Here is a 54490-nt window from a genome sequence, read left to right on the forward strand (position 1 = left end):
GATCAGCCGCCGGGCCCGGCGTACGGCCTTGGTGTAGCCGCGTGCCACCGTGCGCTCGCCGTCGGGGGCGAAGGAGTAGCGCGGGCGCACCGCCGGGTAGGTGCGCAGCACCTGGATCCGGTGCGGGCCGCACGGCGGGGGGACGTCCGGCTTCTCGGGCAACGGGTCCGGGCGCAGGTCCGAGCCGCGTAGCCGATCCCGCAGGTACGCCAGCGGGTTCTCCGAGTCCAGCGGCATCGGGTCGGTCCACCGTTCCCGGAAGACCGTGTCCAGCGCGTCGACCACCGGCCCGCGCAGGGCGAGCTGCACGTCGTGCCAGGGCGGGGTGTCGCCGTACCGGGGCGACATCCCGACGGCCTGCGGGTCGCCGTGGTGCTCGGCGTCGTCCCGGCGGCTGTGGCACAGGTCGATCCCGCCGGCGAAGGCGATGTCCCGCTCGGGGGCGGCGGGGTGGCGCAGCACCACCAGCTTCTGGTGGTGCGAGCCGCCGCGCCGGACCCGCTGGTCGAGCAGCACCTCTCCGCCGGCCGCGCAGATCGTCTCGCTGAGGCTGCGGTTCTCGGCCTCGCTGAACGACAACGTGTCCAGGTGTGAGCGCCAGAGCAGGCCCTTGACCACCACACCGCGCTGGGCGGCGCGGCTGAAGAGCTGGGCCACGGTCGGCCCGTCCGGGCGCATCCGCTCGTCGGGGTCGCCGCGCCAGTCGGTGAAGAAGAGGTGGTCGCCCTCCTGGAGCGCCTCCACCTCGCTGACCAGCCGGTCGAAGTACGCCGCGCCGTGAATCAGCGGCTCGGCGAGGTTTCCGGTCGTCCAGACGGGTAACTCGGAGGCTGGGTTGGCGCGTTCCTGCGCGGTGAGGAACCAGTCCCGCATCGGCACGCTCCATCCTCCCGAGGTCGACAACGTCCTCACGTTAGGCCCCCCGCGCCGGGTCCGCACGCCGGCCGGCACCCCGGTGACCTGGCCGACGTTCCCCGCCGCGACGCCCGACGACCCTGATGCGAAACACCGAGGAGGCCACACGATGCCCACCGAGACGACCGACGCCGTGACCGAGGACCGCGAACAGCCGGTGGAGAACGAGCGCGGGGCCCTGGTGGCCGTGTTGGTGATGGTGCTGCTGGGGGTGGCGGGGATCTTCGCGGTCTCCTGAACCCGCCGGCGGGCGCCACCGGGGCACCCGGTGACGCCCGTCACGTCGACGGTCAGGGGCGGTCGCCCTGGCCGCCGGTGTGCGGCAGCCGCTCGGCCGGGACCACCCCGAGCCGACCGGCCTGGAAGTCCTCGAACGCCTGGATCAGCTCGTCCCGGGTGTTCATCACGAACGGGCCGTAGTGCGCCACGGGCTCCCGGATCGGCTGCCCGCCCATCACGTAGAGCTCCAGGGCGGGGGTGTTCGAGTCCTGCTTCGCGTCGGCGGTGACCCGCAGCGCGTCGCCCGGGCCGTGGGTGGCGAGCTGGCCGGTGTGGAAGGGCCGGCGGTCGGTGCCGACCGTGCCGCGCCCGGCGAGCACGTAGACCAGCGCGTTGAAGTCCGGCTGCCAGGGCAGGCTCAGCTCGGCGCCGGGCTGCACCGTCACGTGGGCGATGCTGATCGGGGTGTGGGTCGAGCCCGGCCCCCGGTGCCCGGCCACCTCTCCCGAGATGACCCGGATCAGCGCGCCGCCGTCCGGCGTTATGAGCAGCGCCGACTCCCCTCCGCGGATGTCCTGGTACCGCGGCGGCATCATCTTCGCCACCCTCGGCAGGTTCACCCAGAGCTGGAGGCCGTGGAAGAGGCCCCCGCTGGCCACCAGGTGCTCCGGCGGCGCCTCGATGTGCAGCAGGCCGCTGCCGGCCGTCATCCACTGGGTGTCGCCGTCGGTGATGGTGCCGCCGCCGCCCTGCGAGTCCTGGTGGTCCATGATCCCGTCGATCATGTAGGTCACCGTCTCGAAGCCGCGGTGCGGGTGCCACGAGGTGCCCTTCGGCTCGCCCGGCGCATAGTCCACCTCGCCCATCTGGTCGAGGTGGAGGAACGGGTCCAGCTCGTGTGTCGGCACGCCGGCGAAGGCCCGGCGGACGGGGAAGCCCTCGCCCTCGTGCCCGCTGGGGGCGGTGGTCAACCGGCGGACCGGCCGGTAACCGGTGGTCTCGTCGAGCCGGGGCAGGCGGGGCAGGACGAGGACGTCGTCGACGGTGATGGCGGGCATCTCGAACTCCTTATTCGCTCAGGGTGGACGAGTCGTCGCGGTCGGCGCGCAGGCGCCGGCCGAGGCGTTCGAAGACCCGGTTCAGGCAGGCGATCTCGGCGTCGTCGAGGTCGTCCATCAGGTGGGTGCGCGCGGAGCGCAGGTGGTGCGGCGCGGCCTCGCGCAGCGCCAGCAGCCCGGCGGCGGTGAGCACCGCCTCGCTGCCGCGCCGGTCCGCGGGGCACGCTTCCCTGGCCACCAGGCCGCGCTTCTGCATCGAGGAGATCTGGTACGTCAACCGGCTGGGTGAGAAGACCAACCGGCCGGCCAGCTCGCCCATCCGCAGCCGCTGCCCCGGCGCCTCGGAGAGCAGGACCAGCACGTGGTAGTCGGCGAAGCTCAGCTCGCTGTCGGCCCGCAGGTCGTCCTCGAGCTGGGTGAACAGCCGCTGGCTCGCCTCGATGTAGGCGCGCCAGCAGGCCATCCGCTCGCCGTCCAGGCTCTCCGTCATGCCAGAACAGTAGCACTCTTTCAAAATTTAACAAGTGACTCCGCACTGCGTCGGGGGGGCTTGTCAGGTGGATGAGGCTGCGAAGCTTCGGATTTGAAGGGGTTCGGCCGGGGAAACCTCCGCGTGGCCGGGCCGGCGGCGTGCCAGACTGCCCCGTGGACCACGTCGTACTCGCCGCCCCCGGCCTGCTGCTGCGCCCCTGGCGGGCGGCCGACGCCCCCGACGTGCTGGCCGCCCTGGGTGACCCGGAGGTGGCGACGTGGAACCCGCAGGGCGACATGGACGAGGCGCGGGCGCGCAACTGGGTGCGCCGGCGGGCGGACTGGTCGAGCGGCGAGCACATGTCCCTCGCGGTGGCCGACCCGGGCGACGCCGAACTGCTCGGGGCGGTGTCGCTGCACCGGATCGGCGGCGGCAACGCCAGCATCGGCTACTGGACCGTCCCCGCCGCCCGGGGGCGGGGCGTCGCCACTGGCTCGGTCCGGCGGCTCACCACCTGGGCCTTCGCGGCGCTGGGCCTGCACCGCATCGAGCTCTGTCACGCCGTGCCGAACGTGGCGTCCTGCCGGGTGGCCGGCCGGGCGGGCTACCTCGTCGAGGGCACGCTGCGCGAGTCGTACCGTTACGGCGACGGTCGCCGGCACGACGAACACCTGCACGCGCGCCTCGCCACCGACCCGGGCTAGCTGTACTGCCCGGCTAGCTGGGTGCTGTGGGCGTCGTACCTTGATCGTCTGCTGATTTTCGAGACGACCCGCCGGGCGAGTTCTCCACAACCAGCAGACGATCATGGAGAGCCGCCCCTGACGGGGGCGAGGTGAGAGCGGAGGCGGGCGGCAGGAAAACGAGCGTGATCGTGTGTGCTCGTACGGCCCCAGACCACGCCAGACCACGCCCGCGCACGGAGCAAGCCTGGACGCCCGGAGCGGGCAGCCCGGCGAACCCCGTTCCACCCTCACCCACACCGAACCGGCGGCGCCGAACCGAACCGAGCCGAGGCAGGCCGACTTCGACACAGGCTCCGGGCGCTCGTGCCGCCGGGTGGCTCATTCCATCGGGTGAGGGGCTGCGGAACGTCGCGCGACCCGGGATGGATCGGACGAAGAATGTCCAAGCGGACGTCCTTGGCGACAGCGACACGGGGCGTGACGTTTCGGATTCACTGTCGTACGGACGGGGACTGTTGTCATGGGTGGGAAGAACGCGGATCAGGCGCGGGCGGCGTTCGAGAAGTTGCGGAACAAGATCGAGGTCGATCCCGCGTTCCGGGAAGGCCTCCGGGAGAACATGCGGGCCGCCGTCGACCGGGCCGGACTGACCGAGGAACTGCAACGCCTGCGCGCGGAGTCGGCGCAGGATCAGGAAATCTGCCTCTACACGTGTGCGGTCATCACCTGCATCCGCACCTGTCTGATCACCGAACTCCAGCAGTGACCGGCTGATGGCCCGACTGCTCGACGTCGTTGTCGGCCTCTGTGGCCGTGCCGAGCTGCCCTGGTCCGTCCGGCATGTCGACCCGCCCGGCTGGGTGACCGGTAGGCCGGTGGGCGGTCGTACCCCCAGGGCCGGATGGAAACTGCACATCACGGCTGTCGAGTCGAACGCCCTGGAGGTGCTGCGACGCTGCCTTCCGGCGATCGTCGCCCGGTCGGTGCCGTTCAAGGTCGCCGACGCTGCGCTGCTGGCACGACTCAACGACGGCTCGGAGGGCCTGGCTCAGATCGGCAAGTTCCTCACCGTCTACCCCGCCGACCCGGTGGAGGCCACGAAACTCGCGACGGAGTTGGACGCGCTGACCCGGGGCGTCCGTGGCCCGTTGCCCCCGTCGGACCGACCCTTCAGCCCGACGAGTGCCGTCTCGTACCGCTACGGTGCCTTCGAAGGGGAATTCACCCGTACGTCGCTCGGCGCCGTTGTCCCCGCGTACCGTGGCCCCGACGGCGCGATCGTGCCCGACCCGCGGCTCACCCACTATGTGGCACCCCCCGACGTCGTCGACCCGTTCGCCGAGCACGGCGACGCCGCGCCGCCGTCCGCGATCACCGATGAGCTGCTGCACGGGCGTTACCTGCTGGCGAACTGCCTGTCCCGGTCCGTCCGCGGCGACGCGTACGAGGCGATCGACATCGACACCGCCCGGGCCTGCGTCGTCAAGCGCGCGCCCCGCGACCGCCTGCTGACCGGTTGCGGCCCGGACGCCCGGGAGCTGCTCCGGGGCGAGGCGACCGTGCTGGCCGGCCTGCGTCCCGACCCCCGGTTCCCGGACGTCTACGAGGTCGTAGAGCGGCACGGCGACCTGTGTCTGGTCGAGCAGCGCCTCGACGGGGTGCCGCTGGACCGGTACGTCTCGGCGCTCGCGACGGGTGGGGAACGGATCGGACGGGCGCAACTGCTCCGGTGGGCGGGTGAGCTCGTCGCCATGCTCACGCGCATCGAGCAACGCGGGTGGGTCTACTCGGATCTGAAGTCGGGCAACACCCTGGTCAGTCCCGAAGGGACACTCCAACTGGTGGACTTCGAGCTGTGCGCCCCCGTCGGGGAGCCGGCCACCCTCCCGCGTCGGGGCACCCGGGGGTACCTCGACGTCCAGGGGTCGTCGACGGGCGGGCCCCGCGACGGTCGGATCCACTCCCTCGGCGCGGTGCTGTACTTCCTGGCCACCGCCGCCGAACCGTCGCGGGCCCCCGATGGGTCCCTGCTGCGCCGTCCGATCCGGGACCTGAACCCGGCCGTCGACGACGACGTCGAGGAACTCGTCGAGCGGTGCCTGGGCGCCACGGGGACGGGGTTCACCTCCTTGCGGGCGGTCGGGGACGCCGTGGAGAGCCTGGCTTCGGGGCGATCCGGGCAGGAGCGGGTGCGGACCCGTCCCCGCCGGCCGCTCACGGAGCCGGCGGACCCGTCTCCCGGCCGGCTGGCCGAGACGATCCGCACCCTCGGCGATTCGCTCTGTGCCGACGCGGAGCCGATACCGGGACAGCGCGGCCTGGCGTGGAACAGCCCGCACGATCCGACCGGTCGGCTGGCGCTGCGGGACCTCAACTCCGGGGCCGCCGGCAATGTGCTCGCGCTGGCGGAGATCACCCGGGAGTACGGCGAGGAGCACCACAAGCGGGTGCTCCGGGCCGCCGCGTCGGCGTTGGTGCGCGAATCGCCGATCCTCGACGACCGGCTGCCCGGCCTGTACGTCGGGGAGGCGGGGGTGAGCGCCGCGCTGCTGCGGGCCGGTCAGGTGCTGGGTGACCGGTCGATGGTCGCCGCGGCGGCCCGGCACGGCGAGATGGTGGCCGCGGCCTCGCACGACTCGCCGGACCTCTTCAACGGCACCGCGGGTCGACTCCGCTTCCACCTGATGATGTGGAACGAGACCGGCGACAGCGTCCACCGCGTCGCGGCGCGGACGGCGGCCGACGTCCTGCTGGACCGGATGGACGGCACCGGTTCCGATTTCGCCGGCTGGCGGACGCCCCCGGGGTACGGGGACCTCAGCGGGCAGGTCTGGCTCGGTTACGCCCACGGCGCCGCCGGGATCGCGGACTGCCTGCTCGACGCACTGGAGGAGTTCGGCGACGAACGTTGTGCCGCCGCAGTCGTCGACACCGTGCGACTGCTCGACCGGCACGGCGTGCCGGTCTCTCCGCACGGGTCGGCCATGGGCTGGCCGGCCAGCCCCGGCCAGTCCCCGAGCGCCCCGTACTGGTGCCATGGCGCGTCCGGCATCGGGACGATGCTGACCCGGGCGGCGCGAATCGACCTGTGCCCGCGGGCCGGCGACCTGGCCGACCGGGCCGGCCGGGCGGTGGCGGAGACGACCTGGGTGGGGCCGACACAGTGCCACGGCCTGGCCGGGAACATCGAGTTCCTCCTGGACCTGTACCGGAACACGGGGGAACAGAGCTGGCTCACCGCCGCGCACCGGCTGTGGGGGCACCTTCAGGCGTACCGGCGCGACGTGGACGGCCGGACCGGGTGGGAGTCCGACGTTCCCGGCACGGTCCACGCCGGATACCTGGTCGGGTACGCGGGGACGGCCATGTGCCTGTTACGGCTGGCCCGGCCGTCGCACCGGCCGCGCCACCTGACGCCTGCCGGTTTCCGGGCCACCCGTCACCTGCCGTGACGCCCCTCCCAGCGGGTGGTTCGGGCGGAGCGACAGCCCCGGAGCGACAGCCCCGGGGCCGCCCGGTGGCGTCGGCCTCAGCGGGCTGTCGCGCCCGTCGGCGTCAGGTGCATCCGGCCCAGCAGCTGCCGGGCCTGGTCGGCCTGGTCAGCGTCGACCGTGACCGCGTACTGGCCGGCGCGCAGGGAGCTGGCGGACGTGAAGTCCCGCTGCCCACCGGTCATCGCGTGCGCGACCGCGCCGAACACCGCGCCCCAGATCGCGCCGATCACCAGGCCGACCAGGATCACCGCCACCCAGTTACCGGTGGTGAAGATGCCGAAGAGCAGCCCGATGAACAGGCCGAACCAGGCACCGGTGCCCGCGCCGACCAGGGCCGACCGGCCCGTGGTCATCCGGCCCAGCACCGTCTCGACCAGGGTGAGGTTCGTCCCCACGATCGCGGTGCGCTCCACCGGGAACCGGTTGTCGGCCAGGTAGTCCACCACCCGCTGCGCGGACGGATAGTCCGGGTACGACCCGATCGTCACGGTCGGGGCCCCGGTCGGCGGGCCGTGGCCGTGGCCGCCGGGTGGGGTGGGGTGGCCCGCCGGGCCGGAAGGGAGGTTGTTTCCGCCCGACGTTCCGGATCGCAGGGTCGCGGTGGGATTCGAGGGTCTGGTCATGAGCATCCTCCTTCGTCGACCTCCCGCCTTCCCCCGGGCAGCGGCCGGTAACGCGCCGCCTTCCCCCGGTCCGGGAGGTACCCGCCGCGATCCGGATGCCCGACGCGCCGGATCGCTCTCCGGTCGCCTCGCCCCCGACCGGGAGGGACGACGCGCGGGACCGGTCCGGCCGCATCCGGCGGTGCCCCGACGAATGCTGGTCGGCGCCGCCGGGTAGGCACGGCCGTGGACAGCGGACGGATCAGCGAGCACGGCTTCCTGGCCGACGGCCGCAGCGCCGCGCTGGTCGACCGGGCCGGCTCGGTCAACTGGTGGTGCCCGGCGCGGATCGACGCCCCGTCGGTCTTCGGGCGGCTGCTCGACGACGACGCAGGCCACTGGTCGATTCGGCCCGACGGCGACTTCACCACCGAACGCTCCTACCTGGAGGACACGCTGGTGCTGCGGACCGTCTTCACCACCCGGGACGGGTCGGTGGCAGTGACCGACACGCTGGCGCTGGAGCCCGGCGCGCGTGGCCACGACATCGGGCTGCACTCGCCCCGGGTGCTGGCCCGGCTGGTGGAGGGAGTCTCCGGCGTGGTCCCGGTACGGCTGCGCTACCGCCCCCGGTTCGAGTACGGCCGGGTCGTCCCGTACCTGGTGTGCACCGGCGACGGGGTGGAGGCGACCGTCGGCGCGGCCCGCCTGCGACTGCGCGGCGACGTGCCCGTGCGGCGCGGCGAGGGCGAGGCCGCGGCGACGTTCACGGTCCGGGCCGGCGAGTCGTACGGCTTCACGCTGGGGTACGCGCCGGTCTACGACGCCGGCCCGCCCCTGACCCCCGACGCCGCGCCGACGGTTGCCGAGGCGGTGGCGGGGTGGCGGTCCTGGGCCGGGCTGCACCCGTACCACGGCCGGTTCGCGGAGCAGGTGCGCCGCAGCGCGCTGGTCGTGCAGGGCATGACCTACCAGCCCAGCGGCGCGATCGTCGCCGCGGCGACCACCTCGCTGCCCGAGCAACTCGGCGGGGACCGCAACTACGACTACCGCTTCGTCTGGGTCCGCGACTTCAGCCTCACCCTCCAGGCGCTCTGGCTGGCGGCCTGTCCCGACGAGGCCAACCGGCAGTTCGCCTGGGTGGCCCGCGCGATGGGCCGCATCGGGAACCAGCCGGTTCCCATCATGTACGGCGTGGAGGGCGAGCGGGACCTCTCCGAGCACCGCCTCGACGGCCTCGCCGGGTACGCCGACAGCCAACCCGTCTTCGTCGGCAACGACGCCTGGAAACAGCGGCAGACCGACGTGCTCGGGGAGGTCCTCGACGCGGCGTGGCTGATGCGCCACTACCTCGATCCGATGGACCCCGAGGTGCACCAGCTCCTGCGCGCCCTCGCCGACCAGGCGGTCGCCGACTGGCACCGCCCGGACGCCGGCATGTGGGAGGCCCGGGACGCGGAACGGCACTACGTCTCGTCCAAGGTGCAGTGCTGGACCGCGCTGGACCGGGCGGTGCGCTTCGGCCCCCGCCTCGGCGACTCCGCCGACCTGGCCCGCTGGGCCGCCGCCCGCGACGAGGTCCGCGCGGCGGTGCTGGACCGGGGCTGGAACGACCGGCTCGGTGCGTACACCGGCGCCTTCGGCTCGGACGAGTTGGACGCCTCGGTGCTGATCATGCCGCTGGTGGGGTTCCTGCCCGCCGACGACGACCGGATGCGTTCCACCATGGACGTCGTCGAGGCCAGGCTGTCCCGCGACGGCCTGCTGCGCCGCTGGGACGGCGATCCGGCCGGCTTCGTCATCTGCTCGTTCTGGCTGGCGAGCTGCCTGGCGCTGGCCGGCGAACTGGACCGGGCCGAGCGGATGTTCACGTCGCTCGCCAGCCGGACGAACGACCTGGGCCTGTTCGCCGAGCAGATCGACCAGGCCACCGGGGAGCAGCTCGGCAACTTCCCGCAGGCCTTCTCGCACATCGGACTGATCAACGCCGCCGGCTGGCTGACCGAGGCCGGCGAGCGGCGACGCCAGGGCGCGGACCGCCCGCGCCGGACCGTGCCGACAGGCGCGGGGCGAACGGAGGGAGCACGCTGATGACCGGACGGCTCGACGGAAGGACCGCCCTGATCACCGGCTCGGACTCGGGCATCGGCCAGGCCACGGCGATCGAGTTCGCGCGGGAGGGCGCCGACGTGGTGGTGCACTACCTGCACGACCACGCCGGGGCCAACCACACCCGGGACAAGGTGGCGCAGGCCGGCCGGCGGGCGGTGGTGGTGCAGTGCGACATCACCGAGGAGTCCCAGGTCGAGGCGATGTTCGACGAGGCCCTGGCGGAGTTCGGGGCGCTCGACGTGCTGATGAACGACGCCGGGGTGGACGCGTCCGGCATCCCGGTGGCCGACCTGGACACCGAGACCTGGGACCGGGCCATCCGGACCAACGTCTACGGGGCGTTCTTCTGCTCCCGCCGGTTCGTCCGGCACCGCCGGGACCAGGGCGGCCACGGGAAGATCATCAACATCACCTCGGTCCACCAGGAGGTGGCCCGGGCCGGCGGCTCCGACTACGACGCGAGCAAGGGCGCGCTGCTGGAGTTCGCCAAGAGCCTGGCCCTGGAGGTGGCGCCGATGCACCTCAACGTCAACAACATCGGGCCGGGGATGGTGCTCACCCCGTTCAACCAGAAGGCCATCGACGACCCGGCGTACCTCCAGGAGCAGGTGCAGAGCATCCCGTGGAAGCGGGCCGCCCAGCCGGAGGAGATCGGCAAGCTGGCGGTCTTCCTGGCCAGCGACGACGCCGACTACGTGACCGGTTCGACGTACTTCATGGACGGCGGGCTGATGCAGAATCAGGGCCAGGGCGCCTGAGCGCGTCCCTCGATCGCGACGCGAGCCGGCCGACCCGTCGGCGCTCCCCGGTCAACCGTCGACGGTACGGACCGGCGGGACCCCGGGTGCGGGGCCCCGCCGGCCGGGGTGGTGCGCGTCGGCGTTGCCGTCGCAGGGTCAGTCAGGAGCAGGCCGCGGGGTCAGGAGCAGGTAGCCCCGTTGAGGGTGAAGCCGACCGGGGTGGGCAGCGTGCCGCCGGAGTAGGTGCCCTGGAAGCCGATGCTCAACGTGCCGCCGGCCGGCAGGCTGCCGTTCCAGGGTGAGTTGCGCACGGTGATCTGCTCGCCGCTCTGGCTCCACTCGCCGTTCCAGCCGCTGATGAGCCGGACGCCGGGGCCGGCGGTGAAGGCCACCGTCCACGAGCTGAGCGCCCCGCCCCGGTTGGTCACCCGCAGTTCGGCGGTGAACCCGCCGGTCCAGGTGTTCGGGGTGAAGGTGACCGCGCAGCCCCGGGCCGGCGTGGTCGGCGGCGGCGTGGTCGGGGGCGCGGTGGTGGGCGGCGCGGTCGTCGGGGGCGCGGTGGTCGGGACCGGCCCGGCGGCGACCGCCAGGTCGTACGCCCGCTGCGGGACGAACTGGCCGGCCCCGGCGAGGCAGCCGTCGGCCTCGCCGGGCAGCTTCACCCACAGGTACGCGTCGATCGCGCCGTCCCCGGTGGCGGTGGTGCTCGGCGTGCCGATCGCCCGCCCCGGCGGGTCGCACCACTCCGAGCCGGCCGGGCCGTTGCCGTTGCGGCTGGTGTCGACCACGGCCTTCAGCCGGGACACGCCGGTGGCGGCGATGACCTGCTTGGCGTACCCGACGGACTCGGCGGTGGTCCGGTAGTTGGAGACGTTGAGCGAGATGCCGTCGGCGCTGTTGGCGATGTCCGCGCCGGTCAGCCGGGCGGCGATGTCGGCGGGGGAGAGCCACGCCGAGTGCCCGGCGTCGAAGTAGACCTTCGCCTGCGCCGAGCCGGCCTTGAGCTTCTTGCCGGCGTACGCCATGGACGCCTTGGTCTCGGCCTGCTGGGCGGCGCTCTGGCAGCTCGTCATCAGCGGGAGCACGTCGGGCTCCAGCACGATCGAGGCGGGCCGGCCGGCCAGCCCGGCGGCCACCTGGTCGACCCACTGCCGGTAGCTGGCGTGGTCCGGCGCACCGCCGCCGCTGGCACCGCTGCAGTCCCGGTTCGGGATGTTGTAGACCACCAGGATCGGGATCCTCCCCGCCGCGGCGGCGGCCCCGACGAACTGGTCCACCTCGGTCCGTACCGTGGAGGTGTTGGTCCGGGTGTACCAGCGGGCCTGCGGGACGGCGGCGATCCGGTCCCTGATCACGGCGGCGCGCTGGTCGCCCGGATTGGCGGCCACCCACTGGGCGGCGTTGGTCTGCGGGTCGACGTAGAACACGGAGTCGGCGGCCACGGCCGGCGCGGATCCGACGAGGCCGACCGCGACGGTGGCGGCGGCGGTGAGTGTGGTCGCGCCGGCGGCCAGGGCCGCGAGCGCCGGTCTGCTTCGCATGGGGGCGTCCTCCACCGATCGATGAACGTGCGTGGAAGCGCTCCCACGCGTTCCCGTCAAGGTACGCGCCCATTGCCGGCGTGTGAAGACCCTGTGACGCCCCCGCCGGCCCTCGGGGGGCGAGAATTGCGGAATGCGCCTGGTGATCACGGCCGACACCCACGTGCCGAAGCGGGCCCGCGACCTGCCGGAGCCGCTCTGGGCGGCGATCGCCGCCGCCGACGTGGTGCTGCACGCCGGGGACTGGGTGGACGTCGCGCTGCTCGACGCCATCGAGGACCGGGCCCGCCGCCTGATCGGCGTGTACGGCAACAACGACGGGCCCGAGCTGCGGGCCCGGCTGCCCGAGGTGGCCCGGGTCGAGCTGGACGGCCTGCGGGTCGCCGTGGTGCACGAGACCGGCCCGCGCGCCCGCCGCGAGGAGCGCTGTGCCGCCGCGTACGGCGACGCGGACCTGCTCGCCTTCGGCCACTCGCACATCCCGTGGGACACCGTCGCCCCGGGCGGGCTGCGGCTGCTCAACCCCGGCTCGCCGACCGACCGCCGACGCCAGCCGTACGCCACCTACCTGACGGCGCGGGTGGCGGCGGGACGGCTCGACCGGGTCGAGCTGCACCGCCTGCCGCCCCGTCGGGGTGGCCGTTGATCGTCTGCTGTTCACGGACGGCTCGCCCGGCGTGTCGTGCCGGTGAACAGCAGACGATCAAGGAAGTCATCCGGAGGGGGTGCGGCGGGGACACCGGGCACGACCCTGGACCGACCGTGGGTCAGCGCTCCGGCTGGTGCTGCGCCTTCGGCCGGGCGCGCAGGTGGGCGCGCTCTCCCTGCCGGCCGAAGAGGCTGAGGAACTCGACCGGCTCGCTGTCGGCGGCCCCGAACCAGTGCGGCACCCGGGTGTCGAACTCGGCCGCCTCGCCGGGGGTCAGCTCCATGTCCCGCTCACCGAGGACGAGGCGCAGCCGGCCGTTGAGCACGTAGAGCCACTCGTAGCCCTCGTGGGTCTGCGGATCCGGTTCCCGCCGCCGGCTACCGGCCGGGATCACCAGCTTGTACGCCTGGATGCCGCCGGCCCGGCGGGTCAGCGGGAGCATGGTCAGATCGTGCCGGCTGATCGGCCGTAGGTGGACGCGCGGGTCGCCGGTGGGCGGGGCGCCCACCAGGTCGTCGAGCGTCACGCCGTGCGCCCGGGCCAGCGGGAGCAGTTGCTCCAAGGTCGGCCGGCGGGTGCCGGACTCCAGTCGGGACAGGGTGCTCACCGAGATCCCGGTCGCCGCCGACAGGTCGGCCAGGGTGGTCTCGCGCTGTCGGCGCAGCGCGCGCAGCCGGGGCCCCACCCCGGCGAGCGCGCGGTCGAGGTCGTCGCCCATGCCACCAGTTTGCCAGAACGGCAATTGAGTTTGCAGTCCTCGCGGCGGCCGGACGTACACGGTGGCCGGGGAGGGACGGGGCCGGGCGTACCGCCCCCGCCGGTCTGCCCCACCGGTCTGCCCCACCGGTCTGCCCCGCATGTCTGCGCTGCGTCCCCGTTCCCGCACGCCGCTTCCGCATGCCGGCCGCGCATGCCGTTTTCCCGCATGCCGGCCGCGCGTGCCCGGGCCCGGGCCGGCCGCGAACGCCCTACCATCACCAAGATGGATGCGGACCGGACACGGGTCTTGGTGGTCGGGGCGGGGATCGCCGGGGTGGCGTGCGCCGCCGAGTTGGCCCGGGCGGGCGTCCCGGTGCAGATCCGCGAGCGTGCCCGGGTGGCGGGCGGCCGGATGGCCAGCAAGCGGTTCGACGGGCGCCCGGCGGACATCGGCGCGGCGTACTTCACCGTCAGCGACCCGGACTTCGCCGAGGTGGTGCGCGGCTGGGCGGACGCCGGGCTGGCCCGGGAGTGGACCGACACCTTCGTGGCGTACTCCGCACAGGGCCGGCGCGAGGCCCCCGGGCCGATGCGCTGGGCGGCCCCGCGCGGGCTGCGGTCGCTGGTCGAGCACCTGGCGGCAGATCTGCCGGTGGTGGTCGACCGGCTGGTGCTCGGCGTCGACTCCGGGCCGGCCGTCGACGGCTCGCCCTGCGCGGCCGTGGCGCTGGCCGTGCCCGGCCCGCAGGCGGCCCTGCTGCTCGACCCGGCGCTCGCTGCGGCCACCGCCGCCGTGCAGGCGCAGCGGTGGTCGCCGACGCTGAGCGCGGTGCTGCGCTTCCCGGCCCGGTCCTGGCCCGACTTCCGCGGCGCGTTCGTCAACGACCATCCCCTGCTCACGCTCGTCTGCGACGACGGCGACCGGCGCGGCGACGGCGCCCCGGTGCTGGTCGCGCACACCACGCCGACGTTCGCCGCCGGTCACCTCGCCCAGCCGACCGGGGCCGGCCGGGCCATCGAGCAGGCCGTCCGCGACCTGCTCGGCCTGCCCGAGCCCGCCGCGCTCGTACACGTGCACCGCTGGACGTACGCCACGCCGACCGTGCCCGGCGGGGACGGGACGTACCACCTGGACGCCGACGGCATCGGGCTGGCCGGCGACGCCTTCGGCAAGCCCCGGGTGCAGAGCGCCTGGCGCTCGGGCCGCGACCTGGGCCGCGCCCTGGCCACCCGCCTGACCCCCACCTGACCCACCCACGGTTCCCGCCCCCGACCCCACCCCGTCCCGCCCCGTCCCCGTCGATCTTGCACTTGCGGCCCCCGTTCTACGGCCTTGGCCCGTTATGCCCGGGCCGCAAGTGCAAGATCGCGGGCGGGGCAGGGCCGGGTGAGCGCCGGGGCGGGCGAGGGCCGGGCGGGGTGGGGCGGGTGGGGTGGGGTGGGGTCAGGCGGGGGTGGGGGTGGGGGCGCGTTCGGAGGGGTCCTCGGTGCGTTCGCCCGCGCGGTCGAGGAGCTGCATGACCGGGGTGGCGGCGACCCCGTGCACCACCACCGAAACGATCACCACCAGCCCGACCGTGGCCCAGATCAGGTCGGCCTGCGGGAAGTCCGCCTTCGTCGTCGCGTACGCCAGGTAGTAGAGCGAGCCGACGCCCCGGATGCCGAACAGCGAGATCACCCAGTGTTCCGCCGGCCGGCCCGGCGCGCCGCGCAGCGACAGCCACCCGGCCAGCGGTCGGACCACGAAGACCAGCGCCAGCCCGACCAGCGCGGCCGGCCAGGTCAGTGGGGCGAGCAGACCGTCGACCACCGCGCCCCCGAAGAGCAGCAGCAGCAGGACGGTCAGCAGCCGCTCGATCTGCTCGGCGAAGTCGTGCAGCACCGAGTGGAACTTGTGGCTCCGCTCGGCCGCCCGGATCGTCCGGGCCGCCACGAAGACGGCCAGGAAGCCGTAGCCGCCGACCACCTCCACCAGCCCGTACGCGAGGAACGTGGCGGCCAGCGCGAGGAAGCCCTCGGCGTGCCGGGCGAGCCGCAGCTCGCTCGGGGCCCGGAAGAACAGCTTGCCGAGCAGCCAACCGACCAGCAGCCCGCCGCCGACGCCAGCGGCCAGCTTGTACAGCACGTCCACGGTGAACCAGTCGGCGAACCAGTCCGCCGGGGCGAGGCTGGCGCTGGCGATCGCGATGGCCGCGTACACGAAGGGGAAGGCCAGGCCGTCGTTGAGGCCGGCCTCCGAGGTCAGCGCGAAACGTACCTCGTCCTCGGAGTCCTCCACATCGGTCGGCTCGCCGACCTGCACGTCGGCGGCGAGCACCGGGTCGGTCGGGGCCAGCGCCGCGCCCAGCAGCAGCGCGGTGGCGGGCACCAGGCCCGCCCACCACCAGCCGAGCAGCGCCACGGCCGCGATGCAGATCGGCATCGCGATCGCCAACAGCCGCCAGGTGGACGACCACCGGGACCAGCTCAACGGCCGGTCGATCTTGAGGCCCGCGCCCATCAGCGCGACGATCACGCCGATCTCGGTGAGGTGGGTGGCGACCTCGGGATGCGCCAGCGGGTCCGGGCTGGGCAGCCCGGTGGGCAGGATGAAGATCAGCATGCCCAGGCCGAGGAACGCGATCGGCATCGACAATGGCCGGCGCTCCAGCAGCCGGGGGAGGATCCCGGCGAGCAGGGCGCCCAGCCCCACCACCGCGAACGCGACGTCTACCGGTTCCACCGCACCACCCTTCGCCACCTCGCCCACGGCCGTGGGCAGGTGGTGACGGACCTTGCCCCGTCGGTGGTTCCGATATGCGTGCCGCGCGTAACTGATCCGCCGGCCCTGCCGGCGCGCAGGCTTCGCGCGCTCAGCACGGGCGCGGGCCGATCGAAGCAGCTGCTGATCCGGGAGCGGTCAGTCCCGCTGGTCGCGGTGCCCGACGCGATGGTGCCGCGCCGCCCGACCGAGGCACCCGGCGCGCTGCCCGCCGCCGCAGGGCCAGCGTGTCCACGAAGAACGCCGGAAGCGGCATCCGGCGGGGTTCTCGGTGGCCGGACGTCCCCTCCTGCCCGGTCCGCCCGCCGCCGACCCCCGGCTACCCGGACGGGACGAGGATCTCGAACCAGACCGTCGAGCCGCGCACCGTCGGGTCGGTGCCCCAGGCGTCGCTGAGCTGCTCGATCAGGCCGAGCCCGCGGCCCCGACTGCTCAACGTGTCGGTGCGGGCCCGGGTCACCGTGCCCCGGGTGCCGGAGTCGGCCACCGACACCAGCAGCCGCTCCGGGCTGAGGTCGATCTCGACCCGGGCGGCGGTTCCGGCGTGCAGCAGTGCGTTGGTGGTCAGCTCGCTGGTGCACAGCACGGCGGCGCCGACCACCGCCTCGGGCACCTGCCAGCCGGTCAGCTGGGCCGTCAACCAGTGCCGCACCCGGCTCGGCGCGGTCGGCTCCGCCGGCACCTCCAGGCTCGCCGAGCGGCTCGGCATCAGCGCGTGCTCCACCGCCAAGACCGCGACGTCGTCCTCGGTGGCGCCGTCCACGGCGGCGGTCGCGACCGCGCACAGCGCCCGGGGGTCGCCGCTGGGGGCGCCGGCCACAGCGGCGGCCAGGTCGTCCAGTCCGGCGGTGAGGCTCTGCCGCCGCCGCTCCACCACCCCGTCGCTGAACAGCAGGAGGGTGTTCCCCGGGGCGAACGGGACCGTGGTGGTGCGCGGAGCGCAGCCCAGCCCGAGCGGGGCCCCGGGTGGCACGTCCAGGTACCGCGCCACCGGCTCGCCGTCGGGGCCGGCGTGGCGTACCAGCGGTGCGGGGTGCCCGGCGCTGGCCAGGGTGAGCAGCTCCCGCTGCGTGTCGACCACCCCGAAGACCACGGTCACGAACAGCTCGTACGTGCCGGTCTCGGTGCCGAGGCTGCCCACCAGGCGGTCCAGCCCGGTGAGCACGGCGTCCGGCCGGGGGTCGGCCAGGGCCAGCGCGCGCAGCGCCGCCCGGACCTGGCCCATCCTCGCCGCCGCCTGCACGTCGTGCCCGGCCACGTCGCCGAGCACGATGCCCAACTCGCCGGTGGGCAGCAGGAACGCGTCGTAGAAGTCCCCACCGGCGGCGTTGCCGTCGACGCCGGGGTCGTACCGGGCGGCGATCCGCAGCCGGGGCAGGTCCGGCAGGCGCGCGGGCAACATGCTGCGTTGCAGGAGTTGGGCGGTGCCGTGCTGGGTCTCGAATCGGCGGGCGCGCTCGGCGGCCTGACCGATCAGCTCGGCCGAGGCGGCCAGCAGGGCCCGTTCGGCGGCCGGCCACGGGTGGGCCTCGTGGTAGCCGACGGTCAGGCCGCCGCGCAGGACCGACGTCCGCAGCGGCTGGGCGGCCAGCGCCCGGACCTTCTGGTCGTGCCGGTCCACCGCGATGTCCCGCAGCGGCTGCCCGTCGCCGACGAACTGGGGCACGCCGCTGCGGGCGGCCACGATCAGCGGCCCGGGGGAGTCGGCGGGTGAGCGCCGCCAGAGCGGGGGCAGCCGCTCGTCGGCCTCGTCCAGCAACTCGCCGCGCACCCGCCGAACCGTGCGCCAACCCGCGCCGTCGTCCACGCCGAAGGTGACCCGGTCGGTGTCGAACGCGGTCAGCAGGTAACGCAGGGCGACCCGGGCGACGTCGTCCAGGGTGAGCGTGCCGGCCAGCGCGGCGGCCACGTCGCTGAGGCTCTGCAACTGCTCGGTGACCTGGCTGGTCTCGGCGGCGACGGTCAGCACCCCGACGATCCGTCCCGCGCTGTCCCGCACCGGGGAATGGCCCCGGGTGAACACGGCCTGTTCGCGGGAGCCGGGGCGGTGCCGGTCGAACGGGAGCGCCGCCTCCTTCTCCAGGGACGACTCGCCCTGCCGGTAGGCGCGGTCGATCACGTCGCCGACGCCCGGCTCGGCCCACACGTCGGCGAACACCTCGGCTGCCGGCCGGCCCACCGCGCCCGGGTGGCGGTCGCCGATCAGCGCCGCGTACCCGTCGTTGTAGAGCAGCAGGTGGTCGTCGCCGTACGTGAGCGCCATCGGCACCGGCGAGGCGAGGATCAGGTCCACCACCCCGCGTAACCCAGGATCCCAGCCCTGGGGCGGGCCGAGCGCCGTGCCGGCCCAGGGATGGCCGAGAACGACGCTCGCCGCCCCGGAGGCCCCTGTCTCCGACGCGGCGCGCGTTGCTGGCGTGGGTACTCGCCCGACCGTGCCTGGCATGCCCGCAGCCTAGCCGGAGCGCCCTGACGGTGGCCCGATCGCGTGCCGGGGTGGCGGCACACGGCCCGCCGTCGCCCACTCCCGGTACGCATCAGTGCAGGTCAGGGTAGTTCTGGACGGAGATGCCGGGAAAATCGTTGCCCGTCGCGCGGCGTGCTGCCAGGCGGACCGGGTATGCGCGCGCCGAAGTCCATGCGACAGGAGGGACACCATGCAGAAAACCCTCGCGGTCGGGCAGGTAGACATCGGAGACGCCCTGACCGATATGTGGAGGTCGGTGCTGCTCTTCATCCCGAGGGCGATCGCGTTCATCGTGATCCTCGTGGTGGGGTGGCTCGTCGCCAAAGCGGTTCTCAAGATCGTGGACACGGTACTGGAACGGGTGGGGTTCGACCGCGCGGTCGAACGGGGCGGCATCCGGCGCGCGCTGGAACGCACCAAGTACGACGCCAGCGACATCCTGGCGAAACTGGCGTACTACGCCGTGCTGCTGTTCACCCTGCAGTTCGCCTTCGGGGTGTGGGGGCCGAACGCGATCAGCGACCTGATCCGGGGCGTGGTCGCCTGGCTGCCCCGGGCGTTCATCGCGATCATCGTCGTGGTGGTGGCCGCGGCGATCGCCAACGCGGTGCGCGACCTGGTCACCGGCTTCCTGGGCGGGCTGTCGTACGGCCGGGTGCTGGCCGACCTGACAGCGATCTTCATCCTGGCGCTCGGCATCATCGCCGCGCTGAACCAGGTGGGCATCGCCACCACCGTCACCACCCCGGTGCTGATCGCGGTGCTCGCCACGGTGGCCGGCATCCTGATCATCGGCGTCGGCGGCGGCCTGGTGCGGCCGATGCAGAACCGCTGGGAGGGCTGGCTCAACCGGGCCGCCGAGGAGTCCCGGATGTTGCGGGAGCACCGCCAGGCCCAGGCTGCCGGCCGGGGCGACGTCGAGCGCCGGATGGCCGACCGGGCGGGCGCCGAGCGCACCCAGGCCATGCCCCAGCCCGGGGGTTCGATGTCCGGCGCTCGCGGCGGGCAGCAGGGCATGCACCGCTCCGGCGGCACGCCGGGCGACGAGACCCAGCAGTTCGGCCGCCCGGGTAGCTGACGGGAGGAGCACGGGGAGGGGGTCCGCGCGGGCCCCCTCCCCGCTCGCGTACGTCAGAGGGTGGGCAGCGGCGCCGGGCCGGTCTCCAGCGAGCGGGCCAGGGCGCAGACCGCCAGCAGGCGGGCCAGCGGCCAGTCGGGCTCCGACCAGTCCGTCGACGGGGTGGGCGGCTGCCAGCCGTGCTCCCGCGCCGCGTCCCGGACGCCCTCGGCGTACCCGGCGAGCGCGGCCGGGCTCAGTGGCCGGCGATCGCCGTCGAGGCTGTCCCGAACAGCCGCGGCGTGCTGGTCGATCTCGGCGAGCAGCCCGGGCCGGGCCGCCGCCGCGGTGAGCCCGGCGGTGCCGATCACGACGGTCAGCCTGGCGAGGACGGTGTTGGCGGAGTCCGCTGCGGAAGGGCTGACCACCTGTTTCGACGGCACACGCATGAGAAACGACGTTAACCGGCGGGTAATCCGGGCGGAGTCGGCCGCTCGGCCGGTACCGGCTCATCCGCCCGACGGCCGGCACCCGGCCGGGGGGATTGACCCGGTCGCGACGGGGCAGAAGGGAGGACGCGCGTACGCCGCGCGGCCGACACGTGGAGGGACGGATGGGACACCAGGACGGACCCGACGAGCAGCACCGCCGCCCGCCGGGGGTGAGTGATGCCACCGTGGAGGCGCTGGGCCGGCTCAGCGAGGCGCTGGAGACCGTGGAGCGGGCCCGCGGGCACCTCTACTCGATGCACCAGCTCATCGGCCACGCCGACCTGATGCTCGACGACGCCGTGGCGAAGTTCCACGCGGCCGGGCACGACGCGATCGCCGATCGGATCGCCACCGACCTGCTCGGTCGCAACGTGATCGCCGGCCGGTGGACCTTCCAGATCGTCGAGGACTTCGACGAGGGGTACCACGGGCTGTTCCGGGACCTCGACCGCCGGGCCCGTGAGGAACTGGTCGGCGGCCGGCGGCACCTGTACGAGGCGGAGATGAAGGAGCGGCGGCGCACCCGGGGCCGGGCCGGGCACGAGGCGCGACCGGACGGCGGAGGCTGAAAACCCGCGCCCCGCACCGGTCACGGGGCGGCCGGGGACTAGTCGGAGGAGGGCGCGCCGGCGGGGCGGCGTCGCGAGGCGTCGTCCGCGAGGATCACCGTGGCCACCATCAGGGCGACACAGAGGCTGAACAGCCAGGAGTCGTCGGTGGCGAACCTGGCGGCCACCGGCGCCTGGACGGCGGCGAGGAGGAAGCCGAGCCAGGCGAGGCGGCGTTGACGAACGGTGAGGAACCCGGATGCCTGTTGCATTCCGAAAGTCTTGCGCGGCACCCGTCGATCGCCGTCACCCGATCGGTCGATTCTGGATGACCTGTCCGCCTTTACGGCCACCCGTACCGCACTCTTTGTCGTTTCGGGGGTAGCGATCGCTGCGGGTGTTTGTTTCCGCAGGACGTGGTCGGGCCGGCCCGTGGCGGGGCCGACCGGGAGTGGTGCAGGATGGGCGGCCGTGTCCACCCCCGCCCCGCCCCGCGCCTCGCTGCTCCTGCTCGCCTACCTCGCGTTCGTCAGTCTGGGCCTGCCCGACGGGCTGATCGGGGTCGGCTGGCCGTCCATCCGGGCGGACTTCGACGTGCCCACCGAGGCGGTCGGCCTGGTGCTCACGGCCGGCACCATGGGCTACCTCACCTCCAGCGTGCTGGCCGGGTTCACCCTGGCCCGGCTCGGCGTCGGTCGGCTACTGGCCGGCAGCACCCTGCTGGCCAGCCTGGCCCTCACCGGCTACGCCACCAGCCCTGCGCTCGCCGTCATGACGGCCTGCGCGCTGGTGCTCGGGCTCGGCTCCGGGGCGATCGACTCCGGGCTCAACGCGTACGCGGCCGGGGCGTTCGGGCCGCGCCACATGAACTGGATGCACGCGTTCTTCGGCCTCGGCGTGGCCATCGGCCCGCTGATCATGACCGGGGCGCTCGCCGTCGGCCTCTCCTGGCGCTGGGGGTACGGCCTGGTCGCCGCCGCCCAGCTCGCCCTCGCCGTCGCGTTCGCCCTCACCGTGCGGGCGTGGCGGGACCGGTCCGCGGCGGGTGCGGGCGGGCCGGGTTCACCCGACCCCGGGCCGCAGGAGGCCGCCGCCGTCCCGGTCCGGGTGCGCGAGACCCTGCGACTGCCGGCCGTCTGGCTGGGCTCACTCGCCTTCACGGTGTACGTCGCGATCGAGGCCGCCGCCGGGCTCTGGGCGTTCCTGCTGCTCACGGAGGGGCGAGGGATGACCGCCGGGGTGGCCGGCGTCTGTGTCTCGGGCTATTGGGGCAGTTTGTTCGTGGGGCGGGTGGTCCAGGGCATCGGGTCCGAACGGCTCGGCGCCGCGAAGGTGCTGCGCGGGAGCCTGCTCGGCATGGCCGTGGGCGCCGCGTTGATCGCCCTGCCCGCCCCGGCCTGGGTGGCGGTGGCCGGCCTGCTGGTGCTGGGCTTCGCCGCCGCGCCGGTGTTCCCGCTGCTCATGCTCACCACCGCCGAGCGGGTCGGCGCCGCCCACGCCGACCGGACCGTCGGGGTGCAGATCGCCGCCGCCGGGCTGGGTGGCGCGCTGGTGCCCACCGGGATCGGCGTGCTGGTCGGCAACACCTCGGTCCAGGCCCTCGGGCCCGCGCTGACGGTCCTCGCCGTGGCGCTGTTCGCCCTCGTCGCCGCCACCTCCCGGCGGCGCTGACCCGCCCGCCACGGGGCGCTGAGCAGGGTGACGTCGACCCGCCCGCCACGGTGGCGCCGACGACGGTGGCGCCGACCCGCCCGCCCGTCGTCGGGGCGGGGCGGGGCGGCATCACATGTTGTCCGGGCCGGTCCGCCCCATGGTCGACGCCCGGTACGCCCGGTCGGCGTCCGTGCGCTCGCGCTCCCGCTCGGCCGGCGCCGCGCCGCGGTCCACCGCCTCCGGGCCGTGCCCGAAGGTGGCCTCCTCTCCGGCGTCGTTGGCCGTCACGTCGTCGGACTGCCCGTCGAGCGTCGACCGGGCGATCGCCCGGTCCAGGTCCTTCAGCGGGAGCCGCTCCTCGTCGCGCCACACGTGGCTGTCGTTGTCAGTCATGCTGTCGCGGTACCCGGGGCCGGTGATCGCAAACGGTCGCGCCGCCGCCGTACCCGGACACGGCGATGGCCGCCGGAAGCCGGCGGCCATCGTCAGCGCGTGCCAGGGGATCAGGGCTGGGGGCGGTCGACGGCGCCCCGCCAGGCGCCGGTCTCCTGACCGCGCCGCTCGATGAACTGCCTGAACCGCTCCAGGTCGCCCTTGGCCCGGCGGTCGACGACGCCGAGCTTGTCGCCGGCCTGCTCCACCACGCCGTGCGGCTCGAACTCGAGCTGGAGGGTGACCCGGGTCCTGCCCTCGTCCAGGCGGTGGAAGGTCACCACGCCGGCCTGCTGGGTGCCGCCGGTGGACCGCCAGGCGACCCGCTCGTCGGGCAGCTGCTCGGTGATCTCGGCGTCGAACTCGCGCTTGACCCCGGCGATCTCCACCGTCCAGTGGGTCTTCGTGTCGGAGACCTGCCGGACCTCCTGCACCCCCTCCATGAAGTGCGGGAACTCCTCGAACTGGGTCCACTGGTCGTACGCGGTCCGGATCGGGACGGACACGTCAACGTGTTCGGTGACGTCACTCATCGAGAATCCTCCTCAGTGCGCCGGTGCGTCGTCGGATCGTGAGCCGATCCGGTCACCAGCGCGTCGTCTCGTTCTTGTTCCCGAGGGCGGCCCACACCTCGGAGATCGTCTGGTAACGGGTGCCTGGCGGCAGGCCCTCCAGGGCGGCGACGATGTCGTCGGGCGCGTCGTTGTCGCGCGCGTTCGCGACCAGCGCGTCCCGGTCGCCGGGCAGGGCGGTCATCGTGATGAACCGCCCGAGCCGGCTGCGCGCCTCCACCTCGGAGGAACTCATGCCCTGTGGGGAGCCGGTGCGCAGCGGGCCGGCCGGCGCCGTGGTCGGCTCCGGCTGGTCCTCGCCCGCGGGCTCGGGCTGCCGGGACTCGTCGACCCGCGAGCCACCGGTCCCCGGGCCCTGCACCAGGCCCTTGACCTCCTGGCTCATCTGCTCGTCGACCCTCGGGCTGTGCTTGCTGCTGCCACGTTCCATGCCTTCTGCGCTACCCGACGGGGCCGCCGGTAAACCGAAGGGGACGCCCGGAAGGCGGCAGAAGGCGGCAAACAGTCACGAATCGGCCGGGGACCGGGGTGGTAGCACCGGCTCGCCCGGATCGGGGTCGCCGGCCTGGATCTGCCGGCCCCGTTGCAGCTCGGCGTTGATCTGCACGCCCAGCATCAGCGCGCAGTTGGACAGGTAGAGCCAGACCAGGAACGCGATCACCGCGCCGAGGCTGCCGTACGTGACGTCGTACGAGCCGAAGTTCGCCACGTACAGGCCGAAGCCGAAGGAGGCCAGCGCCCAGGAGACCAGGGCCACCGCTCCACCCGGGGTGAGCCAGCGGAACCGCGGCTGGCGCACGTTCGGGGCGATCCAGAACAACAGCGACAGCAGCGACATCACCACCATGGCCAGCACCGGCCACTTCACGACGCTCCACACCGTCCGGGCCAGCCCGCCGGCGTTGACCAGGTCGCCCACCGCGTCGGTGACCGGGCCGCTGACGATCAGGCCGGTGGCCACCACGGCCAGCAGCACCAGCGTCACGGCGGCCAGGCCGATCTGCAACGGGCGCAACCGCCAGACCGGCCGCCCCTCCTGCACCCCGTAGATGGCGTTGGAGGCCCGGGTGAACGCCCCGATGAACCCCGACGCCGACCAGAGCGCGCCGAGCAGACCGAAGCTGAGCAGCACCTTCGCGCCGCTCTGCTGGTCCACCACGCCCCGTACGACGCTGACGAAGCCGTCGTTGCCGACCACCGACCCGGCCCCCACCTCGCGGGCCAGGTCGATCACCGTGTCCACCGTCCGCTCGCCGTCGGAGACCAGCCCGACCAGGGCGACCACCACGATGGTGGACGGGAACAGCGCGAGCACCCCGTAGTAGGTGAGCGCGGCGGCCCAGTCCGCGCAGTTGTCCTTCACGAAGTTCCGACCGCTGCGCACCAGCGCCCCGCGCCAGGTGTGCCAGCTCAGCTGGCGTACCCGCCGGGGGAGCCGCAGCGGCCCGGCGGGAGGAGCCGTGCCCGGTTCCGTCGTCGCTGTCATGACTGCCCCCTGCGCCCCCGGCGGCCCGGGTGCCGGCCACCCCGTTGCTCGCCTGGCCCCGCCGGTACCCAACCCCAAAACTCACCAAACCCGCCCCTCCCGCCCCTCCTCCTGTGCGCGCAGGTGGGGTGGGGGAGCGGTCCGTGGGTAGTCCGTAAGTAAGGAGTCGAGGCGGAGGAGGAATCACATGCCCGGGCGCGAGGTACTGCCCAGCACGCTGCGGCGCTCCCCGGACAAGGCGCAGCGCACCTGGGAGAAGACGCACGACTCGGCGGTGGAGACGTACGGCGAGGGGGAGCGGGCGCACCGCACCGCCTTCGCCGCCGTCAAGCACGAGTTCGAGAAGGTGGGCGACCACTGGGAGCCCAAGGGCCGCAGGGGACCCAGCGACCGCCAGGCGGCCGGCGGCGGCCCGGAGCGGCGGGCCCCCACGGCGGGCGGGGTGGACGCCAACGCCACCAAGGACCACCTGATGGGGGTGGCCCGCAAGCTGGACGTCCCCGGCCGTTCCCGAATGACCAAGCCCGAACTGGTCAAGGCCATCGAGAAGGCCAACGACCGGCAGACCCGCAGGGCCCGCGGCGACTGACCCCGCGACCCGCACCGCCACCGCCCGGCGGGGGCGGTGCGGGAATTCCTCGACGAGACGGGCCGGGGTCACTCACCAGTGGCCGCCGCCGGGGGCCTGGAGGTGGACGGCCTTGGTGGCGGTGAACTCGTCGAGGAGTTCCGGGCCGTAGCCGAAGCCCTGGCCGCTGGCGCGGCGCGGCTGGGCGGCGCCGCCCGGAGCGCCGCCGAAGACCGCGTTGACCTTGACCGTGCCGACCGGGAGTTCCCGCCAGGCCCGATGGGCGTGGCTCATCGACGCGGTGAGCACCGTGGCGGCCAGCCCGTACGGCGAGTCGGCGGCGCACCGCAGCGCCTCGCTGAACGAGTCCACCACGACCACCGGGGCGACCGGGCCGAACGTCTCCTCGCGGACCAGGGCCATGTCGTGCCGGCAGTCGGTGACCACGGTCGCCGGGTAGAACGCCCCTGGCCCGTCCGGCAGCGCGCCACCGGTGCGCACCCGCGCCCCGTCGGCCACCGCCGCCGTCACCTGCCCGTGCACGTGGTCCCGGTGCCGCCGGTCGACCAGTGGCCCGAGTTCGGTCCCCGGGGCCCGCCCGGGCCCGGTGCGCAGCGCCTCGGCCCGCCGCACCAGGGCGTCGGCGAAGTCCTCGGCGACGTCGCGGTGCACGTAGATCCGCTCCACCGCGACGCAGATCTGCCCGGCGTTGGCGAACGACCCCAGCGCCGCCTGCTCCGCCGCCCAGATCGGGTCCACGCCGGCGTCGACGACGAGCGGGTCGCTGCCGCCGTTCTCCAGCAGCGCCTTGGCCCCGGTCCGGGCCGCCGCCGCGGCGATCGACCGGCCGGTGGCGGTGGAACCGACGTGCGCCACCACGTCCACGTCGCCGGCGGCCAGCGCCGCGCCGACCTCGCCACCCCCGGTGAGCAGCGACAGCACCCCGGGCGGCAGCGCGCTGTCCAGCGCCCTGGCCAGCAGCCACCCGGTCGCCGGGGTCCGCTCGCTCGGCTTGTGCAGCACCACGTTGCCGGTCACCAGGGCCGCGCCGAGCAGCCCGCAGGCGACCGCAACCGGGTCGTTCCACGGGGTGATCGCCGCGACCACCCCGCGCGGCTGCGGCGTCATGAAGTCGATGGCGTCCGCGCCGCCGAGCAGGGTCCGACCGCCGCGCAGCGGGGCCAGCTCCGCGTACTGTCGCAGGGTGCCGACACCCGCCTCGACGCCGCCCCGGGCGTCCGCCAGGGGCTTGCCCATCTCGGCGGTGACCGCCGCGGCCAGCTCCTCCGTCGTGGCCTCGACCGCGTCCGCGGCCCGGTGCAGGGCAGCCGCCCGCTCGGCCGGGGCGGTCGCCGCCCAGTCGGCCGCCATGCCCCGCGCGGCCTCCACCGCCTTGCCGACCTCGTCCGCCGTCGCCACCGGCACGGTGCTGACCGGTGAGCCGTCGGCCGGGTCGCGTACGACCAACTCGCCGCCCGTGCCGCCCGCGCCCCACACTCCACCTATGAGCTGCGAAACCGTGTACATGCGGCGGTGGATGCCCCGGCCCCGGCGGCGCAAACGCGTTTCACCTGGTAACCGGCCGGGTAGCCGGATCGGATGATCTCGACCGGGGTGCAGACGGCGGACGCCGTGGTCGTCGGCGCGGGCCACAACGGCCTGGTGGCCGCCAACCTGCTGGCCGACGCGGGCTGGGACGTGCTGGTGCTGGAGGCGACCGGCGCGCCCGGCGGGGCGGTGCGCTCGGCCGAGGTGACCGCCCCCGGCTACCTCAGCGACCTGTACAGCTCCTTCTACCCCCTCGGGTACGCCTCCCCGGTGCTGGCCGGCCTGGAGCTGGACCGGCACGGACTGACCTGGACCCACGCCCCCGACGTGCTGGCCCACCTGCTGCCCGACGGCCGGGCGGCGGTGCTGAACCGGGACCTCGACGTCACGGCTGCCTCGCTGGAGGCGTTCGCGCCCGGCGACGGCGAGCGGTGGCGGCGCTCGTACGCCGAATGGCTGGACGTCGCCGGGCCGATGCTGGAGACCATCACCACCCCGTTCCCGCCCGTCCGCGGCGGGCTCGGCCTGCTGCGCCGGCTGAGGGTGGGTGGGGCGCTGCGGCTGGCCCGCCGCCTCGTCGTGCCGGTGCGCAAGCTCGGCGACGAGATGTTCGACGGCGAGGGCGGCACCCTGCTGCTGGCCGGCTGCGCCCTGCACACCGACCTGTCGCCGGACGAGGCCGGCTCCGGGGTGTACGGCTGGTTGCTGGCCATGCTCGGCCAGCAGGTCGGCTGGCCGGTGCCGGTCGGCGGGGCGCAGCGGATCACCGACGCGCTGGTGGACCGGCTCACCGCCCGGGGCGGCCGGATCCTCTACGACGCCCGGGTGGACCGGGTGCTCACCGCCCGGGGCCGGGCCATGGGGGTACGCACCGTCGGCGGCACCGCCTGGCGGGCCCGCCGCGCGGTGCTGGCCGACGTGCCCGCCCCCGCGCTCTTCCTGGACCTGGTCGGCCCGGCGGCGCTGCCGCCCCGGCTGGTGGAGGACCTGGCGCACTTCCGGTGGGACGGGTCCACCCTGAAGGTCGACTGGGCGCTGTCCGGGCCGGTGCCGTGGGCCAATCCGACGGTGGCCACCGCCGGCGCCGTGCACCTCGGCGCCGACCTCAACGGCCTGACCGGCTACGCCGCCGAGCTGGCCCGGGGTGAGATCCCCCGGGACCCGTTCCTGCTGCTCGGGCAGATGAGCGTCGCCGACCAGAGCCACTCGCCGGCCGGGACCGAGTCGCTCTGGTCGTACACCCACCTGCCGTTCCGGCGGAACTGGCGGGCCGAGGACGTCGCCGCGCACGTGGACCGGATGGAGGAGGTGCTGGAGGCGGCCGCCCCCGGCTTCCGGGCCCGGATCGTCGGGCGGCACGTCGCCGGCCCGGCGGACCTGGAGCGGGGCGACCCGAGCCTGGTCGGCGGGGCGCTGGGCGGCGGCACCGCCGCGGCGTACCAGCAGCTCTTCCTGCGGCCGATCCCCGGCCTGGGCCGCGCGGACACCCCGGTGGACCGGCTGTACCTGGCCAGTTCCTCGGCGCACCCGGGCGGCGGGGTGCACGGCGCGCCGGGCGCGAACGCGGCCCGGGCGGCGCTGGCCCGCGACCGGGCGCTCACCGGCGGCCTCTACGCCGGGGTGATCGGCGCGGCTCACCGGGCGGTCTACCGCTGACTCGCCGGTCCGCCGGTCCGCCGGCCCGTGGCCGAACGGCGACGGGTGGCGCGGGCCCGGGCGCTTCGGGCACCCGGGCGGCGGCCGTCAGCGCTCGATGTTGCGGTGCCGGGTACGCAGCTTGAACGGCATCAGCGCGCTCTCGATCTTGGTGGCGGTGGTCATCTTCGAGTCGCCGTCGCGGCGCTCCTCGAAGCGGATCGGCACCTCCAGGATGGTGTGGCCGAGCTTCGTGGCCAGGTAGTGCATCTCCACCTGGAAGCTGTAGCCGTTCGACTGCACCCGTTCCAGGCCGATGTCGCGCAGCGCGTCGGCACGCCAGATCTTGAAGCCCGCCGTGAGGTCGCGGATGCGCACCCTCAGCAGCGTGTGCACGTAGAGGTTGGCCCAGCCGCTGAGCGCGCGGCGGTACAGCGGCCACGCCTCGTCGAGCTGGCCGCCGGGGACGTAGCGGGAGCCGATGACCACCCCCGCCCGGGTGGACAGCAGCGCACCGAGCATGCCGGGCAGCGCCTCCGGCGGGTGGGACAGGTCGGCGTCCATCTGCGCCACGTACTCGGCGCCGCCGTCGAGCGCCCGGGTGATTCCGTCGACGTACGCCCGGCCGAGCCCCTCCTTGCCGGCCCGGTGCACCACCCGCACCCGGTCGGGGTGTTCGAGCGCCAGCTTGTCGGCCACATCGCCGGTGCCGTCCGGCGAGTTGTCGTCGGCGACCAGCACCGTCAGGCCCGGCAGCGGCAGCGCGAGGAGCCGCTCGACCAGCACCGGCAGGTTGCCCGCCTCGTTGTAGGTGGGGACCACGACGGTCAGGCGCGCGTCTCGCCACGGCTCGGGCAACAGCACGGGTTCGATCATGACGGACATCCTCGGTTTGCCGACAGGTTCACCAAGAGGGTATCCAGTTACCCGTTCCCTGTCGTAAGGGCTCCCCGTCCGGCACGTGTGACGTGGTGTGTTTCCCGGTTTGGCGGCCGGTCACCGGTCCGCCTTCTGCCGGGTCGAGATGTCGGCGAGGCGGCGCAGCGTCTCCTTGTTGCGCTGGTGCAGCACCAGGTCGTTGAGCTTGTTCCGGATCCAGCGCAGCGGGCCGGCGGCGAAGTCCTCGCCGATGCGGACCCGGGTGGCGTGCTCGCCGACCGGTTCCAGGGTGAACACCACGATCGCCTCGCCGGCCGGCCACAGCCCGGCCCTGAGCGCCAGCTTGCGCGGCGGCTCGTGGACCAGCACGGTGGAGACGTCCTGGAGGGAGAACGGCCACGGCCCGGCCTTGTGGTGCAGCCGGGCGCCGACCCGGGGCCAGGCGTCGTCGACGTCGCGCACGTGCACCGTGCCGACCACCCAGTCGCTGTACGTCCAGCCGTCCGCGAGGACGTCGAAGACCCGCTGTGGGGGCGCCTCGATCACTTTCTCCACAATCGCCACTGCGCTCCCATACCCCGCTGCGGGCGGGGCTAACGACCCGGTGGGTTAGCTTCTCCGGTGCGGCGGGTACCGCCGCACCGGGAGCGGTGCTGGTACCGCGCCGTGGCCGACGTTTACTCCTCGGGGCGCAGGGAACCCGCCGCCCGTGCGACGGGACCAGTTGGAGCCGGATCGGCGCAGGTCAGCCCGGGTGGGCCCGGGTGCTGACCGCGGTCGGTCCGGCGGTGTCCTGTTCGACGCCGTGCTGTTGGACCGGGACGGGACGTTGGTCGAGGACGTGCCGTACAACGGGGAGCCGGAGAAGGTGCGGCCGATGCCGGGGGCGCGGGAGGCCCTCGACCGGTTGCGGGCGGCGGGGCTGCGGCTGGGCGTGGTGACGAACCAGTCGGGCCTGGCCCGGGGGTGTTTCAGCGCCGGGCAGATGGGTCGGGTGCACGCGCGGATCGAGGAGCTGCTGGGGCCGTTCGACACCTGGCAGGTGTGCCCGCACGACGACGGGGCCGGGTGTGGGTGCCGTAAGCCGGCGCCGGGGCTGGTACGCGCCGCCGCCGCCGATCTGGGCACGACTCCGGGGCGGTGCGTGGTGGTGGGGGACATCGGTCGGGACATGACCGCAGCCCTCGCGGCGGGCGCGTCCGGGGTGTTGGTGCCGACGCCGGTGACCCGGGCCGAGGAGGTCGCCGCCGCCCCGCACGTCGCCCCGACGCTGCCGGCCGCGGTGGAGGAGATCCTGCGCCGGCAGGCTGCCGTCGTTCCCGCCGTGCCGCGTACGGCGGGAACGGTGTTGGTGGTGCGGTCGGACTCGGCGGGGGACGTGCTGGTGACCGGGCCGGGGGTCCGGGCGGTGGCGGCGCACGCGCGGCGGGTGGTGCTGTTGTGCGGGCCCCGGGGCCGGGCGGCGGCGGGACTGCTGCCGGGGGTGGACGAGGTCGTCGAGTGGCCCCTGGAGTGGATCGACCCGGACCCGGCCTCGGTCGACCCGCGGCGGACCGGTCGGCTGGTGCGGCGGCTGGCGGCGGTGGGGGCGGACGAGGCGGTGATCTTCACCAGCTTCCACCAGTCGCCGCTGCCGCTGGCCCTGCTGCTGCGCCTTGCCGGGGTGCCCCGGATCGCCGCGATCAGCGACGACTACCCGGGGAGCCTGCTGGATGTGCGCCACCGGGTCCCGTCGGGGGTGCCGGAGCCGGAGCGGGCCCTGTCGTTGGCTGCCGCCGCCGGTCACGCCCTGCCCGCCGCCGACGAACCCCGGCTGCGCCTGCGCCGGGACGCGGTGCCGGCCGCGCCGTCGCAGCTCGGCCCGCCCGGGTACGTGGTCGTGCATCCCGGCTCGTCGGCCTCGGCCCGGGCCTGCCCGCCGGAGCTGGCCGCCCGGATCGTCCGGGTGCTCGCCGACGCCGGTCACCGGGTGGCGGTGACCGGGGGGCCCGGCGAGCGGGAACTGACCGCCCGGGTCGCCGCCGCCGGGGGAACCGACCTCGGCGGACGCACCGGACTCACCGAACTGGCCGGGATCATCGCCGACGCCGGTGCCCTCGTCGTCGGCAACACCGGCCCCGCCCACCTCGCCGCCGCGCTCGGCACCCCGGTGGTCAGCCTGTTCGCCCCGACCGTCCCGTTCGGGCAGTGGGGGCCCTACCGGGTGCCCACCGTCCGACTCGGCGACGCCGACGCGCCCTGCCGCGACACCCGCTCGGCGGGCTGCCCGGTCGCCGGGCACCCCTGCCTCGCCGGGGTCGACCCCGCAGCGGTCCTCGACGCGGTCCGGCTCCTCGGCGTGCCCACGGCGGGGGCCGCCCGGGCCGGAGCCGGCGGCGTGGCCGGCGGCGACGCCACGGCGGGCGGGTCGCCGGCGTTCGCCGTGCCGGCCGGTGGCGGGAGCGGCCGATGAACGTCCTGGTCTGGCACGTGCACGGCTCCTGGGCCACGTCCTTCGTGCACGGCAGGCACCGCTACCTGGTGCCGGTCACCCCCGACCGGGGCCCCTACGGCCTCGGCCGGGCCCGCACCTACCCGTGGCCCGCCGGGGCCGTCGAGGTCACCCCGGCCGAGCTGCGCCGGGCCGAGGTGGACGTGGTGGTGCTCCAGCGCCCCGAGGAGTTCGACCTGGCCTCCGAGTGGCTCGGCCGCCGGGTCGGCCGGGACGTGCCGGCCGTCTACGTCGAGCACAACACCCCCAAGGGGGACGTGCCCAACACCCGTCACCCGATGGCCGACCGCGACGACCTGCTGCTCGTCCACGTCACCGGATTCAACCAGCTCTTCTGGGACAACGGCGGCACCCGCAGCACCGTCGTCGAGCACGGCATCGTCGCCCCGGACGTCGAGTGGACCGGCGAACTCGACCGGCTCGCCGTCGTCATCAACGAGCCGGTACGCCGCTGGCGGGTCACCGGCACCGACCTGCTGCCCCGGTTCGCCGCCCTCGCCCCGTTGGACGTCTTCGGCATGGGGGTCGCCGGGCTGGCCGACCGGCTGGGGCTGCCCGCCGACCGGGTCACCAGCCACGACGACGTGCCGCAGGACCGGATGCACGCCGAGCTGGCCCGGCGGCGGGCGTACCTGCACCTGTGCCGGTGGACCTCGCTCGGGCTCAGCCTGATCGAGGCGATGAGCATCGGCATGCCGGTCGTCGCGCTGGCCACCACCGAGGCGGTGGTGGCGGTGCCGCCGGAGGCCGGCGCGCTCTCCACCCGCGTCGACGAGCTGCTGGCGGCGACCCGTCGGTTCCTCGACGACCCGCCGGCCGCCCGCCGGGCGGGCGCGGCGGCCCGGCGGGCCGCCCGGGACCGCTACGGCCTGGACCGTTTCCTCGCTGACTGGGACCGGCTGCTGGAGGAGGAAGTATGCGCATCGCGATGATCTCGGAGCACGCCAGCCCGCTCGCCGTCCTCGGCGGCGAGGACGCCGGCGGCCAGAACACGCATGTCGCGGAGCTCTCCGCCGCGCTCGCGGCCGCCGGTCACGACGTGCGGGTGTACACCCGCCGGGACGCGGTGGACCTGCCGGTGACGGTCCGCAGCCCGGACGGGTACGACGTGGTGCACGTGCCGGCCGGTCCGGCCGAGCCGGTCGCCAAGGACGCGCTGCTGCCACACATGCGGGCGTTCGGTCGTCGGCTGGTCGACTGGTGGCGCACCGGGGACTGGACGCCCGAGGTGATCCACGCCCACTTCTGGATGAGCGGCCTGGCCGCGCTGGCCGCCGGCCGGCAGACCGGGGTGCCGGTGGTGCAGACGTACCACGCCCTCGGCGCGGTGAAGCGCCGCCACCAGGGCGTCCAGGACACCAGCCCGCCCCGTCGGATCGCCCACGAGCGGGAGCTGGGCCGGGCCGTCGACCGGGTGGTCGCCCAGTGCCAGGACGAGGTCGGCGAGCTGGTCCGGCTCGGGGTGCCCCGGTCCCGGATCACCGTCGTCCCGTCCGGGGTCAACCTCGGGACGTTCACGCCGCTCGGACCGGCCGTCGAGCGGGACCCGGGGCGGGCCCGCCTGCTCACCGTGGGCCGCCTGGTGGAGCGCAAGGGCTTCCAGGACGTGATCCGCGCGATGCCGCTGGTGCCGGACGCCGAGTGCGTGGTGGTGGGCGGCCCGCCGGAGGGGCTGCTGGAGACCGACCCGCACGCCCGGCGGCTGCGGGCCCTCGCGGAGTCCAGCGGGGTGGCCGACCGGGTGACGCTGGTCGGGGCGGTGCCCCGCGAGGAGATGAGCCGCTGGTACCGCTCCGCCGACGTGCTGGTGGCCGCCCCCTGGTACGAGCCGTTCGGGCTGACCCCGTTGGAGGCGATGGCGTGCGGGGTGCCCGTGGTCGGCACGGCCGTCGGCGGGCTGACCGACACAGTGCTCCACGGGGTGACCGGCGACCTGGTGCCGGCCCGGGACCCGCGCGCGCTGGGCGTCACGATCCGGCGGCTGCTCGACGACCGGATCCGCCGGTTCTCCTACGCCGGGGCGGCCCGTGACCGGGCCCGGCGCAGCTACTCCTGGGCGGCCACGGCCGAGCGGCTCACCGACGTGTACGGCCAGGTGGCGGCGGTGCGTCGGCCCACCCGGGTGGTCGCCTGATGGCCGCCGCGCCGCCCGGTCCCGCCGGCCAGCCCGGTCCCGCCGGCCCGGCTGCCTCTCCGGCCGGTCCCGCCGGCCCGGCCGCCCCGTCGGTGCTCGACGGGCACCTGGCCAACCTGGCCGCGGCCCTGCTGCCGTACCGCAGGTCGGAGGAGGTGCTGGCCCGGTGGGGCGGGGAACTGGCGCACCGGCTCGCCGCCGGCGGCCGGTTGCTGGTCGCCGGCAACGGCGGTAGCGCCGCAGAGGCCCAACACCTCACCGCCGAACTCGTCGGCAAGCTCCGCGACGACCGGCAACCCCTCTCCGCCATCGCCCTGCACGCGGAGACCTCCGCCCTCACCGCCATCGCCAACGACTACGGCTACGACCACACCTTCGCCCGTCAGGTCCGTGCCCACGGCCGGCGGGACGACATCCTCCTGCTCATGTCCACCAGCGGCGCCAGCACCAACCTCCTCGCCGCGGCCCGCGCCGCCCGGGAGGCCGGCCTGCGCTGCTGGGCCCTCACCGGCCCCACCCCCAACCCCCTCGCCGACGCCTGCCACGACGCCCTCGCCATCGACTCGCCGGACAGCCAGGTGGTCCAGGAACTGCACCTGGTCTCGGTCCATGTGCTCTGCGAGTACGTCGACCGGGTGCTCCCCGCAGCCCTCGCGGCGGCGGGCGAGCACGGCCCGGGCGGCGTGGTGCCGGCGGTGGGCGTGACCGGCGGGCCGGACCGGCCGGTGCGTGCCGGGGTCGAGGTGGTGCTGGACGGCGAGGCCGGCCGGCAGGTCGAGGCGGGCTGAGGAGGCGAGCTGATGGCGGGACCTGTGGTGGTGGTCGGTGACATCCTGCTCGACCGGGACGTCGAGGGGGTGGTGAACCGGCTCTGTCCGGACTCCCCGGTGCCGGTGCTCGACGAGTCGACGGCCGTGGACCGGCCCGGCGGCGCCGGCCTGGCGGCGGTCTTCGCCGCCGGGTTGGGCGCCGAGGTGGCCCTGGTGACCGCCCTCGCCGACGACGAGGGCGGGGCCCGGCTGAGCACGCTGCTCGCCGCCGCCGGGGTGCAGGTGTACGCGCTGCCGCTGCGCGGCGCCACCCCGGAGAAGATCCGGCTGCACGCCCGGGGGCGGGTGCTGCTGCGGCACGACCGGGGCGGACCGGCCGGGGAGCCCGGCGAGCCGAGCGAGGCCGCCCTGCGGCTGCTCGCCTCCGCGTCCGCCGTGCTGGTCAGCGACTACGGCCGGGGGGTGGCCCGGCAACCGGCCCTGCGCTGCGCGCTCGCGGCGACCCGCGCGCCCGTGGTGTGGGACCCGCACCCCCGGGGCCCGGCGGCGGTGCCGGGGGTGCACCTGGCCACCCCGAACGAGTCGGAGGTGCGCGAACTGGTGAAGACCGGGCCGGGCGCGTCCCGGCTGGCCACCGCGTCCCGGGGCGCGCAGGAGCTGCGCCGGCGCTGGCGGGCCGGCGCGGTCACCGTCACCCTGGGCGGCGACGGGGCGCTGCTCTGCCACGCCGGGTCGACGCCGCTGGTGGTGCCCGCCCCGGCCAGCGCCGAGGGGGACACCTGCGGTGCGGGCGACCGGTTCGCCGCGACCGCCAGCATCGCCCTGTCCCGGGGCGCGCTGGTCTCCGAGGCGGTGCAGGCGGCGGTCACCGAGGCGTCGGCGTACGTCGAGGCCGGGGGAGTGGCCACGGCCCTGCCGCCGCCGGCCCGGCCGGTCCCGGTGACCGGGTCCCGCCCCGGCGGCGGCGACCGGGTCGGGGTGGGCGCCGCCGCCGCGGTGGTCGCGGCGGTCCGCGCGGCCGGCGGCACGGTCGTCGCCACCGGCGGGTGCTTCGACCTGCTGCACGCCGGGCACGTGGCCACCCTGGAGGCGGCCCGCCGGCTCGGTGACTGCCTGGTCGTCTGCCTCAACTCCGACGCCGGCGTGACGGGGCTGAAGGGACCGGACCGGCCGGTGGTGCCGCAGGGCGACCGTGGCCGGCTGCTGGCGGCGCTGGGCTGCGTCGACGCGGTGCTGGTCTTCGACGAGCCCACCCCGCAGGCGGCCCTGACCTGGCTGCGCCCCGACGTCTGGGTCAAGGGCGGTGACTACGCCACCGGTGGCGGCGAGCCAGGGCTGCCCGAGGCGGAGCTGCTGAGCCGCTGGGGCGGGCACACGGTGGTCGTGCCGTACCTCGACGGGCGCTCCACCACCGACATGATCGCCGCCGCCCGCGCCGGTGGCGGGACGACCGGGTCCGGCGACCGGGTGCCCGGGCCGCCGCCGGGCGTGGCGGTGGGCGTGGACGTCGCGGCGGCGAAGGGGACACGATGACCGGCAACGCTGTGGGGACGGGCCCGACCGTCCTGGTGACGGGCGGGTCGAGCGGGTTGGGGGCGGCCGTGGTGACGGCCGTGGCCCGGGCCGGCGGCCGGCCGCTGGTGCTGGACCGCAACGCCCCGGCCGACGGGGTGCCGTGGATCGAGTGTGACCTGGCCGACACCCGTGCGGCCGAGGCGGCCACCCGGCGGCTCGCCGAGCGCTCCGGGGGCCTCGACGCCGTCGTCACCGCCGCCGGCATCGACGTGCCCGGCCGGCTCGCCGACCTGCCCGGGGAGACCTGGGACCGGATCATCGCCGTCGACCTGCTCGCCACCGCCGCGGTGATCCGGGCCGCCCTGCCCTGGCTGGAGGAGTCGCGGGGCAACGTCGTCACGGTCGCCTCCACCCTCGGCGTGAAGGCCGTCAGCGACGCCACCGCGTACTGCGCCGCGAAGTTCGGCGTGGTCGGCTTCACCCGCGCCCTCGCCGCCGAGCTGGCCGGGGCGGTCGGCGTCACCCTGCTCGTCCCCGGCGGGATGCGCACCGCCTTCTTCGACGAGCGGGACGCGCAGTACCGGCCCGGCCCGGACGCCAACCTGAACGACCCCGCCGACACCGCCGCCGCCGTCATGTTCGCCCTGTCCCAACCGCCCGGCAGCGCCGTCCGCGAGCTGGTGGTCTGCGCCGAGCGGGAGTCGTCGTACCCGTGATCCTCGTGCTCCGGGCGCTCGGCGTCGGCGACCTCGCCACCGGGGTGCCGGCGCTGCGCGCCCTGCGTGCCGCGTACCCCGACCGGGAGCTGGCCCTGGCCGCCCCGCGCTGGCTGGCTCCCCTGGTCGACCTGGTCGGCGGCGTCGACCGCCTGGTGCCGGCGGACGGCCTGGGGAACCTGGGGTGGTCCGGCCCGCCGCCGGAGCTGGCGGTCAACCTGCACGGCCGTGGCCCCCGGTCGCACCGCGTGCTGGCCGCCACCCGCCCCGGCCGGCTGCTCGCCTTCGCCAGTCCCGACGCCGGCCACGCCGACGGCCCCGACTGGCGGGCCGACGAGCACGAGGTCGACCGGTGGTGCCGCCTGCTCGGCTGGTACGGCCTCCGCGCCGACCGCGCCGACCTCGCCCTGTGCCGTCCCGCGCCCGGCGGCGCGCCGACCGGGGCGACGGTGGTGCACCCCGGCAGCAAGGTCGCGGCCAAGCGCTGGCCGGCCCGGCGGTTCGCGGCGCTGGCCCGGGAGCTGACCGGCCGGGGACACCGGGTGGTGGTCACCGGCTCGGCGGGCGAGCGGGAGCTGGCCGGGTGGGTGGCGTACCACGGGGGGCTCGCCCCGGACGCGGTGCTCGCCGGTCGCACGGACCTCGGCGACCTCGCCGCCCTCGTCGCCCACGCCCGGCTGGTGGTCAGCGGGGACACCGGCGTCGCCCACCTCGCCACCGGGTACGGCACCGCGTCGGTGGTGCTCTTCGGCCCCGTCGCGCCGGCCCGATGGGGGCCGCCGCCGGACCGCCCGTGGCACCGGGTGCTCTGGCATGGCGACGGCGGCCCGCGCGACCGGCCCGCCGCCGTCTCGCCCGGAGAGCGGGGTGATTGGCCCGTGTTCGATGGGGTAAAAACCGATTCGACACTGTTGGCCGTCGGCCTCGACGAGGTGCTGGCGGCCGTGGACGACGCGGAACGGGCGGTGCGGATCTCCGGTGCGGTTACGGCGTAGCGATCCGGGCAGGCCGGGGTACGGCCGCCGGCGAAGCGGCAGGGGCTGGACCTTCCTCGACCCGAGGGGCGAGCCGGTCCGCGAGCCCGGCGAGCTGCCCCGGCTGCGGGACCTGGTGATCCCGCCGGCCTGGCGGGAGGTGTGGATCTCGCCGCACCACAACGGGCACATCCAGGCCACCGGGATCGACGCCGCCGGCCGCAAGCAGTACCTCTACCACCCGCAGTGGCGGCGCAACCGGGACGAGGCGAAGTTCGACCACGTGCTGGAGGTCGCCCACCGGCTCCCGGTGCTGCGCGAGCGGGTGGAGCACGACCTGTCCGGCCGTGGGCTGAACCGGGACCGGGTGCTCGCCACGGTCGCCCGCCTGCTCGACATGGGGACGTTCCGGGTCGGCAGCGACCAGTACGCGGTCGGCGACGACGCCACCTTCGGCGTCTCCACCCTGCGCCCGGAGCACGCCCGCAGCCGGCGGGGCTGCGTGGTGTTCGAGTTCCCCGCCAAGGGCGGCATCGACCTGGTGCGGCGGATCGAGGACCCTGAGCTGTGTCGGGTGCTGACCAACCTGCGCCGCCGGCGCCGCCGGGCCGAGCGGCTGTTCGGCTACTGGGACGGCCGGGACTGGCGGGACGTGCGCAGCGACGAGGTCAACGAGTACCTGCGCGCCGCCAGCGGCGGTGAGATGACCGCGAAGGACTTCCGCACCTGGCACGCCACCGTGCTGGCGGCCACCGAGCTGGCCACCCACGGGCCGGCCCGTTCCGCCACGGCCCGCAGGCGGGCGGTGGCGGCGGTGATGCGCGAGGTCGCCGAGCTGCTCGGCAACACCGCGACCGTGGCCCGTACCTCCTACGTGGACCCCCGGGTGGTCGACCTGTTCCACGACGGGGTGGTCGCCCCGGTGGAACCGGGCACGCCCCGGGCGGAGGCGGAGCGGCGGGTGCTGGAGCTGCTGGAGGACGCCTGACCAGCCCCGTCGACGGTCCTGGGGGGAGAGCGACGGGGCCGGAGCCGGCGGCCGGTGACCGACGCACGGGGATCGTCGCGTCGCGCGGCTGGGGACGCGGACGGACGGCACCGGGCGGTCGCCCGCGACGGTGGGTCGCGGACGCCTCGCCACGGCCCCCGTTACGTGTGGGCCGCCGCCGCGGTGGTCCCGCTCGCCGGCCCGCCCCAGTATCGGTGGGCGGCGGCGGAACCGAGTTGACAGTGCATGCCGGGAGGTTGACGATCCGTGCCGTTGCGGACGGTGCGTCCGGGTAAGCGCCCCGGCGGGCGGTACGGGGTCACTCCTGCGGTGCGGCACCGGCCGTGAGCGGGTCGGGCCGGCCCGTCTCCTGCCACCGGCTCTCCCGGAAGGCGCGCGGGCTGGTGCCGTACGCGGCCCGGAAGGCGCGGCTGAAGTGGGTCTTGTCGCGGAAACCCCAACGCGCGCCGATGGCCTGGACGGTCTGGTCGCGCAGGAGCGGGTCGGCGAGGTCGCGGCGGCAGCGTTCGAGGCGGCGTCGGCGGATGACGCCGCTGACGGATTCGTCCTGGTCGGCGAAGAGGCGGTGCAGGGTGCGCAGGGCGACGTGGTGGGCGTCGGCGACGGACTGGGGGGACAGGTCCGGGTCGCCGAGGTGGCGCTCGACGAAGTCGCGTACCTGGGTGAGCAGGACCTGTTGGCGCATCTCGGTGGGGAGGGCGGCCTCGGCGTCGAGGTGGCGGGCGAGCAGCAGGGAGACCAGGGTGAGGGTGACGTCGGCGAGGTGCGGGGCGTCGGTGGCGCGGAACTGCTCGGGACTCCGGGTGATCCTGTGCAGGTGCTGGGCGAGCAGCGCGCCGGGCCCCTGCGTGCCCGAGATCCGCACCGCCGAGAGCCGGTCGACCTTGTCGGCGTCCAGCGGCAGCAGCGCCCGGGAGATGACCACGGTGGCCGAGGCGGCGTCCTCCCGGCCGTGATGCCGGCTGGCGTGCATGATGTCGTGCGGTCGACCCCAGTCGATGAGCGCGAAGTCACCGCTGCCCATCGCGGTGTCCCGGCGCCGGGCGCTGATCGCGCTGTTGCCGGCGACCGTCAGCGGGATCTGGTAGACCTCCGGGTCGGCCTGGCGGATCAGCCGGGCGGTCCGCCGCCCGATCAGGGACTGGTAGCGGAACCGGGTCAGCTGGATCCCACCGCCCAGGTCGACCAGCCGGGCGCGGCCCCGGAAGTCGGCCGCGTGGTCGCTGGCGAACGCGATCGGCGCGGAGACCCGTGCCGACATGTCGACCCAGAAGGGCCACCGCTCCGCCGGCGGCAGCGCCGCCGTGTCCACCGTCTCGGTCCGCAGTGTGCCCATCACCGACCTTCCCGTGCGGTGCCCGTGCCGGGTTGTTGCCGACGCGGCCGGCCGCCCCTCATCGCCGGTCGGCACGTCCATCGTCCACCTCCCCGTCCGTGGCAGGGCTCCATTGTCGACGCTAAGGGTGGCCGGTCCGCCCCCGGAGTCCCACAGGGTTCGTGCCGGCCAGTGCCACTGGCCCGACCGCCGCACCTCGCTACCTACCCGCAGCCCTGCCGCAGCCCCAGGGCATCCCCGCGCGGAGGGGCAAGATCCACGCAGTTTCACGGAAAGAGTGGTCATATCGCGTCCGGAGGCCACTCTTTCCGTGAAACTGCGGGACGCGACACACGGCGGTGCTGGGTCGGTGAGGCGGTTGCGGATCTGGGTTAGGGGGAGGATTGGCGCTGGCCCGGCTGGCCGCCGAGGTGACCGGCGGTCATCGGGTCAGGGGTGGCCAGGTGCATCGGCCGGTGTCGGGCCGTCGAGCGCCACGCCGGCGATCACCGTACGCGCCAAGAGGAGGGCGTTGAGTCGGGCGGCTTGGCGCGTCAGGTGGTCGCGTTCGGCGAGGTTGGGTGCCTTCTGGGCCGCCTCGGCGTACAGCCGTGCCGCCGTCGCCAGGTCGCCGTCGCGCTCGTGAAGGTGCGCCGCCACCGCGGCGTGGCGGGGCAGTGAGTCGTCCAGCGCCGCGAGGGCCGCCAGGCCGGCGCGCGGTCCGTCGGCCTCGCCGACGGCCACCGCGCGGTTGAGCCGGACGACCGGGCTGTCGGTCAGGCGCGCGAGTTCGTCGTACCAATCGACGATCTGCACCCAGTCGGTCTCCTCGGCGGTGGGCGAGTCAGCGTGGAGTGCCGCGATGGCGGCCTGGGCCTGGAAATCGCCCAGCCGGTCGCGGGCGAGGGCCGCCTGCAGGATCTCGACGCCCTCGGCGATCGACGTGGTGTCCCACCGGCGGCGGTCCTGCTCGGCGAGCGGCACCAGGCTGCCGTCGGGCGCGGTCCGGGCGCCGCGCCGGGCGTGGTGGAGCAACATGAGGGCGAGCAGCCCCGCCACCTCGGGGTGGTCGAACGCGGCCGCGAGTTGCCGGGTGAGCCGGATGGCCTCGGCGGCGAGGTCGACGTCGCCGGAGTAGCCCTCGTTGAAGACCAGGTAAAGGACGCGCAGCACGGTGGCGACGCCGCCGGGCTGGTCCAGCCGCACGCCGGAGACGGTGCGCTTGGCCCGGCTGATGCGCTGCGCCATGGTCGCCTCGGGCACCAGGTATGCCTGGGCGATCTGGCGGGTGGTCAGCCCGCCGACGGCGCGCAGCGTGAGCGCGACCGCGGACGACGGCGTCAGCGACGGGTGGGCACACAGGAAGTAGAGCTGGAGCGTGTCGTCCACTGCGGGCGTGGGCCCTGGTTCCGGCTCCTCGTCGACGCGGTCCTCACGCCGGCGGCGGGCGGCGTCCGCCCGGGTCGCGTCGAGGAACCGGTGCCAGGCCACGGTGACCAGCCAGCCCTTCGGGTCCCGCGGCGGGTCGGCCGGCCAGACGCGGACCGCCTCGACCAGCGCGTCCTGCACGGCGTCCTCGGCCGCCGCGAAGTCGGCTCCGCGGCGGACGAGGATCCCGAGCACGCTCGGCGTGAGGCTCCGGAGCAGGACCTCGAACACCTGCGAGGTCACTCCGTGATGGTGGGCGGCGCGGCCAGGAAGGGGCGCACCTCGAGCCACTCGTGGATCGGCCGCCCGCCCGCCCCGGGGGCGGCGGACAGCTCCCCGGCCAGCTCGACGGCGCGCTCGTAGCTGTCGACGTCGATCACCATCCAGCCGGCGATGAGGTCCTTGGTCTCGGCGAACGGGCCGTCGGTGACCGGCGGGCGACCCTCGCCGTCGTACCGGACGAACGTCCCCTCGGGGGCGAGGGCCTGGCCGTCGACGAACTCGCCGGTCTCCTCGAGGCGGGCGGCGAAGTCGTTCATGTACTGCACGTGGGCCGAGATCTCCTCCGGCGTCCACCGGTCCATGGGCACGTCGTTGACCGCAGCCGGAGCGCCCCGGTAGTGCTTGAGCAGCAAGTACTTGGCCATCGTTTTCTCCTCGATGCTGGTGCGACCCATTTTGGTCGCGTTCACCTCGGGGACGGAGCCAGTCCCGAGATCTCGACATCGCCGTACGGGTCTTTTCGGGTGAGTGGGCAGGAGAGCGCTTCGGTCATCGCCGAAGCGAAGGTCTCCCGCCCGAAGCCGCGGGGCCCACTCGGCGGACAAGGTGCTGGGGGTCGCCGCAGAGCGGCTGTCCACAGGCGTACGCGATGCCGGCGACCATATCGCCTGGTGGAACTTCGGCTTCACGCTCGGCTTCGGCGCGACCAGTCTCTGCGCGGCTGGCAGGCGCGGTCCGGTACGTGGGCGTGGACGACGAGGCCGCCGTTCTCTCGAGGGTGGATGGTCAGTGTGCCGTTGTGGCGTTCGATTATGCGCTTCATGATGGCCAGGCCCAGCCCGTAGCCCGGGTTCTGCTCCTGTGCCAGCCGAGTGGTTTTGCCGTGGTTGAAGGGTGCGGTGAGATCGTCGATCGTGTCGGGGTCGATGGGCTCCCCGGTGTTCGAGATGGTGATGTCGATGCCGCCGGCGCGGGCCAGGGTTTGGATGTTGACCTGGCCTTTGTCGATGTTGTGTCGCACGGCGTTGATGATGGCGTTACGAAGGAACTGTTCGATCAGCGTCCTGTCTGCGGTGAGCGGCCTGTCCGTTGTTTCGACGGTAATGTCCAGGCCGCGGGTGGCGATCAGCGCGTCGAGGTCGGTCAGTGCTTCGCGGATTGCCGCAGCCAGGTCGACCGGCTCTGGCTCCCCCAGCCGGGAAGTCTCGGCGCGGGCGAGATCCAAGAGGGCGTTGAGGATGGTCTCGCTGCGCTTGGTCGCGGTGAGCGCACGGGTGACGGCCGGTTCGAGTTGGGTTGGGACTCGTCCCTGTTCGAGGGGAATTTCGAGGGCAGTGCGGGCCGTGGCGACTGGGGTACGGAGCTCGTGGGATGCGTTGGCGATGAACTCGCGTTGCCGGGCGAAGGAATCTTCGAGCCGGTCAAGCATCTGGTCGATCGTGTCGCCGAGTTCTTTGATCTCGTCGGTCGGGCCGGGCAGGTTCAGTCGTGCGTCGAGTTGGTGTTGGGTGATGGAACGAGCGGATGAGGTGATGTCGGCGATCCGGGCGAGGGCGGCACGGGATAGCCTGGATGCGGCGAAAGCAGCGAAGACGGCGAAGACGGCGAGGATTCCCAGGCACCACCACACGAGGCCGGCGAGTATGTCGTCGCGGAGCGTGATCTGGGTCCGATCAATAACTCCTTGGATTCCCCCCGTTGGCAGCCCGTCGGGGTATGTGACGGAACCCGGTTCGAGTAGCGGGTCGCCGCTCTGCCAAGCAACCACCGTGCCGTCGGTGCCGACGAACCCATTGACCCCGCCGTGCTGAGCGGTGTCGAACAGGTGAGCCACAGCGATATAGACGACGGCGAGCAGGACGATTCCGGCGGTGAGAAACGCGGCGGTGAAGGTCACCGTGAGCCGGGTGCGGAAGCTGTGCAAGCGGGGCATCCCTCGACTCATGACGGGGCCTCGATTCGATAACCGCGTCCATGCTCAGCGACAATCAGGTCCGGTGTGCCGAGCTTACGGCGCAGGGAGTAGACGGCCATCTTCATGGCGGCGCGTTCGGTGTCGTAGTCCTCGTCCCAGGCATGGTCGATGAGCTGCCGATAGGTCACGAGACCTCCGTTCGCGACAACAAGGGCTTCGAGTACCGCGTACTCCTTGGTGCTGAGGCGCACCGGTATTCCACGTCGGGTCACCTTCTGCCCAGCAGTGTCCACGATGAGGTCCGCAACGCTGCGGGAGGTGTCGCCGGGGTCGAGCCGGCGGGTGAGGGCGTTGATGCGGGCCGTTAGCTCACGGTAGGCGAAGGGTTTCGTCAGGTAGTCATCCGCCCCGAGGTCCAGGCCTTCGACGCGGTCGTCGATTCCGGCGGCGGCGGTCAGCATGAGAATGCGTACGGGGTGGCGCATGGCCGCCAGGGTCCGGCAGACGGTGTCACCGTCGAGGATGGGCAGGTTGCGGTCCAGCACCATCACCTCAGGATCGCTGAGCTGGAGCCGGCTGAGCGCGGTCGCGCCGTCGTGAGCGACGTCGACCGTGTATCCATCGGCGCGTAGCCCCTCGGCCAGGCTCGTGGCGAGGTCGATCTCGTCTTCCACGATCAGCACCCTCATCACCCCATTGTCCGGCGCGGACGGTAAGGAAACGGTCAGGAACGCGCTGACCGTTCGCTGACCGCCGACCGTCTAGAACTTCTCCTGACCGATCCCGTGACACCGGGATGCAACCCGTCAGTGAGGACGAACCATGTTCAGCAACGACCACCGGCCAGCCATGGCGAGGCTGTTCGTCGTGGGCGCCGCGCTTGCCGCGGCTCTCACCCTTTCCAGCTGCACGTCCACGCCAAAGGTGCCTTCCGCCGGCGACGCACCGGTAGGTAAGGGTGATGCGAAGACGGCGGCGAAAGCGTACGCGGACTGTTTGCGCGCTGAAGGGGTGCAGAACGTGATGGTCGGACCGGACGGCTATGTCGGACCCGGTATTTCGATTGATTCCGCTCAGGGAAACAGCAGCCCCGGCCCGGTCAAGTTCGACGCGGCAGCGGCCGAACTCTCCGCGGCTGCCGAAAAGGTCTGCCGTGCGAAGGTGCCCCAGTACGAGCCGCCACGGAACGGCGACGGAACCGACCCGGCCCTGGCGGAGGCGTCTCGTGCGTTCGCGAAGTGTGCCAGGGAGAACGGCATCGCGGCCTTTCCGGACCCGGAAGGTGCGTCCGCGGAGATGGCAGTGCCGGCCGGGACGACGAAGGAACAGTTCTTCGCCATGTTCGCGGCATGCAAGAGGACGATCGTGCCGGCCGGTGACAAGAAGGGTACGTTCGTTGCCCCGAACTTCACGGGCGCGTTCGACGCAGCCTGGAGCGAGGAACTGTACTCCCGCATCATCGATGGCGCGAACTCCTAGGCGAGGCGAGCAGTGCGAAGCCGTACCCGCGTCGCCGCCGCCGCAGCCGTCCTGGTGCTCGGTGCTGTGGCTGCCGCCTACGTGTGGCAGCCCTGGCGCAGGGACGCCCCCGTACCGGGTCCGAAGGTGAACACCCAGACGATCGTGCGAGAGGCATTGACGTCGAACACGATCCTGAATGCGCAGCTCAGCTACGGCGACCCGGTCACTCTCATCGGTGGCGGTGGCGGCATCCTCACGGTGCTGCCGTCCCCCGGGAAGGTGCTCAAGGTTGGTCAACGCGTCTACGAGACGGACGGGCGGCCCGTCGTGCTCCTGAAAGGCGCCCGGCCATTCTGGCGCGAGCTCAGAACCGGAGTCACCCCGGGCGAGGACGTGCGCCAACTCGAACGGAATCTCGTCAAGCTGGGCTTCAGTGTGGGCCTCACCGTGGACGACACGTTCACCCGGTCCACCGCCCTGGCGATCAAACGCTGGCAGGACTCCCTCCGCATGAAACGCACCGGCGTGTTCGCCCCAGGCGATGCCGTCGTCACCCCGGCGAATGCGATCCGTGTCGAGACCATTCACGTGAAGCTCGGGGCATCCGCTAACGGCGACATCCTCGACTACACCGACACCACCGTCCACGCAATCGCCAACCTCAGCACCGCCCAGGCCGGATCGTTGATGCCCGGGAAACCGGTGACCGTAGTCCTGCCTGATGGGTCGACCATCGGCGCTCAGATCACCCAGATCCAGAAGAACCGCGGATCCGACAAGGACGGAAAACGATTACCGGACCGTTCGGTCATCGAATTCGCCGACCAGTCCTCGGTCTCAAGGATCGGCCTCTCCGCGGTGCGGGTCACCATCCCCAGTGACACCGTCGATGGAGCCATCGTCGTACCGGTCACCGCGCTCCTCGCCCTGGCCGACGGCGGGTACGGCGTCGAAGTGCTCCGGAACGGTAAGCGGGTCCTCGTACCCGTGAAGGTGGGACTGGTCGCCGATTCCCGGCTACAGGTCACCGGGGACATCAAGGAAGGGGAGGAGGTGGTGGCGCCATGACCGAGTTCGTCCTCACCGTCGAGGAGGCGTCCAAGACGTATCCGACAGACCCGCCGACGCACGCACTCAGCGCAGCCAACCTGGCGGTGCGTGCCGGAGAGTTGGTCGTGATCGTGGGACCGTCCGGGTCGGGCAAGTCCACCCTGCTCTCGATCATGGGCACCCTTGAGGACCCCACCAGCGGAACAGTGCGTCTGCGGGGCTACCCGGTCGCTCGACTCGGCGATGCGCAGCGTGCGGCACTGCGGGCACGACACATCGGTTTTGTCTTCCAACAGTTCCACCTCATCCCCACCCTCACGGCCGAGAAGAATGTGGCGACCGGGCTGCTCTACACCGGCGCCGGACACGCCGAACGCCTCCGTCGGGCCCGGGACGCTCTCGACGCCGTCGGGCTGGCCCACCGAACCCGGTATCGGCCCGGACAGCTTTCCGGAGGTGAGAAGCAGCGCGTCGCGATTGCCCGCGCACTCGTCAAGCGGCCGAGCATCGTGTTCGCCGACGAACCCACCGGTGCCCTCGACACGGCCACCGGGGAGAACATCATCCGTCTGCTCAGTGAGATTGCCGGCTCCGGAACGACGGTCATTGTCATCACCCACGACCAGGCGATTGCCGACACGATGCCGCGCCGTGTCCGGATCCGCGACGGCCGTATCACCACCGATACCGGGGCGCCCACCGCATGAGCATCTCTGACCTTCATCCGATCCGGGTCCGCGTCCGCGACCTCCTCGACGACGCCACCGCCGGAACCTGGGCAAGACCGCTGCGCACCGTCCTGTCGTCCATCGGGATCGCGATCGGCATCGCCGCACTGGTCGCCATCACCGGCGTCGCGGGCTCCAACAAGGCCCAGTATCTGCACGAACTCGATGGCATGGGCGCGAACCTGCTCACCGTCGAGCCCGGGAAGGACACGGATGACAAGACCGTACCGTTGCCCGCCACGGCGCTGGAGATGATCGAACGCATCGCCCCCGTCACGAATGCCGCCGCGGTTTATGCCGTACCCGAGACGGTGCGCGCCTATCGCACCGATCGCGTCCCCATCAACCAGACCAGGGGGCTGCTCGTCCAGGCCGCAGGCCCCGGGCTCCCCGCAGCGATCGACGCCGACCTGGCCTGGGGGCAGTGGTTCAGCAACGCCAGCCGCATCCTCCCGACGGTCGTGCTCGGATCGGAGGCCGCCACGACGCTCGGCATCGCCTACCCCGGACAGCGCATCTGGGTCGCCGACCAATGGCACTCTGTCATCGGGGTTCTGCGCCCGGTCGTCCTCGCAGACGGTATCGACCACGCTGTCTTCCTCGGCGATGACTGGACCGAGGACGCCATCTGGCCACAATTCAGCGACACGACCGGCGCTACACCAGGCAGCATCGCCATGATCTACGTCAACACCCACCCCGGCACCGCCGCTCAGGTGCGTCCCGTGCTCGCCGGCACCGCCAATCCCGCCGCACCCCAGTACGTCGGAGTGTCCCAGCTCTCCGACTATGCCGACATGCGCGAACTTGCCGACACCAGCCTCAGCAACCTCGCCACGGCGCTTGCCGCAATCGCGCTCCTGATCGGTGGGGTCGGCATCGCCAACACCATGGTCGTCGCCGTCATCGAACGTCGCGGCGAAATCGGACTCCGGCTCGCCCTCGGAGCGCGACGCACACATATCGCCGCTCAATTCATCTTCGAAGCGCTTACTCTCGCCGCCATCGGCGCGACCATCGGCATCAGCACCGGCGTCCTGGTCACCATCGGCTATGCCGCAGTCAACGCGCAAGCCGCAGCTCTTCCCATCACCGCGATCGTCGCGGCACCCGCACTCGCTCTCACTGTCGGGATCATCGCCGGGGCCTACCCCGCCTGGCGAGCCACCCGGCTCGCACCCAACGATGCACTCCGCACAGCCTGACGGGGCGGCAAGCGGGCTCAGACCGGCCGCCCCCGGCGCGGGGACGGCCGGCGTGCCGCCCGGATCAGTCGTTGAGGACCTGGGAGAGCCGGTCGCGGAACCGCCGCTCGGAGTCGCTCACCTGGTCGCCGCCGAGGCCGAGGATGCCGCCGCTGGAGGCCGCGCCCACCACATGCTCGGTGATCTTCATCAGCCAGTGCTTGTAGGCGCCGGCCTCGCCCTCGTCGACCTTGTTGGCCAGAAGCCGGGCCGCCGAGGCCGCCCGGTTCAGCACGTCCTCGATCATCGCCCGCGGGTCGGCCGGCACGATCACCGGCAGCTCCTCGCCGGCCTCCGGGTCGCCCACCCGGGACACGATCTCGCCGGCCACGGCGGCGACCAGGGGACTGGCCGACTCCCGGCCGGTGGCGATGGTCTCCAGGCCCGCGGCGTTCTCGGCCATGGTGCGACGGGCGCTGTCGTGCTCGGCGACGCTCGCCGCGGCGAGGACCGCCTGCGGCAGGCCGGCCAGCAGCCCCCACTCCTCGTCGGAGAAACCGAACCCGGTGTACGCCGGCTGCTCGATCACGTCCACGCTCCTCTCATCCTGGTCTCACTCGGCTCGACCGCCACCGCACCCCGGTGGCCGGGGCCCGGCTCAGGCTAGTCGAGGGTCAACAGCCCTTGTTCGGACACCACGCGCACCGACAGCGTCTTGTAGCCGACCTCTTCGAAGAGCACCGTCATCCGGTCGTCCTCGTAACTGAGCACCATGCCCGGCCCCCACTCCGGGTGCCGCACCTGGCTGTGCACCGGGAACGGCCCGCTGGCGCCGTCGTCGGCGACGCTCGTGCCGGCCAGGCAGTTGTCGCAGTGCCCGCACACCTTCGTCATCTGCTCGCCGAAGTACGCCAGCAGCGTCTGCCCCCGGCAGCCGGTGGTCTCGGCGAAGGCCCGCATCATGTCGGTCCGGGACCGGGTCACGGTCTGCTGGCGTTCCGCCTCGGCCCGCGCGGCCTCGCCGGCCTCGGCCGGCGTGGGGGAGTACCGGGGCGCGCCGATCCGCTGCTTCGACCGCGGCTCGGCGGCGCCGATCTGCTCCAGCAGGGCGAGGTACTGCCCGAGCTTGCGCGGTCCCAGGCCGGTCAGCTCCCGCAGCTCCTTCTTCGTGGCCGGCTTCTTGCGCAGCAGGGCGGCCAGGTCGCGCAGCTCGGTGGCGTCCGGCAGGCCGCCGGAGAAGAAACGTTGCAGGCCGACGTCCTCGGCCTGCCAGAGCAGCAGCACCCGGGCCGGCTCCCCGTCCCGTCCGGCCCGGCCGATCTCCTGGAAGTAGCTGTCCGGCGAGTCGGGCAGGGCCATGTGCACCACCCAGGCGATGTTGGGCTTGTCGATGCCCATGCCGAACGCGGAGGTGGCCACCATGATCGGCACCTGGTCGGCGAGGAACGCCGTGTGCAGTTCGCCGCGCGCCCCGGCGGGCATGCCGCCGTGGTAGTACTGCGACGGGTAGCCGGCGTCCGTGAGCCGGCCGGCCAGTTCCTCGGCCGCGCGCCGGGTCGGCACGTAGATGATCCCGGGCCGCCGGTCCTCGCGCAGCAGCGCGATCAGCCGCCGCCACCGGTAGTCCTCGGTGGGGCAGTGCGCCACCTCGAGGAAGAGGTTCGGCCGGTCCAGCCCGGAGACCACCACCTCGGCGTCGCGCAGCCGCAGCCGGGCGATGATGTCGTCGCGGACCGGCGGCGAGGCGGTGGCGGTCAGCGCGACCACCGGCGGCCGGCCGATGCCGTCGATGAGGTGGCCCAGCGCCAGGTAGTCGGGGCGGAAGTCGTGCCCCCACGCCGAGATGCAGTGCGCCTCGTCGATCGCCACGAGCGCCGGCTTGAGTGACTTCACCTCCGCCATCCGGTCCGGGTTGGCGAGCTGCTCCGGGGTGATGAACAGGAACTCCGCCCGGCCCTCGCGGATCTCGGCGATCGCCTCCGCCTGCTGGGCGGCGGTCTCGTCGGAGCTGATCCGCACCGCCCGCAGCTCCGGGCGTTGCCGCTCGTTGAGCGCCGCGATCTGGTCCTGTTGGAGGGCGAGCAGCGGGGAGATCACCACGGTCGGGCCGGGGATCAGACTGGCCGGGATCTGGTAGATCGCCGACTTGCCGGCACCGGTGGGCAGCACCACCAGGGCGTCGCGTCGCTTCATCACCGCGCGCATGGCGGCGAGCTGGTTGGGCCGCAGGGCGGTCCAACCGAACAGGCTGCGCGCCGCGCGGCGCAGCGTCATCGAGTGCGTTGACAGTTTCATCGAGGGCCGGAGGTACCCGACGCGATCAGCGGCGAAACCCCACGGCACGCGCGTGTCGGCCCGTACGGCTACGACCGGCGACCGCGGGGGTCAGCGCCGGCGGAACATCGCCCGGATGGCGGCGAGCAGGAGCAGGCCGCCGACGACCAGGCCGAGCAGCCGAACACCGGGTACGTCGGCCGCGCTGGTCGCGTCGGCGAGGGGCGGCAGTGGCATGTGGGAACTCTCCCACGCAGGGCGGTTCCGCGCCACGGATTAACAGTAAGGTTTATTGACTATTAGTGGTGCCCGGTGTGACCATGGCAAGCACCGCCGCAGCCCGCGGCCGGGTCCGAAACGGGAAAGACGGGGGTACCGCAGCCGCATGAGCAGCACACCGACGGGAAAACTGGCGAGCCTGGCGGCCGCTGTCCTGCAACCGGGATTCGTCGGCACCACCCCACCGCCCTGGGTCTGCCGGTGGCTCGGCGAAGGGCTCGGCTCGGTGGTCCTCTTCGCCCGCAACATCGTCGACCTCGACCAGGTCGCCGAGCTCACCGCGAATCTGCGCGCGGAGCGGCCCGACGTGGTGGTCGGCATCGACGAGGAGGCCGGCGACGTCACCCGGATCGAGTCCGGACGGGGCAGCTCCCGCCCCGGCAACTTCGCCCTCGGCGCGGTCGACGACCCGGAGCTGACCCACGAGGTGGCCCGCGACCTCGGCCGCGAGCTGGCCTCGGTCGGTGTCACCCTCAACTACGCCCCGGACGCCGACGTCAACTCCAACCCGGCCAACCCGGTCATCGGGGTCCGTGCCTTCGGGGCCGACCCGGCACTGGTCGCCCGGCACACCTCCGCCTGGATCCGGGGGTTGCAGTCCAGCGGGGTGGCGGCCTGCGCCAAGCACTTCCCCGGCCACGGCGACACCCGCGTCGACTCGCACCAGGACCTGCCCCGCATCGGCGGCACCCGGCAACAGCTCGACGCCGCGGAGCTGGTCCCGTTCCGGGCCGCCGTGGCGGCCGGGGTGCGGGCGGTGATGACCGGCCACCTGCTCGTCCCGGCGCTGGACCCGGAACTGCCGGCCACGCTCAGCCCGCGCATCCTCGGCGGCCTGCTCCGCGACGAGCTCGGCTTCACCGGTGTGGTGGTCACCGACGCGGTGGAGATGCGCGCGGTCGCCGACCGGTACGGCTTCGCCGGGGCGGCCGTGCGCGCCCTTGCCGCCGGCGCGGACGCGATCTGCGTCGGCGGGGAGCGGGCCGACGAGGACTCCGCCCGCGAGCTGCGCGACGCCATCGTCGCCGCCGTCGTGTCCGGTGAGCTGCCCGAGGAGCGGCTGGCCGAGGCGGCCCAGCGGGTCGGCCAGCTGGCGAGCTGGACGACGGCGGCCCGGGCCGCCGGTCCGGCCCGCTCCGGCGTCGCGGTCGGCGGCTCCCTGGTCGGGCTGGCCGCCGCCCGCCGGGCGGTCCGGGTGACCGCGCGCACCGGCGCCGAGGCAGCGCTGCCCCTGGTCGCCGCCCCGCACGTGGTCGAGTTCGAGCCGCCGCGCAACATCGCGATCGGCCAGGAGACCCCGTGGGGGGTCGCCGCCCCCCTCGCCGGCCTGCTCGCCGGCACCACCTCGGTACGCCTCGGCGAGGCCGACCTGCCCGCCGACCCCATCGCCGGGGCGGCCGGCCGGCCGCTCGTGCTGGTCGTCCGTGACCTGCACCGGCACGAGTGGATGCGCGCCGCCGTGCGGCGGGCCATCGCCGCCCGGCCCGACGCGGTGGTGGTCGAACTGGGCGTGCCCGCGCTGGTCGCCGGGGTGGTGCACGTGGCCACCCACGGCGCCACCCGGGCCGCCGCCCGCGCCGCCGCCGAGCTGCTCGCCGGCACCCTCGCCGCGCCGCTGGCCGGCCTTGGGAAGCCCGTCGCCTGACGGCCCGTCGCCCGACGGCCCGTCGCGTTGTGGGCGGGTCGTCGGGCGCGCCCGACGGTTCAGGCGGAGATGACCAGGTCCGCGTACTCCGGATGGCGCTCGATGAACGCGGCCATGAACGGGCACCTGGGCGACACCCGGCCGCCGCGCTCGCGGACCTGGTCCAGGGTGGCCCGCATCAGCGCGGATCCGACCCCCATGTTCTGGAACCCGGGGTCGACCTCGGTGTGGGTGAAGACCAGTACCTCGCCCCGGGGCAGGTACGCGGTGAACCCGGCCAGCGCGTCGTCGACCAGGATCTCGAAGCGGCGGCGGGCGGGGTTGTCCTCGACCAGGAAGCTCACCCGGCCATTCTGCCCCGGGCCCCGGCCAGCTGGTCCCGTTCCGCCGGCAACCGGTCCACCCAGTCGGGTCGGCAACCGGGGTGCGAAGGCGTTGACCAGGGGCGATTGCGTGTCGGGCGGGCGTTCGCGCGGATCTCGTACCCTTGACCGGGTGACGAACCGACCCGGTACCCCCCCGTCCACCCCCGCCCGCCGGGCCGTCGGCCTGCTGGCCGGCCTGGCGCTCGGCGTCGCCCTGCTCGCCGGCTGCAGCAGCGAGGGCGCCTCCACCGACTGCGGCCTGGACGCCTGCACGGTCACCTTCGACCGTGGCGTCGAGGCCAGCGCCACCATCCTCGGCGTCGAGGCCAAACTGGTCGGCGCCCAGGGCGACCAGGTGACCGTCGAGGTCGCCGGCGAACAGCTGTCGCTGACCGTTGGCCAGCAGGCCACCGAGGTCGGCGGCTTCGCCGTCACCCTGGACAGCGTCACCGACCAGGAGGTCAAGATCCGCGTCTCGCGTAATCCCGGCAACTAGCGACGCCGCGCGGCGGTGGCCGACGTTTGGGGATCTCCGCAATCGGAGATTGTGGCGCCATGTCACTCACCCGGAACGCCGAAGCCACCGCCTCGCAGGCCGCGAACAGCCGGTGGCTCGAACTACTCGCCCGGGCCGGCTTCATCGGCTACGGCGTCGTGCACCTGCTGATCGCCTGGCTCGCCCTGCAGATTGCCTTCGGCAGCTCGGGCGGCAAGAGCGGCGACCAGTCCGGTGCGCTGAGCACCCTGGCCGAGAAGCCGATGGGCAAGTTCCTCTGCGTCGCCATCGCCGTCGGCATGCTCGCCATGGCGATCTGGCAGGCGCTGGAGGCGGCCGTCGGCCACCAGGCCGAGCGTGGCAAGGACCGGGTGCTGGAGCGCATCGCCTCGGCCGCCCGCACCCTGGTCTACCTCTACTTCGCCGTGACCGCCTGGAAGGTGTTCTCCAACGCCGGCTCCAGCAACGCCGACCAGTCGGAGGCGCTGACCGGCAAGCTGATGACCTCCACTGGTGGCCGCTGGCTCGTCGGGCTGGCCGGGCTGGTCCTCGCCGCCGTCGGCATCGGCCTGGTGATCTACGGGTGGAAGAAGAAGTTCGAGAAGCGCCTGAAGACCGGCGAGATGAACGCCCACACCCGGACCCTGGCCCGCCGGCTCGGCATGGCCGGCTACATCGCCAAGGGTGTCGCGTACGGCATCGCCGGCCTGCTGGTCGTGGTGGCCGCCGTCAACTACGACCCGGAGAAGGCCCGCGGCCTCGACGCCGCGCTGCGCACGCTGCGCGACCAGTCCTACGGCCCGGTGCTGCTGGTCCTGGTCGCCCTCGGCATCGCCTGCTACGGCGTCTACTGCTTCCTCCAGTCCCGGTACCGCAAGGTCTGACCTGGTCGGATCGGGAAACAGCGGGCACCATTGGGCCTTTGCCCGGTTCCAGGTTGCCCGCTGGGGGAGAGAGATACCTGTGCAGAGCTACCTCACGACGGTCGTCGCCGCGCTCGCCGCGGCGGCGATCGCCCTTTTCCTGGTCGAGGTGGTGCACCGCGCGACCCGGCGGTTCGGCCGGCGCTCGCTGCTGATGACCGAGCTGACGGACCATACGCACCGCTCGCTCCAGGTCGCCGCGACCGTCGTCGCCGTGCAGTTCGCCGTCCGGTTCTCCACCGGCTACGCCGTCGGCACGCAGTGGCGGCAGGTGGTGCTGCACCTGCTGGTGCTCGCCGTCATCGCCGCCGC

54 protein-coding genes and 1 pseudogene (2 of these 55 running past the window's edge) are annotated in these 54490 nt (G+C 73.8%); 29 read left to right on the forward strand and 26 right to left on the reverse strand.

The genetic code is table 11. The features are described 5' to 3' along the window. Positions 1 to 879 carry the 5' portion of a phospholipase D family protein gene (locus ACFYZF_RS12040; protein ID WP_387018872.1) on the reverse strand. It extends 711 nt beyond the left edge of the window, so the window shows 879 of its 1590 coding nt (coding positions 1–879); the start codon lies at positions 877 to 879; the stop codon falls past the left edge of the window. Positions 880 to 1024: 145 nt separating this feature from the next. Between ACFYZF_RS12040 and ACFYZF_RS12045 the strand changes: the two genes are divergently transcribed. Continuing rightward, positions 1025 to 1153 (forward strand): hypothetical protein, encoded by a 129-nt coding sequence (locus tag ACFYZF_RS12045; RefSeq protein WP_387018873.1) that lies wholly within the window; start codon positions 1025 to 1027, stop codon positions 1151 to 1153. A 52-nt stretch (positions 1154 to 1205) separates the two neighbouring features. On the opposite strand, the gene ACFYZF_RS12050 is transcribed toward ACFYZF_RS12045, so the two are convergent. Next, on the reverse strand, positions 1206 to 2192 hold the full coding sequence (locus tag ACFYZF_RS12050; RefSeq protein ID WP_387018876.1) for a pirin family protein: 987 nt from the start codon (positions 2190 to 2192) through the stop codon (positions 1206 to 1208). 10 nt (positions 2193 to 2202) lie between these two features. Continuing rightward, a complete protein-coding gene (locus ACFYZF_RS12055) occupies positions 2203 to 2682 on the reverse strand; it encodes a MarR family winged helix-turn-helix transcriptional regulator (RefSeq protein ID WP_387018878.1) in 480 nt (159 codons plus the stop codon). 155 nt (positions 2683 to 2837) lie between these two features. On the opposite strand from ACFYZF_RS12055, the gene ACFYZF_RS12060 reads away from it, so the two are divergent. From ACFYZF_RS12060 to ACFYZF_RS12070, 3 genes are all read left to right on the forward strand, one after another. Further along, positions 2838 to 3368 carry a GNAT family N-acetyltransferase gene (locus ACFYZF_RS12060; RefSeq protein WP_387018880.1) on the forward strand — a complete coding sequence of 177 codons (531 nt, stop codon included), beginning with the start codon at positions 2838 to 2840 and terminating at the stop codon, positions 3366 to 3368. Positions 3369 to 3870: 502 nt separating this feature from the next. Then, positions 3871 to 4116 carry a hypothetical protein gene (locus tag ACFYZF_RS12065; protein WP_387018882.1) on the forward strand — a complete coding sequence of 82 codons (246 nt, stop codon included), beginning with the start codon at positions 3871 to 3873 and terminating at the stop codon, positions 4114 to 4116. A gap of 7 nt (positions 4117 to 4123) precedes the next feature. Beyond that, positions 4124 to 6802: a lanthionine synthetase LanC family protein gene (locus ACFYZF_RS12070; RefSeq protein ID WP_387018885.1), complete on the forward strand. Its 2679-nt coding sequence runs from the start codon at positions 4124 to 4126 to the stop codon at positions 6800 to 6802. A gap of 77 nt (positions 6803 to 6879) precedes the next feature. Here the strand turns inward: ACFYZF_RS12070 and ACFYZF_RS12075 are convergent, their stop codons facing one another. Beyond that, positions 6880 to 7467, reverse strand: coding sequence for a general stress protein (locus ACFYZF_RS12075; protein ID WP_387018887.1), 588 nt, complete (start codon positions 7465 to 7467; stop codon positions 6880 to 6882). A gap of 225 nt (positions 7468 to 7692) precedes the next feature. Here ACFYZF_RS12075 and ACFYZF_RS12080 point away from each other — a divergent pair, with 225 nt between their 5' ends. Further along, positions 7693 to 9537: a glycoside hydrolase family 15 protein gene (locus tag ACFYZF_RS12080; RefSeq protein ID WP_387018888.1), complete on the forward strand. Its 1845-nt coding sequence runs from the start codon at positions 7693 to 7695 to the stop codon at positions 9535 to 9537. Then, positions 9537 to 10316 carry a glucose 1-dehydrogenase gene (locus ACFYZF_RS12085; RefSeq protein ID WP_350882222.1) on the forward strand — a complete coding sequence of 260 codons (780 nt, stop codon included), beginning with the start codon at positions 9537 to 9539 and terminating at the stop codon, positions 10314 to 10316. Before ACFYZF_RS12080 ends, ACFYZF_RS12085 begins: the two co-directional genes overlap by 1 nt. A gap of 161 nt (positions 10317 to 10477) precedes the next feature. On the opposite strand, the gene ACFYZF_RS12090 is transcribed toward ACFYZF_RS12085, so the two are convergent. Beyond that, the gene (locus tag ACFYZF_RS12090; protein ID WP_387018892.1) at positions 10478 to 11839 is read right to left on the reverse strand and encodes a glycoside hydrolase family 6 protein; all 1362 of its coding nucleotides are present in this window, start codon (positions 11837 to 11839) and stop codon (positions 10478 to 10480) included. Between the two features lie 133 nt (positions 11840 to 11972). Here ACFYZF_RS12090 and ACFYZF_RS12095 point away from each other — a divergent pair, with 133 nt between their 5' ends. Then, positions 11973 to 12485, forward strand: coding sequence for a metallophosphoesterase family protein (locus ACFYZF_RS12095; RefSeq protein WP_387018895.1), 513 nt, complete (start codon positions 11973 to 11975; stop codon positions 12483 to 12485). A gap of 121 nt (positions 12486 to 12606) precedes the next feature. Here the strand turns inward: ACFYZF_RS12095 and ACFYZF_RS12100 are convergent, their stop codons facing one another. Continuing rightward, positions 12607 to 13206 carry a helix-turn-helix domain-containing protein gene (locus ACFYZF_RS12100; RefSeq protein WP_387018898.1) on the reverse strand — a complete coding sequence of 200 codons (600 nt, stop codon included), beginning with the start codon at positions 13204 to 13206 and terminating at the stop codon, positions 12607 to 12609. 264 nt (positions 13207 to 13470) lie between these two features. On the opposite strand from ACFYZF_RS12100, the gene ACFYZF_RS12105 reads away from it, so the two are divergent. Further along, positions 13471 to 14436, forward strand: a complete 966-nt coding sequence (locus ACFYZF_RS12105; RefSeq protein WP_387018900.1) for an NAD(P)/FAD-dependent oxidoreductase — start codon at positions 13471 to 13473, stop codon at positions 14434 to 14436. Positions 14437 to 14631: 195 nt separating this feature from the next. On the opposite strand, the gene ACFYZF_RS12110 is transcribed toward ACFYZF_RS12105, so the two are convergent. After that, positions 14632 to 15909 (reverse strand): cation:proton antiporter, encoded by a 1278-nt coding sequence (locus tag ACFYZF_RS12110; RefSeq protein ID WP_387018903.1) that lies wholly within the window; start codon positions 15907 to 15909, stop codon positions 14632 to 14634. A 358-nt stretch (positions 15910 to 16267) separates the two neighbouring features. Then, on the reverse strand, positions 16268 to 18394 hold the full coding sequence (locus ACFYZF_RS12115) for a SpoIIE family protein phosphatase (RefSeq protein WP_387018906.1): 2127 nt from the start codon (positions 18392 to 18394) through the stop codon (positions 16268 to 16270). Positions 18395 to 18605: 211 nt separating this feature from the next. Here ACFYZF_RS12115 and ACFYZF_RS12120 point away from each other — a divergent pair, with 211 nt between their 5' ends. Further along, positions 18606 to 19493 carry a hypothetical protein gene (locus ACFYZF_RS12120; protein ID WP_387018909.1) on the forward strand — a complete coding sequence of 296 codons (888 nt, stop codon included), beginning with the start codon at positions 18606 to 18608 and terminating at the stop codon, positions 19491 to 19493. A 53-nt stretch (positions 19494 to 19546) separates the two neighbouring features. On the opposite strand, the gene ACFYZF_RS12125 is transcribed toward ACFYZF_RS12120, so the two are convergent. Next, positions 19547 to 19921 (reverse strand): DUF6401 family natural product biosynthesis protein, encoded by a 375-nt coding sequence (locus ACFYZF_RS12125; RefSeq protein ID WP_387018912.1) that lies wholly within the window; start codon positions 19919 to 19921, stop codon positions 19547 to 19549. Positions 19922 to 20085: 164 nt separating this feature from the next. On the opposite strand from ACFYZF_RS12125, the gene ACFYZF_RS12130 reads away from it, so the two are divergent. Beyond that, the gene (locus tag ACFYZF_RS12130; RefSeq protein WP_387018915.1) at positions 20086 to 20532 is read left to right on the forward strand and encodes a hypothetical protein; all 447 of its coding nucleotides are present in this window, start codon (positions 20086 to 20088) and stop codon (positions 20530 to 20532) included. A gap of 38 nt (positions 20533 to 20570) precedes the next feature. On the opposite strand, the gene ACFYZF_RS12135 is transcribed toward ACFYZF_RS12130, so the two are convergent. Then, positions 20571 to 20783: a hypothetical protein gene (locus tag ACFYZF_RS12135; RefSeq protein WP_387018917.1), complete on the reverse strand. Its 213-nt coding sequence runs from the start codon at positions 20781 to 20783 to the stop codon at positions 20571 to 20573. A 199-nt stretch (positions 20784 to 20982) separates the two neighbouring features. On the opposite strand from ACFYZF_RS12135, the gene ACFYZF_RS12140 reads away from it, so the two are divergent. After that, the gene (locus ACFYZF_RS12140; RefSeq protein ID WP_387018919.1) at positions 20983 to 22182 is read left to right on the forward strand and encodes an MFS transporter; all 1200 of its coding nucleotides are present in this window, start codon (positions 20983 to 20985) and stop codon (positions 22180 to 22182) included. A 111-nt stretch (positions 22183 to 22293) separates the two neighbouring features. Here ACFYZF_RS12140 and ACFYZF_RS12145 read toward each other — a convergent pair whose 3' ends face one another. The 4 genes from ACFYZF_RS12145 to ACFYZF_RS12160 all read right to left on the reverse strand — a co-directional run bounded on the left by ACFYZF_RS12145 (position 22294) and on the right by ACFYZF_RS12160 (position 24654). Next, positions 22294 to 22557, reverse strand: coding sequence for a hypothetical protein (locus tag ACFYZF_RS12145; protein WP_350882246.1), 264 nt, complete (start codon positions 22555 to 22557; stop codon positions 22294 to 22296). 110 nt (positions 22558 to 22667) lie between these two features. Further along, on the reverse strand, positions 22668 to 23129 hold the full coding sequence (locus ACFYZF_RS12150) for an SRPBCC family protein (protein ID WP_387018921.1): 462 nt from the start codon (positions 23127 to 23129) through the stop codon (positions 22668 to 22670). A gap of 52 nt (positions 23130 to 23181) precedes the next feature. Continuing rightward, complete coding sequence (locus ACFYZF_RS12155; protein ID WP_387018924.1) at positions 23182 to 23598, reverse strand: DUF2795 domain-containing protein; 417 nt, start codon at positions 23596 to 23598, stop codon at positions 23182 to 23184. Positions 23599 to 23673: 75 nt separating this feature from the next. Beyond that, on the reverse strand, positions 23674 to 24654 hold the full coding sequence (locus ACFYZF_RS12160) for a YihY/virulence factor BrkB family protein (protein ID WP_387018927.1): 981 nt from the start codon (positions 24652 to 24654) through the stop codon (positions 23674 to 23676). 187 nt (positions 24655 to 24841) lie between these two features. Between ACFYZF_RS12160 and ACFYZF_RS12165 the strand changes: the two genes are divergently transcribed. Further along, positions 24842 to 25243: a ChaB family protein gene (locus ACFYZF_RS12165; RefSeq protein ID WP_350882254.1), complete on the forward strand. Its 402-nt coding sequence runs from the start codon at positions 24842 to 24844 to the stop codon at positions 25241 to 25243. A gap of 72 nt (positions 25244 to 25315) precedes the next feature. Here the strand turns inward: ACFYZF_RS12165 and ACFYZF_RS12170 are convergent, their stop codons facing one another. Next, positions 25316 to 26749, reverse strand: coding sequence for an aldehyde dehydrogenase family protein (locus ACFYZF_RS12170; RefSeq protein WP_387018930.1), 1434 nt, complete (start codon positions 26747 to 26749; stop codon positions 25316 to 25318). A 72-nt stretch (positions 26750 to 26821) separates the two neighbouring features. On the opposite strand from ACFYZF_RS12170, the gene ACFYZF_RS12175 reads away from it, so the two are divergent. Then, the gene (locus ACFYZF_RS12175) at positions 26822 to 28426 is read left to right on the forward strand and encodes a phytoene desaturase family protein (protein WP_387018933.1); all 1605 of its coding nucleotides are present in this window, start codon (positions 26822 to 26824) and stop codon (positions 28424 to 28426) included. An 87-nt stretch (positions 28427 to 28513) separates the two neighbouring features. On the opposite strand, the gene ACFYZF_RS12180 is transcribed toward ACFYZF_RS12175, so the two are convergent. Both ACFYZF_RS12180 and ACFYZF_RS12185 read right to left on the reverse strand, forming a co-directional pair. Then, entirely contained in the window at positions 28514 to 29281 is a 768-nt protein-coding gene (locus ACFYZF_RS12180; protein WP_350882260.1) for a polyprenol monophosphomannose synthase, read from the reverse strand. Between the two features lie 120 nt (positions 29282 to 29401). Continuing rightward, entirely contained in the window at positions 29402 to 29848 is a 447-nt protein-coding gene (locus tag ACFYZF_RS12185) for an SRPBCC family protein (protein WP_387018936.1), read from the reverse strand. 145 nt (positions 29849 to 29993) lie between these two features. Here ACFYZF_RS12185 and ACFYZF_RS12190 point away from each other — a divergent pair, with 145 nt between their 5' ends. Genes ACFYZF_RS12190 through ACFYZF_RS12225 form a run of 8 tightly spaced genes read left to right on the forward strand, consistent with a single transcriptional unit; the run spans position 29994 to position 38872 of the window. Further along, positions 29994 to 31736, forward strand: coding sequence for an HAD-IIIA family hydrolase (locus ACFYZF_RS12190; RefSeq protein ID WP_387018939.1), 1743 nt, complete (start codon positions 29994 to 29996; stop codon positions 31734 to 31736). Continuing rightward, positions 31733 to 32707 carry a glycosyltransferase gene (locus ACFYZF_RS12195; protein ID WP_387018942.1) on the forward strand — a complete coding sequence of 325 codons (975 nt, stop codon included), beginning with the start codon at positions 31733 to 31735 and terminating at the stop codon, positions 32705 to 32707. The genes ACFYZF_RS12190 and ACFYZF_RS12195 overlap by 4 nt, the downstream gene beginning before the upstream one ends. Then, positions 32692 to 33909: a glycosyltransferase gene (locus ACFYZF_RS12200; RefSeq protein WP_387018945.1), complete on the forward strand. Its 1218-nt coding sequence runs from the start codon at positions 32692 to 32694 to the stop codon at positions 33907 to 33909. The genes ACFYZF_RS12195 and ACFYZF_RS12200 overlap by 16 nt, the downstream gene beginning before the upstream one ends. Next, positions 33909 to 34697, forward strand: a complete 789-nt coding sequence (locus tag ACFYZF_RS12205; protein WP_387018948.1) for an SIS domain-containing protein — start codon at positions 33909 to 33911, stop codon at positions 34695 to 34697. The genes ACFYZF_RS12200 and ACFYZF_RS12205 overlap by 1 nt, the downstream gene beginning before the upstream one ends. 12 nt (positions 34698 to 34709) lie before the next feature. Then, positions 34710 to 36212: a PfkB family carbohydrate kinase gene (locus tag ACFYZF_RS12210; protein WP_387018951.1), complete on the forward strand. Its 1503-nt coding sequence runs from the start codon at positions 34710 to 34712 to the stop codon at positions 36210 to 36212. Positions 36213 to 36223: 11 nt separating this feature from the next. Further along, complete coding sequence (locus ACFYZF_RS12215) at positions 36224 to 36910, forward strand: SDR family oxidoreductase (protein WP_387019314.1); 687 nt, start codon at positions 36224 to 36226, stop codon at positions 36908 to 36910. Beyond that, positions 36907 to 37905 carry a glycosyltransferase family 9 protein gene (locus tag ACFYZF_RS12220; protein WP_387018953.1) on the forward strand — a complete coding sequence of 333 codons (999 nt, stop codon included), beginning with the start codon at positions 36907 to 36909 and terminating at the stop codon, positions 37903 to 37905. Before ACFYZF_RS12215 ends, ACFYZF_RS12220 begins: the two co-directional genes overlap by 4 nt. Beyond that, positions 37889 to 38872 carry a DNA topoisomerase IB gene (locus ACFYZF_RS12225; protein ID WP_387018956.1) on the forward strand — a complete coding sequence of 328 codons (984 nt, stop codon included), beginning with the start codon at positions 37889 to 37891 and terminating at the stop codon, positions 38870 to 38872. Before ACFYZF_RS12220 ends, ACFYZF_RS12225 begins: the two co-directional genes overlap by 17 nt. 319 nt (positions 38873 to 39191) lie before the next feature. Here ACFYZF_RS12225 and ACFYZF_RS12230 read toward each other — a convergent pair whose 3' ends face one another. The 5 genes and pseudogenes from ACFYZF_RS12230 to ACFYZF_RS12250 form a co-directional block, all read right to left on the reverse strand. Further along, positions 39192 to 40229 carry a helix-turn-helix domain-containing protein gene (locus ACFYZF_RS12230; RefSeq protein WP_387018959.1) on the reverse strand — a complete coding sequence of 346 codons (1038 nt, stop codon included), beginning with the start codon at positions 40227 to 40229 and terminating at the stop codon, positions 39192 to 39194. 507 nt (positions 40230 to 40736) lie between these two features. Beyond that, a pseudogene (locus ACFYZF_RS12235) lies at positions 40737 to 41867 on the reverse strand (RNA polymerase sigma factor); the annotation flags it as partial. Between the two features lie 8 nt (positions 41868 to 41875). Next, a complete protein-coding gene (locus tag ACFYZF_RS12240; RefSeq protein WP_387018960.1) occupies positions 41876 to 42283 on the reverse strand; it encodes a YciI family protein in 408 nt (135 codons plus the stop codon). Between the two features lie 260 nt (positions 42284 to 42543). Then, positions 42544 to 43782, reverse strand: a complete 1239-nt coding sequence (locus ACFYZF_RS12245) for a sensor histidine kinase (RefSeq protein WP_387018963.1) — start codon at positions 43780 to 43782, stop codon at positions 42544 to 42546. A 17-nt stretch (positions 43783 to 43799) separates the two neighbouring features. Further along, positions 43800 to 44462: a response regulator transcription factor gene (locus ACFYZF_RS12250; RefSeq protein ID WP_387018966.1), complete on the reverse strand. Its 663-nt coding sequence runs from the start codon at positions 44460 to 44462 to the stop codon at positions 43800 to 43802. A gap of 133 nt (positions 44463 to 44595) precedes the next feature. Between ACFYZF_RS12250 and ACFYZF_RS12255 the strand changes: the two genes are divergently transcribed. The 4 genes from ACFYZF_RS12255 to ACFYZF_RS12270 all read left to right on the forward strand — a co-directional run bounded on the left by ACFYZF_RS12255 (position 44596) and on the right by ACFYZF_RS12270 (position 48217). Further along, positions 44596 to 45252, forward strand: coding sequence for a hypothetical protein (locus ACFYZF_RS12255; protein ID WP_387018969.1), 657 nt, complete (start codon positions 44596 to 44598; stop codon positions 45250 to 45252). Between the two features lie 126 nt (positions 45253 to 45378). Beyond that, on the forward strand, positions 45379 to 46302 hold the full coding sequence (locus ACFYZF_RS12260) for a peptidoglycan-binding protein (RefSeq protein WP_387018972.1): 924 nt from the start codon (positions 45379 to 45381) through the stop codon (positions 46300 to 46302). Next, positions 46299 to 46991, forward strand: a complete 693-nt coding sequence (locus ACFYZF_RS12265; protein ID WP_387018975.1) for an ABC transporter ATP-binding protein — start codon at positions 46299 to 46301, stop codon at positions 46989 to 46991. The genes ACFYZF_RS12260 and ACFYZF_RS12265 overlap by 4 nt, the downstream gene beginning before the upstream one ends. Further along, the gene (locus ACFYZF_RS12270; protein WP_387018977.1) at positions 46988 to 48217 is read left to right on the forward strand and encodes an ABC transporter permease; all 1230 of its coding nucleotides are present in this window, start codon (positions 46988 to 46990) and stop codon (positions 48215 to 48217) included. Before ACFYZF_RS12265 ends, ACFYZF_RS12270 begins: the two co-directional genes overlap by 4 nt. A gap of 64 nt (positions 48218 to 48281) precedes the next feature. Here ACFYZF_RS12270 and ACFYZF_RS12275 read toward each other — a convergent pair whose 3' ends face one another. The 3 genes from ACFYZF_RS12275 to ACFYZF_RS12285 all read right to left on the reverse strand — a co-directional run bounded on the left by ACFYZF_RS12275 (position 48282) and on the right by ACFYZF_RS12285 (position 50707). Further along, the gene (locus ACFYZF_RS12275; protein ID WP_387018980.1) at positions 48282 to 48785 is read right to left on the reverse strand and encodes a hypothetical protein; all 504 of its coding nucleotides are present in this window, start codon (positions 48783 to 48785) and stop codon (positions 48282 to 48284) included. A 74-nt stretch (positions 48786 to 48859) separates the two neighbouring features. Further along, positions 48860 to 50491: a RecQ family ATP-dependent DNA helicase gene (locus ACFYZF_RS12280; protein WP_387018983.1), complete on the reverse strand. Its 1632-nt coding sequence runs from the start codon at positions 50489 to 50491 to the stop codon at positions 48860 to 48862. Between the two features lie 90 nt (positions 50492 to 50581). Next, entirely contained in the window at positions 50582 to 50707 is a 126-nt protein-coding gene (locus tag ACFYZF_RS12285; protein ID WP_256371533.1) for a hypothetical protein, read from the reverse strand. Between the two features lie 148 nt (positions 50708 to 50855). On the opposite strand from ACFYZF_RS12285, the gene ACFYZF_RS12290 reads away from it, so the two are divergent. Further along, a complete protein-coding gene (locus ACFYZF_RS12290) occupies positions 50856 to 52394 on the forward strand; it encodes a glycoside hydrolase family 3 protein (RefSeq protein ID WP_387018986.1) in 1539 nt (512 codons plus the stop codon). 59 nt (positions 52395 to 52453) lie between these two features. Here the strand turns inward: ACFYZF_RS12290 and ACFYZF_RS12295 are convergent, their stop codons facing one another. Further along, the gene (locus tag ACFYZF_RS12295; protein WP_387018989.1) at positions 52454 to 52738 is read right to left on the reverse strand and encodes a GNAT family N-acetyltransferase; all 285 of its coding nucleotides are present in this window, start codon (positions 52736 to 52738) and stop codon (positions 52454 to 52456) included. A gap of 151 nt (positions 52739 to 52889) precedes the next feature. Here ACFYZF_RS12295 and ACFYZF_RS12300 point away from each other — a divergent pair, with 151 nt between their 5' ends. From ACFYZF_RS12300 to ACFYZF_RS12310, 3 genes are all read left to right on the forward strand, one after another. Next, complete coding sequence (locus ACFYZF_RS12300) at positions 52890 to 53255, forward strand: hypothetical protein (protein ID WP_387018992.1); 366 nt, start codon at positions 52890 to 52892, stop codon at positions 53253 to 53255. 59 nt (positions 53256 to 53314) lie between these two features. Beyond that, on the forward strand, positions 53315 to 54139 hold the full coding sequence (locus ACFYZF_RS12305; protein WP_387018995.1) for a DUF1206 domain-containing protein: 825 nt from the start codon (positions 53315 to 53317) through the stop codon (positions 54137 to 54139). A gap of 79 nt (positions 54140 to 54218) precedes the next feature. Next, positions 54219 to 54490, forward strand: partial view of a mechanosensitive ion channel family protein gene (locus ACFYZF_RS12310; protein WP_387018998.1) — the start only. It continues 949 nt past the right edge of the window; the window shows 272 of its 1221 coding nt (coding positions 1–272); the start codon lies at positions 54219 to 54221; its stop codon lies beyond the right edge, outside the window.

Origin of the sequence: Micromonospora sp. NPDC001898 (genome assembly GCF_042891255.1) — a bacterium.
Classification (GTDB): domain Bacteria; phylum Actinomycetota; class Actinomycetes; order Mycobacteriales; family Micromonosporaceae; genus Micromonospora.

Bases quoted from the DNA above. Each gene is read 5' to 3' on its own strand.
- ACFYZF_RS12045 (WP_387018873.1), top strand. From the start codon at position 1,025: ATGCCCACCGAGACGACCGACGCCGTGACCGAGGACCGCGAACAGCCG.
- ACFYZF_RS12050 (WP_387018876.1), bottom strand. From the start codon at position 2,192: ATGCCCGCCATCACCGTCGACGACGTCCTCGTCCTGCCCCGCCTGCCC.
- ACFYZF_RS12055 (WP_387018878.1), bottom strand. From the start codon at position 2,682: ATGACGGAGAGCCTGGACGGCGAGCGGATGGCCTGCTGGCGCGCCTAC.
- ACFYZF_RS12065 (WP_387018882.1), top strand. From the start codon at position 3,871: ATGGGTGGGAAGAACGCGGATCAGGCGCGGGCGGCGTTCGAGAAGTTG.
- ACFYZF_RS12070 (WP_387018885.1), top strand. From the start codon at position 4,124: ATGGCCCGACTGCTCGACGTCGTTGTCGGCCTCTGTGGCCGTGCCGAG.
- ACFYZF_RS12075 (WP_387018887.1), bottom strand. From the start codon at position 7,467: ATGACCAGACCCTCGAATCCCACCGCGACCCTGCGATCCGGAACGTCG.
- ACFYZF_RS12085 (WP_350882222.1), top strand. From the start codon at position 9,537: ATGACCGGACGGCTCGACGGAAGGACCGCCCTGATCACCGGCTCGGAC.
- ACFYZF_RS12090 (WP_387018892.1), bottom strand. From the start codon at position 11,839: ATGCGAAGCAGACCGGCGCTCGCGGCCCTGGCCGCCGGCGCGACCACA.
- ACFYZF_RS12095 (WP_387018895.1), top strand. From the start codon at position 11,973: ATGCGCCTGGTGATCACGGCCGACACCCACGTGCCGAAGCGGGCCCGC.
- ACFYZF_RS12100 (WP_387018898.1), bottom strand. From the start codon at position 13,206: ATGGGCGACGACCTCGACCGCGCGCTCGCCGGGGTGGGGCCCCGGCTG.
- ACFYZF_RS12105 (WP_387018900.1), top strand. From the start codon at position 13,471: ATGGATGCGGACCGGACACGGGTCTTGGTGGTCGGGGCGGGGATCGCC.
- ACFYZF_RS12115 (WP_387018906.1), bottom strand. From the start codon at position 18,394: ATGCCAGGCACGGTCGGGCGAGTACCCACGCCAGCAACGCGCGCCGCG.
- ACFYZF_RS12120 (WP_387018909.1), top strand. From the start codon at position 18,606: ATGCAGAAAACCCTCGCGGTCGGGCAGGTAGACATCGGAGACGCCCTG.
- ACFYZF_RS12125 (WP_387018912.1), bottom strand. From the start codon at position 19,921: ATGCGTGTGCCGTCGAAACAGGTGGTCAGCCCTTCCGCAGCGGACTCC.
- ACFYZF_RS12130 (WP_387018915.1), top strand. From the start codon at position 20,086: ATGGGACACCAGGACGGACCCGACGAGCAGCACCGCCGCCCGCCGGGG.
- ACFYZF_RS12135 (WP_387018917.1), bottom strand. From the start codon at position 20,783: ATGCAACAGGCATCCGGGTTCCTCACCGTTCGTCAACGCCGCCTCGCC.
- ACFYZF_RS12145 (WP_350882246.1), bottom strand. From the start codon at position 22,557: ATGACTGACAACGACAGCCACGTGTGGCGCGACGAGGAGCGGCTCCCG.
- ACFYZF_RS12150 (WP_387018921.1), bottom strand. From the start codon at position 23,129: ATGAGTGACGTCACCGAACACGTTGACGTGTCCGTCCCGATCCGGACC.
- ACFYZF_RS12155 (WP_387018924.1), bottom strand. From the start codon at position 23,598: ATGGAACGTGGCAGCAGCAAGCACAGCCCGAGGGTCGACGAGCAGATG.
- ACFYZF_RS12160 (WP_387018927.1), bottom strand. From the start codon at position 24,654: ATGACAGCGACGACGGAACCGGGCACGGCTCCTCCCGCCGGGCCGCTG.
- ACFYZF_RS12165 (WP_350882254.1), top strand. From the start codon at position 24,842: ATGCCCGGGCGCGAGGTACTGCCCAGCACGCTGCGGCGCTCCCCGGAC.
- ACFYZF_RS12170 (WP_387018930.1), bottom strand. From the start codon at position 26,749: ATGTACACGGTTTCGCAGCTCATAGGTGGAGTGTGGGGCGCGGGCGGC.
- ACFYZF_RS12175 (WP_387018933.1), top strand. From the start codon at position 26,822: ATGATCTCGACCGGGGTGCAGACGGCGGACGCCGTGGTCGTCGGCGCG.
- ACFYZF_RS12180 (WP_350882260.1), bottom strand. From the start codon at position 29,281: ATGATCGAACCCGTGCTGTTGCCCGAGCCGTGGCGAGACGCGCGCCTG.
- ACFYZF_RS12195 (WP_387018942.1), top strand. From the start codon at position 31,733: ATGAACGTCCTGGTCTGGCACGTGCACGGCTCCTGGGCCACGTCCTTC.
- ACFYZF_RS12200 (WP_387018945.1), top strand. From the start codon at position 32,692: ATGCGCATCGCGATGATCTCGGAGCACGCCAGCCCGCTCGCCGTCCTC.
- ACFYZF_RS12205 (WP_387018948.1), top strand. From the start codon at position 33,909: ATGGCCGCCGCGCCGCCCGGTCCCGCCGGCCAGCCCGGTCCCGCCGGC.
- ACFYZF_RS12210 (WP_387018951.1), top strand. From the start codon at position 34,710: ATGGCGGGACCTGTGGTGGTGGTCGGTGACATCCTGCTCGACCGGGAC.
- ACFYZF_RS12230 (WP_387018959.1), bottom strand. From the start codon at position 40,229: ATGGGCACACTGCGGACCGAGACGGTGGACACGGCGGCGCTGCCGCCG.
- ACFYZF_RS12240 (WP_387018960.1), bottom strand. From the start codon at position 42,283: ATGGCCAAGTACTTGCTGCTCAAGCACTACCGGGGCGCTCCGGCTGCG.
- ACFYZF_RS12250 (WP_387018966.1), bottom strand. From the start codon at position 44,462: ATGAGGGTGCTGATCGTGGAAGACGAGATCGACCTCGCCACGAGCCTG.
- ACFYZF_RS12255 (WP_387018969.1), top strand. From the start codon at position 44,596: ATGTTCAGCAACGACCACCGGCCAGCCATGGCGAGGCTGTTCGTCGTG.
- ACFYZF_RS12265 (WP_387018975.1), top strand. From the start codon at position 46,299: ATGACCGAGTTCGTCCTCACCGTCGAGGAGGCGTCCAAGACGTATCCG.
- ACFYZF_RS12270 (WP_387018977.1), top strand. From the start codon at position 46,988: ATGAGCATCTCTGACCTTCATCCGATCCGGGTCCGCGTCCGCGACCTC.
- ACFYZF_RS12280 (WP_387018983.1), bottom strand. From the start codon at position 50,491: ATGAAACTGTCAACGCACTCGATGACGCTGCGCCGCGCGGCGCGCAGC.
- ACFYZF_RS12285 (WP_256371533.1), bottom strand. From the start codon at position 50,707: ATGCCACTGCCGCCCCTCGCCGACGCGACCAGCGCGGCCGACGTACCC.
- ACFYZF_RS12290 (WP_387018986.1), top strand. From the start codon at position 50,856: ATGAGCAGCACACCGACGGGAAAACTGGCGAGCCTGGCGGCCGCTGTC.
- ACFYZF_RS12305 (WP_387018995.1), top strand. From the start codon at position 53,315: ATGTCACTCACCCGGAACGCCGAAGCCACCGCCTCGCAGGCCGCGAAC.